Raw genomic sequence first — 57671 nt, 5'->3', positions numbered from 1 at the left:
ATATTGCTTCCCAAACTCTTGAATAGCGCCTGTTTCTAAATCCCGTAGCTGAACAATTGCGCCAAATCGATTAGCGTCGTACCAGCTAGAGAACGTTTGCAAACAATTTAGTTCGGCTGTTTCTGCGAAAGCAGCCTCAATGACATACTTAAATAAATTAGTATCTCTTGCTTTATATTCAACAGTTATTTCAGCATAATTGTCTATCTCCACAAAAATATATACAAAGGAATTTGAAGCTTCAGGGAAATTTTTGAGCAGCCACTTATACGTATTTTCATGTAATTCCTTATTTCCTTCTAACCATTCTTTAACATCTATCTTTAATTGTTTAGTGACTCCTTCTTGATGTGCTTTTTTGTAATTGGTTGTTTCTTCGATCAAAGAATCCAACGCATCTCGAATAAAGCCAAATTCATCTTTTTTTGCATCTTCAAGTTTAGATTGTTTTTGCAGCATATAAGTGTCAATCTGCGACATAATCGAATCTATAGGCTTATAATTACGCTTCGTTAAATAGAAAGTAAAACCGAAGGCTAGCAAAATACCAATACCTAATACAAATAACCAGATATACGATACAATGTTAAAATAATCCCACCAACTCCCTTTCTTATTGCCGCTGACATACGTCCAATTGGATTGTGTAGAGTGTATAACAGCAAGCGCTTTGGCATCAGTAGCGTTTTCAGTCTCATCTGAATTCATGATAGTTTGACCTTGACTGTCCAGAATGCGAAAGTAGCCACTTCTACTTTCCGCATATTTACTCAAAAAACGTTTGATCGCTTGCGTAGAAACATTTGCAACGAGTATGCCTTTTTCACCGTTGAAGCCTGTAATTTTTCGAACGATTGATACGACCTGTACGCTACTATCACCATCAATGGCTTGGTACGTTCTAATTTTTGACCAACTATTCAAACTTTCTTTTGCAAGTTCTTCCAATACAAAATCCTTATCCATAAAGTTATCTAATGTACTTTTGTGTGAAGAAGAAATAACAGTGTTATCATCCGCTTTGTAAATGTAAACAGAATGTAGTAAGGTATTCACTCCTACCAAATTTCTCAACAATGTCGATACATTGGATGAAACGATGTAAGGATTCGCGTTAATACTTGGATTCATATATTGCTCGACTTCAGAACTATAAATGCCATGGATCAGACTTTCGTCCAAAATAGACAAACTATTGTCCATCATCTGAGACAAATGCTCATTGAATAGTTGGTTTGCCTTTTGAGCTTCCTGCCTTATGAATTGAAAAGCCATAATAGAAAAAATTGTAACTATAAACATCGAGAGCGCAAGCACGATAGGCAAATACGATAATAGCAACTTTTTATACCACTTCTTGTACATAAACATCATCCCTCTAATTAAAGCGTTATCATCAGAATAGGCTATCGCTCTCAATTTCTCAAGCGCAATTCTAAATGCTAATTGATTGTGGCCTACAAATTTCAACACTGTACGCCTCTATATGTAAGATAACAAAAAGTAGTGAGAATGATAAATACCCAGTTTTAATTGATACCCAGAATAAAAAAACAAGCCAAAAACCAACAATCCACCATCTAATCATTGTGGTTTGTTGGTTTTCTCTATACTACCAATTAATTATTCATTAAATTTAAAATAACCTTCGCACTCTCTGCACGGCTTGTAATCCCCTGTGGAGCGAATTCCTTTGCACCACGACCTTGTAATAATTTTAATGCGATAGCAGCATTCACGCTTTCGTCAGCCCATGCACTGATCTTTTTAGCATCCCTAAAATTTATAGACGGACTGCCGCTTCTATCTAGCTTCTTACCATGTTTCCATTCATAGGCATGAACAATTATTGATGCAATCTCCTCGCGCGTAATCCAAGCGTTCGGGTCAAACGTATTGTTAGTACGCCCACTTATTAAACCGAGTTTGTAGGCAACTCCTATTGAGCTGGTATACCACGCACTCGCATCAATATCCTGAAAGGGAGCTACTTTGTTATTCTCCTTAACTCCTAAAGAGCGTACCAACATGGAGACAAACTGTGCACGAGTTACTTGTTGCTCAGGCGCAAATTGCGTATCTGAAATACCTTCTATAACATGCTTGGCTGCCATTTCCTTCACTGTCTCTACTGCCCAATGGGAAGCCGGAACATCTAAAAAAGCTTTGTCATATTCCAAAACCATATACTTACTGAAATGGTACACATCCGCTCTCAGTTCACCATTCACCCACGTTCCCCCAACATATTCCAGTCCGCCATTTTCATCAATGTAATAAACACCTACCAATTTTACATTGGTATCGGCAGCAACTTTAAAGGTTAATGTGACTGGTTTCTCAAAGTGCTGAAGCTTCATATCAATACCATCTTTATCAATAGCAGCTAGACTAAATTCATAAATACCACTGACAACCTTAATATTCGCATTGGAACTACGTTCAACTTGACCTATTAATGTCTTCGAATCCTCTACGCCAATCTTATCCACTTTTAGTACAAGTTGAGTATTTCCATCTCCGTTCATCGGAAGCAACTGTTTCAGCGACTTCAGAATTTCCGAAGGCAATGCCACAGTCACACCTTCTTGTTTTATTTCAATTGATTTTGAACCCAGAAGCTCAGTCGCTTGAATCGGGAAAAGAAGTTCCTTTTCATTTTCACCCAGTGAAATCGATATTTTATTGTCCGCAGTGCTTTTGAGTAGTTCTTCACTAGTAACCTTTTTGGATTCTGAACCACTCGTGTTACTATCATTTAATCCGGATGATGAGCTTGAAGGGGAAGTATTCTGTGACCCAATTACCGTTATTGTAATATCAACCGATACCCTCTCCATACTCGATGTTACGATTGCCGTCCCAGTACCAACAGCAGTTACTAATCCCTGTGCGCTAACTGTTGCTACATTCGTATTATTGGAACTAAAGCTAACCTGTGAAGTGACATCTTTTCTTGTGTTATCTTCGTATACAGCTGTGGCTACGGTTTGATGTGTCTCACCAAGGCTCAAACTATACGACGTACTGTCCAACTCAAGTGCCTCTAATTGAGGTTTTTCTCCTGCGACATCTACTTCCAAACGGATGGCATCATACATAATACTTGTATTCACATTCGTCCATGAGTCCGTTCCTTCAGGGGACGGAAGTGATAATTCAACGACATTTTCTCCCTGATGAATTAACCCAGCATCAAATACCGCCTCAACTTGATGGTAGATCCCCCTAGCGGCTCCTTGCCGGTATAAGGAGGCATCATTGTCAGGCCCATCTCCAAACGCACTTGTTAAATTACCAGGTGCTTCCCATCGACCGATCTCTACACCGTTCAATTTCACTAACAGAGAACCGTAGACATTGCCTGCGAGGCCGAAGGTCATTGTTCCTGTACCAGAACCTGGTTGATAACCGTCAGAATCAAACCGAATTTTCCAAATCGCTGGGGAAGAATCTTTTGGAACTTTTAGCAACGCGGGATCACCTGGTGTCTTAGAAGCCGGCTGAAAGAAATTCCATTTTTTACTTGGATCATCTAAACCTACCTTGAAATCAACACCATTAGGGAATTCCAATGGATACTCCAACCAAGTACCGAATTGACGATACTTATCTAAATTTGGAATGGAAGAGGGAGATGCATTGGGAGTTACATAAAACTCAGCAGCTGAACGGTCAGGTGTTCCAATTTGCCAAAGTAGTTTACCATTCGTTTTTGGAACCCATGACAAAGGCCCTAGATCTGTCGTCGCATTTGAATGAATAACAACATGTTCTTTTCTGAATTCATCGAATACACCGTCCACAACAGCATATAAAGTATACTCACCAGGACGAACCGCGGGAATGTTGAAACTACCGTCGCTTGCAGCATGCACATAATACTCATATTTTTCATTTTGAAGTTGCCAATCCTTATCACCCGCAGCAAGAATTACCCATGCATTATTCGCAGAAGAGCCATCGGTAACCGTTAACTTACCGGTTGCGTTCCCCCTTGAGCTCGCCGCATATAAAGGGTCAGTCACCCAAGAATAAGGCCATTTGGACTTTTCTTGTTCAGCGCGAGCCTTAGCATCATTCCACATGGCATCAGTACTGTCACCTTCATTCAAATATAAATAAAAAGGACCATACACTTTCTCCCACCCTACAGGTGGATTTAGAGAGGTGTTGCCATAATGGCCAGTGAATTCATGGAATAGCAGTTTCGGACCATCAGTGGATGTATGCGTAGTCAACTCCTGCTTCGTTGGGCCGCCAACAAAATAGTCCTTATTGGCTTGGATTAATGACATACCTATCTTGTCCCCATATACCCCAAAAACATGATTGTCACCTTCAAGAGAACTGATTTGCTGATATTTGGTATACACCGTACCATCCGCGAGCAAATAAGTAGCATCCTGCAGCACTGTCCCATTTGATAAGTCTGAAGGTGCGGGATAAGTGCCTTTACGCAGATCATCAACGACGTAGTTTCTAAATACAGAGTCTGGAGGACTGAACGAATATCGCAACTGATCCATGTTTAATCCTGCAGGCATATCTGACGTATATTTATAGATTGAATAGTAATACAAGCCAGGCGAGTCAGCTTCTAAAACCAATCGAATATCAAGTTGAAAGGGGAGCTGATTGGGATCGTGAACCATAAATGATAACTCGATTCTTTCATCGCTTTGTGACACAATGGAGAACGTCGCACCATTCATTGCCTTTTGCCCACTGACCCCATTTATCTTGTAATTCGCAAGATAACTGCCAGTTCCCAAGTTAACTGTTGGTTTACTGCCGTTATACCTGATACTTGTAATATTGGCTGATGTTTTAATAATATCCAACGAAACTTTGGAATTCTGCAAAGTGACGGTTCCGTCCCCGTTATCCGATAAAGAAAGCGCTGTAGATCCCCAAATATCTTCAGGAGCAGCTGCACTAATTTCAAGTGCATTGATTCTTGCACTCGAACCACTTATATCCAAATTCATTTGTCCATCAAGCAGTTCTACGAAGAAAGTTTTAGTGCTAAATGTTCCCAATGCTGCAGAAAGGTTCACAGTCTGGCCCTCTGTCAATATCTTCATTCCGGAAAGTCCAGAAGTCGCATCTCCCGCAATGGCTCTTACTTTATAAAATCCGTTAGGAAGATCCACTTTAAAGGAGTACGCATTTCCTACGCAAAAATCCCGTCTTAGTGAATCGGTCGGTGCGCCGCGATCTCGTCCATCTAGCCCACTTACACTAGCCCATCCGTAGCCCATATCCGCATTATACAAAGAAGTAGCGTTGCAACTAACTCCTGTATACCCTGTTTCTACAGGGCTAGGGCCAAAATCAAACAGGTAGGATGTCACAGGTTCTCTTTTATTCACATCAAGCGTATAGGTTTTCGTTGTTGTTCCATCTTGTGCTGTGACAGTTACTTGGATTAAATTACTTCCAAGTTGCAATGGAATTGGTGCCGATGCCTGACCTCTATTCACAGTAATCCCTTGAACCGTAATCGTAGCATTTTCATTCTCTGTTGTAGGTGTAACCATTAAACTGACAGCACCATTTGCTGCATTAACTGTATACGTTGTTGTACTACTTAAAAAGTTAGGATTCAGCACACCACCGCTTAGAGTCAAGTTAGATAAATTTGCATTATTTGACTCTGCTCGGTTCACAGTAATTGTGTAGTCTTTCGTTGTACCATTCTGGGCTGTAACATGAATTAGAATGATATTATCGCCAACTTGAAGTGGAATTGGTGCCGAGGTTTGGTCGCTCATCTCCACACTATTAACCGTTACCTTCGCAAATATATTCGATGTTTTTAGCGTAACATTAGCACTTGTAACTGTGTTATCGACGCTTGTCGTATAGCTTGTCGTTCCACTACTAAATGCTAGTGTACCACTACTTAGTGTCAATTCTGATAAATTAGCATCACCACTTAATGTATCTGTTTGGCTTACTAATAACGTGTAGGTGCTGTAAATCTCCGGAAATGTCTTTGAGGCTACTTTAACCGTTACTTCATTATTTCCCGGCACAAGGCTTATGGGAGATGAAAGAACTCCACTTGCAGCAGCTTCTCCATTTATTGTTATATCTGTATTGGCAGATGAAGATGAAGTAGGTGTAATTTGCGCAGACGCTACGGAAGTGCCTACAACAGAACTGTATTGAAATTTTTTCAATTCGAAGGATTCATTAAATGTCATATTTGTCGCAGATAAGCCTGACAAGTAAGCGCTGTCAATTTTAACCAATCTACTTGCAAATACCGTTGGATCAGCCGCATTCGCAGCTCTAACATTCACCGCTATTGGCAAACTGCTGCCTTGAACAGTCAATAGCCCATTATTTGAAATAGTTATGCCTAAACTTGAATCCAATGGATTTTGATTACTCGCATCATATACGCTCCAAACTAAATTTGGATTGGCAACAGACCTGCCCAAGATATCAGTTGCTGCTGCAGTGAATTGTGCGGTTTGGATAGATTGCACATTGAGTGCTAAAGGGCCCGATACATCCAACTGGTAGTTAGGCACATACACATTTACATTATCAACGTTCATCGCCATTCCGTTATATCCAGGCATAAATGAAAGCGATCCCACTTTTGTTGCCGCAGAACTATAGAAACTAAAATAAGAAGAGGATGTATAGAGCGTTGTTGAGCCATCCGTAATGGTAAAATTAAATCTTTTATTCTCTGGATCGAAGACAAGCTTGAAGTGATACCAAGTCGAAGGTGAGTAACCAGTCACTACGGTAGTTGCTGCACCACCGTTATAGACTTTCATCGCTCCTCCCCCAAGATCCATGCGAAACGTAATATTGCCAGAGCTTAAACTCGATGAATCGTAATAAAATAAACGACCCGTAGAGGAAGAAGAAGGAATATTAAGATCAAATTCTGAAACGAATAGCGTACTTTGGGCTGTGGCAAAAGGTTTGCCAAAATATGCACCTGTCGATGCATGAGTGTTACTGATAGACGCATAAGTATTATTTGTCACACTTTCACGAGCAATTGCGTTTAAAGTGCTTGTAGATCCAGTCGACCTCCAGTAGTCTGAGATGCTCGTCGGAATAATTGTATTCGGTGTAAATCCTTGAAAGTCGTCATGAGCGAGTGTTGTAATTGGTGCTGCTTGGATTTGCCCATCCTTCGTCCATAATACAATAAGAAAAATAAATGAAAATAATAATATAATTGTTTTGCTTATTTTTAACATAAATTGAGCCCACCTTTCCTATTTTTCTAAATTTAGATATCCCCACGAACTTATTCGTGAGGATATCTCGATTTCGTTTACTTACGGAAAGTATTCAATTGATCTACATTCAAAATGCGACTTTTATTTTTTGCGTAATAATCCTTATACCAACTATCAATCTTCTGACCATTGGATTTATCCCAGTATGCTTTACTTTCCTCAAATGCCGCATCAACCGTGTACGAAGCACCGCTAACGATCGATTTTTGCCAAATATCCCAAATAGCACTTAATGCGGAAGAACTCGAAGTGGCCAAATCTTTCGGAAGTGCCGGCATATTTTCTGGATGGATGACTGGCAGTGCAGGATTAACCGTTTTATACGTTTTGTAATCAGCAGCTAGCCAATCTTCATATTTTTTCTGTAAATTGGCATCAGTGATAACTGCAGGTTTACATTTAGGATCTTCGAAGTTTTGGTTATACAGCATGACGTAATCTTTCGTATAAGATCCAACTTGATTCTTATTTTCTTCCGTTAAGGTTGGTTTAGGGCATCCATTCTCTACTTTGTAATGCTGGCCCTCCGTTCCGTATACCATCGTATTACTTGTTTCTTGCTTTAATGTAAAATCCACATATTTCATAATTGCTTCGGGATTTTTTGCCGATTCATTTATAACCCCAACTGCTTGAACAGGGTTATTCCATAATGGACCGTATTGCCCGTACGCAGTTGTCGGATATGAGATAATATCTAACTCTGCTTGCGGGTTGTTTTTCCAAAAAGTCTCAAACGCTTTAGGATCTACAAGGAGATAAGCCATGCCCAGCTTGCCGCTTAAGAAATCTTGTTTTGCTTTATTTCCATCTTTATCCGTCAAGAAGTCCTTATCAACTACTCCCGATTCAAACATTTTCTTTTTAAATTCGGTTGCTGATTTAGCGCGTTCCCAGTCGTGTGTCCATATATCGCTTTGAATTTGGAATGGAATTTTGTCCTGGAAGGTCATCGCACTTCCGAACATATGATCTATAACCGCTCCATTCCAACTGCTTAGTGCGAAACCGTACGTATCCTGTTTTCCGTTACCATCCGGATCTTGTGAAGCAAATGCTTTCGCTACATTAAGCATTTCCTCAGGTGTTTTCGGCGCTTGCAGACCCAATTTCTTTAACCAATCTGTACGAATTACTAGAGCTCCACCAGGAGTTGTGTTCTGTAGTCTTCCGAATGCATAAATTTTCCCATCATCGAAAGTTGTAGCCGTTTTCAAAAGCGGATTTTCTTGTAGACGCTTTTTATATTCGACACTGTATTTATCGATAAGTTCATCTAACGGCATCAACTGTTTCTGCGTGAATAACTGATTGCGGTAATTGCTGTCAAAATCAAAGATAAGATCAGGCGCGCTGCCGGATGCAAACAGAACATTTAATTTACTAACGGATTCGTTACGAGGAATTGGAATAAAAGAGACATTAGCCGGCGCTTTACTATTTAACCATTCCGTCCATCTATTTTTATCTACGCTGCCCTCTCCTTGGGGTATATTTCCACGGTCATAGATACTGACGGAAATATTTTTCTTCGCTTCTGGCTTAGCGCTTTCAGTTCCTTGCGAAGCAGAAGGCACTTCTTTTTCTTTTGAACACGCAGTAATGGTAAGCACGGCGGATAAAGCTACAAAAGATACTGCAATCCATTTTTTCATATACATAAGCTCCCCTAAATATTAATTTTTTAATTTTACTACTACTTATAAAAATTTCAAAGAATCCTGAGAATATCACCCCTTTCAATCTTCTTCATTCCATTAGCCTTTAATTGCCCCAAGCATAATGCCTTTGGTAAAGTGCTTTTGCACAAACGGATAAACTACAACCATCGGCAATACCATAACCATAATTGTGGCAGACTTTAACGATTCAGGTGTAATTAACATGAGTTCTTCAGGACTTGTCGCTTGTAATGCTGTTTCAAGACGTTGGCTAGAAATCATCTGTTGAAGCATCACGGCTAAATTTTGCTTATCAGGACTATTCATGTAAATCAAAACGTTCATAAAGTTATTCCAATAACTAACTGCATAAAATAAGGACAAAACCGCGATGATCGGCATCGATAAAGGAAGAACATGAGAGAGAAGATAGCGCCATTCACTACAACCATCCATTTTGGCCGACTCTTCAATCTCAGAAGGGATATTCTCAATAAATGTCTTTAGCACCAGCATGTTAAAAACATTGATTACTCCCATCAATCCTCCTTGAATACCAGGAAGCCATATTGCCCAATACGTATCTATTAAATGAAGGTTTTTAACTACCAAATAAGTCGGAATTACCCCTCCATTAAAAACGATCGTAAAAAGGATAGCCAGGGAGAAGAAACGTCTACCTACGAAGTATCCTCTCGATAATGGATACGCGCACAAAATTGTAAATACCATGCTTAGAAGTACACCAACAACAGTAATCACCGTACTATTTTTAAAATTAGTTAGCACTGTTGTATGCGTAAATAGCGTTTTATAAGCATTTAGACTAAACTCAACTGGCCACAATCCTACAAATCCAGAATCAATAGCAGATGGACTGCTAAGAGACATAGCCAATGTATGAATTAGCGGGAGTAAGCAGCTCAACGATGCTACTAACAATATGGTATTGTTTGTGATGTTAAATATTTTTTCGCCTCTTGTAATTTTCATGATGACTACGTCCTCTCTACCATAATCCGTTTCCGAATTTTCTAGCTATCCCATTAGCCAAAACGATCAATACAAGAGAAATGAAAGATTCAAATAATCCCATTGCAGAAGTTAAATTGATTTGACCGCCTTGAAGACCAAATTTGTAGATGTATGTGCTGATAATTTGTGAAACATCCGTGACCACCGGATTTTGCAAAATATAAACCTGATCAAATCCTACCTCAAGGATTCTTCCAATAGTAAGGATAAACATGATCATGATTGTCGGTGTTAACGAAGGTAAGGTGATGTTCCAAATCTTTCTCCACTTCCCTGCTCCATCAATACTGGCAGCCTCATACAGCGATGGATCAATAGCACTTAGCGCAGCCAAGTATACGATTGCCTGATATCCTGCTTCTTTCCAAACGCCTGCTCCCAAAAAGATTGCAAACCAAGATCCGGTTTGATACAAAAATGCCGTTTTGGGCAACCCGAAATACGCAATAATTTTATTAATGATTCCCGTTTCCTGTGAAAAAAGTACAACGACTACTCCGCCTACAATGACCCACGATAAAAAGTGAGGCAGATATACAAGTGTTTGCACAGTTTTTTTGTACCAACTTTTTCTCACTTCATTTAGCAAGATGGCGAGCAAGATTGGGAGAGGAAACTCAACAATCAGTTTTAATATGCTAATTCGAAAGGAATTCATGATAACTCTTACGGTATCTGGCATTTGAAACAACGCTTTGAAGTTATCGAATCCTACCCAAGGACTTCCAAAGATTCCGTCTTTGTAATTGTAATCTTTAAATGCAATAATCGTGCCCACCATAGGGATGTATTTGAATATTACAAAGTAAACAATTACCGGTGCAAACATGAGAAGCAAGGGTGCATTTCTAATTAGCATTTTTTTAAATCTGCTCTGTTTCACGATTAATCCATGTTTCTCTACTTGCACTTGACCCACTGACACTGTTTTCATATTCGCCATGCCTTCCTTTCCGTATGCTAGCTTCATCGTTGGTGCATTCCTAAGATAACAGGGATCACAATCTTTAATAAATACCTAGTTTTTAACGATACCCAGAAGTTAAATACCCATTTTTCAAGCATACCCTGAGTCTGTAACATTGAAAAAACAGCCAATATCATTCGATTTAGACCTACCCGGATTAGGAACCAAGTAACCTACTCAAATGAAATCGGCTGTTTTATTTCATACCTATTGCTTAATTAGCTTCCAACTTAATCGTATCATACAAAATGCCGCCATCTGTTCCAACGCTCTTCATTTTAAGTGATACTGTATTGGTACCAACAATGAGTAAAGAAGCTGGGAAACTAATCTCCTGTAACTGATATCTGCCACTTTCCGTAACACTCCGATACGTTGTTCCATCATTTATGCTTGAATAATCTAATGTTCCAATGTTCGTTCCGTTTACGAAGACATCAGTTATAGGATTTTTAGCTATGCTAGCCATAGCAACAGTCAAATAAGCGTTTTTACTATATGTGCTTGTAAGATTGAAATTAATATCCCAACTACCGATCTTTGTCTGGGCATAGTACCAATCGCTAGAGTGTGTAGTACCGATTGTATATGTAAAATTGGCAGGGACTTGGGCAGGCAGACCATATTGTCTAGATATGTTGCCAAATTTAAACTCTGTCGCCTTACGATCCGCTTTCCCAATTTGCCAAAGTTTATTTGTATAATTCTGTGGTGCCCATGTTAAAGTGCCTAAATCGGTCGTTATTCCACTCACTGTTATATTCTTCGAATATTGGTGAGTTATATCCCCACTAGTCGCATAGGCATATAACATATATGTACCTGGTCTAACCTTAGGGATACTGAAATTACCAGAGGAATCAACCGTAGCCCAGAACATGTAATCGTTGCCTTGTGTATAAATTTCACCTGACTTTGCCAATACAACCGTAGCTCCTGAAGTCGATCTGCCATCAGCAACCTGTAGATTACCCGTTACTGTAGACCGCGATAATGGATAGCTGGAATCGGAGAGCCAACTATAAGGCCACGCAGCTCTTTCTGTGGAAGATCTTGATACGGCATCGGAACTGCTTCCATTATTAACGTACACCAGCCACGGTCCGAATATTTTTCCACTCGGGAGAGTTCTGCTGCCAGTTCCAAAATGACTGGAGGTCAGCATGTTTAATACCACTGCATCTCCAGTGTTACTTTCTAAATGTACCATCAAATCCTGTTTCAATGGTCCACCGTCATTATATTCTTTACTTGCAGGAATTACCCAAACGCCATAGCCATTGCCATAAACGCCATGCACAAAATCGTTTTTATAATAACCTGCCCAATCATACTTCGTGTAGATAGTACCATCAGCTAATTGATAGGTGCTGTCTTGTAATTCCGTGGCGCCTTGAATTTGTGCGAGTGTCGGCAAAGAACCACTTCTTTCACCAATATAAGCGTTTCGAAAAATTTGACCATCCACTCGATAGACTGTCCTTAGCTCAGCAATTGTTCCAACGGAGTCTGTCACATAATACGAGTACACCCCACTAACCCCACTTCGCACAACGTAATGCAGTTCCCCTGCTGAACCTACATACGCAATATCTACCATATCAGAGGTGTTTGTCACTATCTGGAGTTGAGTTGGTGAAAGGCCTCCATTTTCCGTTGACCAATAAAAGCCTGCTGCAGATCCAATTAACTCTGTGCCGCCTTTTTTAAGAGAAACCCCCTTTCCAGAGCTATCAAACCTTATTGTTATGTACTCATTTGAAATAGTTGCAGTTCTTGCGGTGGTGTCAGCGGTCAGTGTCACTGTACCTGCTGCGCTAGCAATTGGTAACGGGCTTACCTTCTGCATGCAGAAGACGATGGACAGTAATACGAAAGCAAGGATTATACGAAAGTTTTTACTAATCATTGACATAAAAAACCTCCAATTCATTTTTGGTTTGACTTTTTCGTCTGATTTTCATGTAAAACCTACACCTTCATTTTTGTAACCGCTTACTCTCTTACATATATCTCACCCCCTTTATTTCCAATAGAGGTTTTACAAAGAAAGAGGAACGTTTTAAAGCACTGTGTACATATATAAAAAAAATAACCAGACAGTCTCATTGATGATTTTGTCTGGTTATGTGCAAGAAAGATATGAATTAGCACAAACAATTTTATATTTTTGCTACTACTCTGTGACTGTTATTACCAACGATTGCCCTGCCATCATCTTCAACTCGTAATATCCTTTACCGAAAGTGGATGAAGCAATCGCAACGCCTGAACCTGAGAAACTATACTCGTTAAACCACTCAGGCAACTTCAAAGTTATGTTTGTCTCCCTATTGGCAACAAGATTTGCTTGAAACTTTCCAATCTGTTTATCCCATGACATTGAAATCGTCCCCGTAGTGAAGCAAAGTCCTGTGAATTCGCCCTTTTTCCATTTGTCTGGCACGGCAGGTAACAACTTGACTAACCAAGGTGAAACATAAAGAAGCATTTCCTGTACGGCGTTAACCCATCCCATTGAAGCATCCAATTGAATTGGAGCCTCGACCATGTTCATGCAGATCCCCATATTTCTCCAGTCATTATGCAGTGTAAAGAAATTATTCAAAAGGCATGATCTAGATAGAATATCAAGACATTCGACGGCACTGCTTCCGTCCCCCAAGCGTGCATAAACGGCTGCCATATGGGCAAGAGACCAACCGCTCTGCGCGCCGATCAATCTTTTCTTTACTGCCGTCTCGAATGCATCAAACAATTCAGGAGAAAGCTCTCTAGTGAATTCTTGACCTGGGAAAATCGGATAAATATGCGACAAATGGCGGTGCTCATAGCGATCGTCAAAGTCTGGATGCATCCATTCACGAAGTGCACCATCTTCATTGATCTGATAGGCTGGTATACGCTCGAGCAGATTTGCCCATTTGCCAATTTCATCTGCATATACACCAACTTCTTGACTGCCTTGAATAAGATGTGTCAGCAGCTCTTTTAAAATAGCCAGATCCATGGTAGCATTGATCGTCGTAGGCATTGGGTGTGCAAGTGGTTTGCCATCTTTCGGCATGAAATTAAGTGGCGTATTTTCTGGAGATACGGATGGAAAATAACAAATTCGGCCATTTTCGTCCGTATCCAGATAATCTTCATAGAACATCGCAATCTGCTTCATAAAAGGCAGTACTTTCTCAAGTAGGAATTCCTTGTCTCCCGTGTATAAGTAATATTCATAATAATGTCTAGCCAACCAACCTGCAGCACTCGTCCAATTCATAATGACAGGAACGATCTGGTTAGGAACACCAATTCCAGGAGTTGTACCAGCAGGAATATAGATTCCACGACAACCAAAGAGTTTCTTCGCATTATCCTTGAAATCATCCATCATACTTTCATAGTAATGTACCAACGCCGGCATCATCTCACTTAAACCTCCAGCCATGGCGTGCCAATACATCATCTGAACGTTCTCATTAGCCATATTATGGGACCATGTAAGCTTGTAATCCCCTGCCCACAGTCCATACATTTCGAATGGCATGCCGTCTGAAGCTGTACCCGATATAAACAAGTACCTTCCGTATGCCCACATTTTTTCAATTAAGCTAGTAGGTGCCTCACCATCGTAAGCATGCAGCAGTAACTCTTCATTTGATAGATGATCCTGTTCGCCGAATAAGTTTAATGTAGTGGATAAAAACAATCTCTGATGCTCAATAAGATGAGAAGCAAGTAGCTGTTTATAGGTCTGATCCATGCTTGAAAGCTCATTATGTAATCTTATCCATTCTTGTTCTCTGTCTCCATGGGTGAACACTTTCGCCAAGGCTAGAACTTTATTTGCCTCTGCAAATTGAATTTTTCCATCCTTAGCGGTGATTCGTCCATCTGATGCAATAACTCGCAGCACAGCACCAAAGTCTTTTCCATCATCATTTGTAGCTGCATAGTACAAGTAAGAGCCATCCGTTTTGACCTCGAGCGTTTCCGCCAATTTTTTATATACAGCCAAGGAATCAGGATCATCTGTCTGATGTAAATTTAACCAAAACTCCCCTTCTACTATTCCCTCAGAACTGCTAATTTCATAGACAACTACATCGTCCGTACGGGAAACAAATAGTTTTCTTTCATATTCTATGTTAGCATCTTCCCATCGGACTGTTACTTCACCTGTTTCCATGTCCACACTTCTACCATACTTACGAAATGCCCCGGAACATGGCATCGATAGCTTAATATCACCTAATGGAAGTCTTGAGGCTAACTCGGTTGCATAACCTGAATCTTTAACCTGGTTTGTTAGATGCCAACTAGCCTCCAAATACTTGCTTTCGAGCATCAGCTTTCTCGTTTCTGCTAAGGTATGCCCCACGTCTGGTAATGTATCCTTGCGACCTAAATGCCATAACTTATTATGATTGAGTAGAATTGTCTCTTCCTTTACACCACCATACACGGAAGCTCCAATCTTTCCATTCCCCGATGGTAAACCTTCTCTCCACATATTTCTCCACCAGGAAGCAGGATATTTTAAATTAAGTTTATTTTTGGTAACTTCACTATTTGTCATTTATCGTATCTCCTCTTCAAGTAAATTCATTCTTATAATACTTGCTTATATGGCAGCTGTCTTTGCATAAAAGCAAATGATTTGTCCTTTTTTCCAATATAAATTAACTGGCTTTTTTGTTTCGATGTCTCTAGAATAATAAACATCTGAGAAACTACAATTATGATCTTGTAGCACAAATAGCACTGCGCTATAGTATATTTATATAGAAAAATCTAGATTCGTCGGGATGTGCCGCTATGAAAATTCCTCTCTACCGTTATAGAGTTGATTACTTGACGCGCTATTCGGATATTAATCCAATGCTTCTATTTGCACAGAAGTACGAATTCATAGAAACTGAACAATCTCCCCTGAGGCGATGTTATGCTAATGCGATTATTCTCGTCGAAGAAGGAAGTGGTGTGCTTTTATTAAATGGAATAGAGCACCCTATGCAGGCAGGTTCAATTGTGTTTATCGCATCTGGAGTCCCTCATCAATGGATATCCCATAATGATCAATTAATGATCCATCGCTGTGCTTATTTTGATTGGAAATATACGAACAGACCTGATTTTAATTATCAAAAAGATTACTTTGCATCAATCGAGCAACCATTTAGGGAAGAATGGACGAGTTTTTTTCCAAGCTTAAAGATCCATACGGTAATGAAAGTCAGTAATATATCAATCTGGCTATCACACTACAATGCCTTTACTCAACCCCCAGCCGTACTCGGAGCACGAAGCCCAATTGAATCCCTGCAATATAACGCTGCTTTCCAAACGTTCCTTTACCAATATTTATCGTTTGCTGTAAAAAATGACTCGTGGTACGAGCCTCGAATTGCCCAAATTCTTGAGAAGATTGAAAGCATACCATTTGAGCAAGCGGAAATCGATATTTATCAATGGGCGAAGGATCTTAACATCGGGAAGAGTCGTTTTCATCAGTTATTTAAAAATGAAACAGGATATACTCCAAAAGAGTATGTTCAGCGGCGAAGACTCTATCAGGCTGCAAAAGATTTATGTACAAGCAATTTAAGCGTTAGTGAAATCGCTCATAAGTACAACTTCTCTTCCATCCATTACTTCTCCAGGATGTTTAGAAACGTGATGGGGTTTTCTCCATCCCAATATAAAGCTAGGTATCAGTGATCTGCTATTTACTCATATTTATAATTTTAGTTATGAAGTACATGAACAAAAAGACGACTCAATTCCATTCGGAATTGAGTCGCCTTTCTTTATTTTCATGAAGGTTTTTCTATAAACAGTTCATAGCCAAATGGTCCATTACTACTCATTCCTTAATCGCACGGTATCGAAACCCGACAAATTCGGCCTCCCCGTTCCCTGTCGCATACAATAAAGGGCTGCACGCGGCAGACGTTAATTTAATTAATCTAGATCACCTTAGGCTAAATATTGAACCGAAACTGAAATTAGTGATAGACAACGCTTATAAAAATAATCATAGTGTCTATCATCCTCAATATTGATTTTTGTTGTTTCATGATGACGAATCCTAAAGCTGTTCCCGATTTGCGTAAGCTCAATAAATTCCTTTTCAAATAGATCCATATAATGAGCTTTTTGACCGCTCATATCTCCAATAATCTTACTTACAGATTTCTTCTTGTCCAAAGTAGGAGAATAGTATGTTTTAAGCCTCTCAAAAGCGTCCCATAGTTTTTCAACAGCAATATTAAGATTACCTTTATCGTAATAGTTTGCTGCTTCTTGGAGCAACTCTTTGAGACCTGCTTCCTGAATCGGTATTAATGCACTATCCTTTATTTGTATATTAAATGTGCTTGCGACTTTACCATTACTCAGCTTGAAAGGAACTTCATTCAGTTTAAAAATTGCATTAACTTCTGCCTCGAAATCGGTATTCTTGTTATAATTTTCAAAAAACTCTATTGCATCGAGTACACAATTGGGTGAACTTGAAAACACAAAATCTTTTAAGTTATTAGTTTCCTCATACTGACCCTGCTCATTAAAACATTTAGGTATGTAAAATTGCCGAATATCAGCGATAACCTCTTCATTTGTTGTAACATCGTAATCCCAACCAGTAGTTTTATCTGTTTTTCGATAAACATCATTATTTTTTTCAAACAGTTGATATATTTGATTCCTAGCGTTCTTTTTGATTGAAATTGGCATTCTTTTCTCTTTAATTGCCTTTTGATTCCTTTGAGAAAACGGAATAAATAGTTTGTTTTCTGCTAAATTATAAATCCTCCAACTATAGACATCCCGGTTGGAAATCTTTCCTGCTGGGAAAACTTCATACCCATCGTTTTTAAGGAATTTGTTAACTTCGTCCAGAAACTTTTCCCAATATCCATTCTCGTTTCTTACTGTCGGATGAAAAATCTCACAGATGAATTTTAAATATATTTCATCACTTCCGTTTTTTAATTGGAATCGTTCGTCTTCAAATACCCAACAAAATGGATAATCATCATTGTTTACTGTATGTTGCCAAATATCTTCTTCAGCATTGCAGTACCTTTTATCTAGACTTGGCATTTCCTTTAAATCATATAGTCTCTTGCAAAACTCGAATTCTTCTAACCTTCCAAAGTAATTGTACTGCACTTTTTGCATCTCCCATAAATCAGGTATATCCATCCCATATTTAAACAAATCGAAAATATCACGTTTGGTTATCTCACTTATGGAATTCATTTGTTTGATTGCTACTCCTTTGTTACGATTGTTGACAGAATAATCTAATTTCTAAGATTTACTAATATTATTGGATTAAATAAATGAAATTTCCAGAGTCGGGCTATTCATTCAAACTCTGTCAAAGCGATACACTATAGCGCAAATTTCAAACGTGGTCCTATTTCCTTGAACACTTCCCTAATAAAGGCGTTTGGACACACTTCGTCCTCTCATAATCAGCCGCTAGTGTAGAGTTATCTGTCCAATGACACAAATGCATCCTAGCCGAAATTAATGGATATTGAGATTTGTAATGTTAAAATGTTATTTGTATTAACCATATTCTGGCTTACTTACAAATCCAAAGGCATTCCATAAATAGTTAATAATTGTTAAAATAACCCTTTCTAAATCTTGATTTACATGCGAATCAATCATTATTTCTGGTAGTTGAAGGAAGTCATCATCAATTGATTGAGGAGCTGAAATGAAAGATGCCCCGTAAGAACTTCCTATTACCCCCCTTGCCCCAATTATGTTAACAAATATGTAAAAAGGATCTTGCATGCTTAACTCTCTATAATTTATTAATTGATTAAGAATTGATTCTCTAAGAGAATCTTCAAAATGTGTTGCGCTAAAAAACTCTTTACGTGGCTCATCATAGCTTTCACGATAATTAAACGAAAGGTTTGACACCTGCTCAATAATAGCGCTCCGGAATACTTGGGTATGCCCCCTATAACCATTGGCACCAATAGATTGATAGTATAATCCATGTGCATTTATTCCTTGGTTATATCCTGAACCGCCCAGGATAGAAAGATTAATACTATTTCGCGTTTCGGTTAAAGGATAATTTGATTCGATATCAAATGCAGAAGTTGGTAAGAAGTGAACTAGTACAAGTGGCGTCTCTTGTTTGTATACATTTAATGTTTTTTCAATACGTTGTACACGAAATCGATTGTATTGCTCAAGAAAATGATCTCTAACATTCATCATTCTTCTAATATCAGATGTACCTGCAGGGACTTTAGCAGAGGCTGTACGTATCATAAACTTGTAATTCTTTACCATATGCGGCCCATTCCAGCTCCTTGGTACGCGGATATGGATAACATGCCCTCCATTGGCCAAGGAAATATGTCTATATAATATATTTGTAAGAGCTGGATCAGTATTAGTTTCTACCCACTGCTTATACTTTAAAATTTCTTGATCCGGGTTGATATCAATACCACTAACATTAACCGGAGTCCCATCCCTCTCCTTCACCCCTATAAAAAGATCTCCTCCTTGTGTATTTGCAAACGCAACTACCTCTTCAACTAGACTGATATTATTTGAAATCGTTTCTTTAAATTCGAGCTGTAACCCTTCTGTAGCACCACTTTCAATTAATAATTTCAAATCGTTTTCCGTCACTTCATCGAAAGCTTTATGAAAAGTTGTCATTTCTTCCATGCCCTTTCAATTAATATAGGTTAGCTGTTTTAATGTTTGTCCATCATGCTAAGTTGCAACGAACAACTGACTATCATAGTTAATGCTTGTATTCCGGATTCAGAGCAGTGAAGCGGCTTCCTGGCAAAAGCGCAACAAAAGATCACGTACACTGTTAAGTGGACTAAATGCTCAAATCTAAAGTCGGGACTCAAGAGATCATTGAGGGTGCCTTTGTGTGGATAAATAATTAAGAAGATGAATCCTTCTTCTTGATCTGATTTATCTCAAGGAATTCTTGAAGTTTTATCGGGAAAATTTCCTCTCCAAATTGAGAGATATCTTTGAGTGCCTTCCAGATTCCGACACTGTTTTTGTCATTGGAGTCATAGCCTATAACCGACTCAAGTTTTGGAATGTTAAAATGTATTTTCTCAAAGGATGCCTCCGAAATTAATCTCCAATTCGTTGTTATCATTGAACGTTTGGTTTTATCATTCAATGCTTCACCCTTGGAATTAAAAATAATAATTTGCTCTAAACCTTCATTGTAGAGATGGCTTTTTTGTAACTCTTCGATTGATGTAAAGGTGAGTTGTGAGACAAAATCTTGTTTAAAGTCGAAATCATTAATCACAAAATAGTCAATACCAAAATGTTTACAGAGTTTTATTAATATCGAAGCGGTTAATTTACCATGATGAGGAACAATAGCAATATTATTAAAATTCAAAAATGTTGCAGCAAACTTCTCATCACCTGTGATACCTAATACATATCTCCTGATAATTTCTTTATACGTCATCAGATCGTTGGGGCCTTCCACTAGTAATACTTTTTTGCTGAATATTATTTTATTTAGATTGGGTTCAATTAACTTAATATAATTGTTGTAATCTTTAATTTCAGATAGTGCTTCATCATCTTTATCTTCGAAAATTTCTTTATTATGCTTGTTGTACTTTAAAACAGTTTGCTTTGTTATTTCATCAAACTCAAAACGAATCAAGCCTCGGGTATCAAATATATCCAACATTTTGTCAGAATGCGTTGTATAAATTACTTGATGTCCCTTTTCTGCTAATCCACAAAGGACGGTTTTGTAGAAATATTCTTGGTGATTTTCATGCAAAAAGCTTTCAGGTTCTTCAAATAAAAACAGGCACTTGTCAACTTCGTTGCTCTCCGCTATTGCTTGAATTACTGCCATTACAAACATAGAGATGTAGCCATCGCCAAAATGGTCAATTGGAACTAGATTATCCATATCTCCGTTAAGACCAACTTTAAACATCATCTCTAAAAATATATCTTCATAATCAGGTAATCCAAATTCAATGTGGCACTGATTCTGTCTTAAATTTGTTGAATAATTAAATTGTATTTTGCAAAGAAACTCATTTAACTTTGAGTTTGCAAGTACTTTATCAGTCGCGCTTTTTACTTCCCCTTTAAAAACATCCTTTTTGCCGACCATAATATTGTCTGTATCAACTATGCTTTTGATATGCTTTGCTAGAAAAGAAGACAGATTTCCCCAACTTGTTTTCTTTGTCGATATTTCTTTTTTAATTTCATGGAAGTTTATGTAGAATATTTTAAAATACTTTGCTGCACCGAAAGCGCCAGAACTCCTGTTACTTTGATTGTAATCATCATATGAACTAATTTTTGTGCTCTCTATTTCATGACCATCGAGTTTGATTTCTAAAAAATGATATCCAGTGAGATTCGCCGTCCCCCATTCAACTTTAGGCTCGCTACTACTGGTTACTTTAGTTACAATTTTAGGTATATTGCTATAAGACCTTTTGTGGAAGTCGTTGATTGTAAAGGTATCTTTAGTCACATACTTTTCTGTTATTCCATACAAAATTGAATTAAGAAAATTTGTCTTACCTGCATTATTGTATCCCACTATTGCTACTGGTTTTTTATATTCGCTATTAGGAAAACTTACTGTAACTTCTTGGCCAAATGACCTGTAATTTTGGACTTTTATGCCCTCAATACGAATATTGCTCATTGAATAATGCACCTCTAATTCTTAGTTGAAAGTACTAAGCAATTCACAGTGAAACAAATTATGATATGAATATAGATCGCCATCCCAAAATCGTCCCGCTAAACAATCTCTAAAATGCGGGACGCATCATGTGAATATCATAATTAATCATAAAAATATAATTACCATCCCAAATCTGAATTACCTAGTTCTAATTGTTACATTGCATTTTAGTCATTTCCATAATCGGGTTCATAATCAGGTTCAATAGTGATTGTTTTCTCAAATGTATGATCTATGCCAGCGGCGGTTACCTCGTCCAAACTATTCAGTTTCAAATCGCAAACCCTACACTTTAATGACGTGATTTCATATTGATTATCCTGATATGTTATCCAAGGCTCCTCCTTGTCGATATATTCTGGTCCTTCATCTAAAATTTCTCCGTATATTACTGCGTGTCCACCGCAAGAAGGGCATGAAATGGTTTCCTGATCATCATCTGTTAGTACAGGGATCACTTTCAACATATCTCGAGGAACTGGCCCTTCGTATTTTTGCCTCACTTCTGTACGATGTCTTTGAATTCGAGCTTCAATTAGCGCCTTCAAACTAACGGACCTAGCTTGAATAATCTCTTCTGCCGCTCTTGCTTCTCTTGGTCCGAGCAGATCACTTAACGATTTGTTTTGAAACTCAAGAAGCATTTTGCATACATCCCAAAACTTCGGCAACCAGTGGTCCATATTCATTCCTACAAAAGGAAGTGCTCCAGAATGCAATTCCTCATTTCTGTGATTTGCTAGCGTCATGCAAAATTTCTTTGTATCAGCATCAAAACGAGAAACATTTACTAAGTTTTGAAGGCGTTCAAAAACTGTTTTTGCTGTAATTGTCTTAAAATCCACACTCTGAGACTCGTTAATGGCAACCAAGAATCCATTTGGAGTGTTGGGATCAACAATCAATGACGGGTGCTTATATGTTAATGCAGCCTTTCCTAAGAGTTCCAAAGAAAGAGATGCCCAGAGTTGGAACTCTGAAAAATCGCCTTCGTCACGTCTGTTAATTGCTTTTCCTATGAATAATTTGGATTTGTTCCATAAAGATTCGTAGTCTATCATAATGGCCTCCCTATTTCTTATAGTATTGTAACTCTTTCTATAACCCTAACTGCTTTGGCGCTTGAATTAGCTACACCTCGCCCATGCAAACAGCGCCAATTATCTATGATCAAGATATCGCCTTGAGACCAGTTTATTATTTCCAATTTAATTTTAGAGATCGAATCATTAAGCTCGTTCATTGTAACAGATGATTCCTTATTCGTTGGGCGCATGCAACTTGAATCGAACCTGATCCATTTCTTTCTGTGAATATTGCTATACCCACGTAATGTAGCCAAGAAACTATGCCGACTATTTGCAATGGTGTATAAACATCTATCCAGTCGCTCTTCAAGATCTTGAGAAAACCCTATTTTACTAAGATCCAATAGAGTTGTTGGCTGGACTTCACCTTCAATTTGCTTTGCATATAAAATAATATACCTTGCTGGAATTTTTATGTATGCAGTATCAGTATGTAACGGAAATTGCCCTACTCCATATACTGCACTCAATGACTTTGGTTTTGCTTTATTCGCATCCATAGGCACTAATGTATCAATAAGAGTACTATTTAACCTGGATGGTATTGGCTCACCCAAATCAAATGCTAGTTGTAGTAGGTTATCCTGGTTAATTAATTTCTCCCTTTCGAATATCCATCCGTTATCGCGCAATTTGTTTAAGTTAATATCCATACTACACGCCCCATAGAAAATTTAGTTTGCTTCTATCCATTTGATAAGTATTTATCAAGCCGGCCATCAAACACTTAACCAGTTTTACTTATTTGCTAAATAAGAATTTATCAACAAATTCTCCAAATTATGCTTGCTACTATGTGGCGAATAATACAGGTAAACTTGAGAGGTACCCATTGCTTCGACACTAAATTTGATATCCCGGTTAATATATGCCTAAATAATCTCAATGTAAGCTCCTGCATATATACCAGTGGCAAAGGTTAGGACCGCACCTCCAATAATTGTAATAGAAATAATAATTTCTTTCACTTTGTTAATACTCCCTATTTACTTACATAATATTCCACAATAAATATTTGACATGATTCGCGATATTCCTTGTCCTGCACAGTCAGTTGGAGTGGATTACTACAAAGAGACTCTCAGCAACGGGCTAAGGGTCTCAGTTCTTAAGACAAGGCATTCCGCTCTTTAGTTTTAGTTTAATGCCCGCCGGCAACAGCCTTTATCATAAACTAATAACGAACCTCAAATAATAAAAAAATGGGCGTTCACAAAAGTAAACACCCACTAACGAACTTTATTTTCCACTAACACACTTTATTTTCCACTAACGATCTTTATTTTCCTTGATCAGTTGTTGTTCACAAAAGTGTTTGCTCTTATATTTCATTTTACAATTAAAGTAAAAAGTGATATCATATAAATATCAAAACAATATATGTATTGGGAGGCTTACATCTATGAAAGAAACGAAAGCAGGGTCATTTAATGGCTTTATTGGCCTACTCTTATTTTTCGCCGCACTTGGGCTAGGCATTTACAGTTTCACACAGATGAGCTTTCTCGTTGGGGCTATTCTAATCGTAGTTAGCATCATCTCCCTGACGTCATTTACTGTCGTTCAGCCGAATCAAGCCACGGTCATTACTTTTTTCGGGAGCTACCTTGGGACAATTCGCAAAAGCGGAATATGGCTTGTTATCCCATTCTCTTCTCATAAGAAAATTTCGCTGCGGGTTCGGAATTTTAACAGTGTCAAATTAAAAGTAAATGATATCGATGGGAATCCGATTGAAATTGCCGCTGTAATTGTGTTTAAAGTCGTTGATACGTACAAAGCTTTGTTCGATGTAGATAGTTATGAGAAATTCGTTGAAATTCAAAGTGAGACTGCACTACGTCATGTGGCTAGCAAGTACCCTTATGATCGTTATGAAACAGAAGGTTATTCGTTACGAGGAAATGCCGATGAAGTTGCAGCTGAGCTGAGCACGGAGCTTCAGCAACGCCTTTCGGTTGCAGGTGTTGAGGTGATCGAGTCTCGTCTGACTCATTTGGCCTACTCCACCGAAATTGCCAGCGCGATGCTGCAGCGTCAACAAGCATCGGCGATTTTATCCGCTCGCTCCATAATTGTAGAAGGCGCCGTGGGCATGGTTCAACTGGCTGTCGTGCAATTAGAAGCGAAGGGACTGCAGCTTGACGAGGAGCGTAAAGCTGCGATGATCAACAATCTCCTAGTTGCGATTGTATCTGATCGTTCAGCGAGCCCGGTCATTAATACCGGAACGTTGTACTAACGGGGCCATGGTATGGCTCCCAAGAAAAATTTCCCGCTTCGACTAGATCCGAAGCTTTACCAGGCATTAGAGCAATGGGCAGAAGATGAGTTCCGAAGTGTTAACGGACACATTGAATATTTACTCCGAGAAGCGCTCCTCCGTTCGGGACGACTCTCCAAATCTAGTGCCGCGCAGCAAACGAATGAAGAATTGGACGACTAACCAAAAACATCTTACATGCCCTAGGCATGTAAGATGTTTTTGGTTTTCTTACGTTGTAACATTAATCGCTGGGGCAGAAATGGTCTGTGGTACAGTAATCGCGGAGCTTGTATTTGAGAAATCAGTAACTTCGAGAACGACAGGGGTACCAACTGATGCTCCGATCGTAGCAAGCACCAATGAAGCCGTTGTTAAGTTCGAGAGAGCCGCTTCTTGCAACACTCCATTGACGTATACATTGATATATCCGCTAGTAGGTACTGCTGGAAGTGAGTTCGGGTCTACGGGGTCTCCATCATCATCCAGGAACTCTTCTGCAAGAATGGTTGTTTCCGTGCCCGAAATCATACTTTGAGTAAGCAGTGCGTTGTATCTCGTTACTGCAGGATTCACGGTTGTAGTTACTGTACCGTTCGAAGCTACGGGCGCAGTAACCAACGCAGCTGTAATATGAAGTTTAATTAGTGAGGCTGCCATCTAATTCACCACCTTCCCATTCTTCGCTTGTAAATGCGAATGCTTTGCACGATGATGGGAACACCTTTTTCAGGTACATCTCTCGAAATTAACGTTATCGTACCTTTATCTATCTGATAGAGCGTGCTAGGCTGGAGCACACCATTAACGAAAACTTGTGAATAGGTAACAACTTTCGGGTCAGGAATGGATTGAGCGCCATAGCCTTTGGTACGATCCTCTTCCGTATAGCAACGCTTGTCTCCATCTGAAATGGCGTAATAGAAATACGTTTGCGCTTCCGGATGTGAATCACCTCGCTTACCGCTCATAGATTATGTTATTCTACGCGAGAATATTTACCTAAAATTGGATATTTTACGCAGTACGTATCCCCATTTATGACATACAAAACCCCCTGATCCTTGTGATTAGGGGGTTCTCTACCGTTTTATTCCTGCACGTTGATTCCGTTCGCATTGATATAGCCAATACTATTCTGATCCTTACGCTCTACCTCGCCCTGATAGAGAATGTTCCCTGTTTGCAGTTCAACGATTGCAGCGGCTGGTTTGGGACGACCGGACATGAGTAGGTACAATCGATCCTTCTCTACTACGCTATAATTGACTCTGCCCCACTCTTTCTGAATAGCTTGAAGCGGTAGTTGAACATCACGAATCACTTTATTCTCCACTACATTGACTACCATGACGTGAGTATCTTTATTTTCCGATATAGCAGCCAATGATAGCTCTTGATTGACATACTGGATAGACATCCCCATCGAGTTATCCTCCATCAAAAAGCTATGCAGTGGCTCACTCTGCAGTGTCCGCCATTGTCCGTTCCAAATATCGTATACACGAATCTCCCGATTTACTAACCCTTCATTTCTCTTTACGGTCTTACTTTCGACCTTATCTACGATTTTATTTTCACTGCGATCAAATATCGCATATCCACCTGGGGCAATCCGATCTTTGCCCGATATATACCATGTGGTCGTTCTTATTTCATTCGCTCGTGTCTCAGCAGCCAGGATCTGCTCGCTTTTCAACAAGCTTTTGCTTGTAAGATCAATCGTATACATATCGTATCCAACATGATAGAACTGCGGATATTTGTCGGTTCGCATACGATTAACAAGTACCTTCATAATCTGATCTTTGACCTGAACATCATGGATATTTATATATTCGTCGTTTTTCTTGTCTGTAAGAACCTGAAATGATGATGTTTCTTGGTCCAATTTCCCCATTAATGAGATGGTTAACCGGTTTGATTGTTTCTTCGATACATCATTGTGAGCTTCAGTACCCACATACGCAAGTACCTGATCATCCTCATAAAAGGCGTTCACATCATTCTTCCCTCGCATGAATGAACGATGCTCTTTGACAAGCCTTTTCAAATCATTTTCATAGTAATGATTAGCATCAAGGCTTTCGAAATAAGAGAGTTGCTCGACTCCAGACTCGCTTCCCTTAGTAGAAACCATAGTCTGTATGCCTTCCATATCTACCTTGATTTGCAGCCCAGCAGCATCGCTTTCTGAGCCTTTCATCGTTTTCAACACATATTCCTGCTTCTGATCACTAGTACCTGACACATAATACGTTCCCATAGCTAATACACAAAAGGGTATCAGTGTAGCAAGCAGCCAGTATCGTTTCATGCGTGCACCTCCTTAGCATTGTCTTTGAAAGCTTTTCATGCGAATCTCGAGAATTCGAGAGTTCGAGAATTTACACCGTTACCTTTTTTCGCAGCAAATAGGAACTAAATCCTATTGAAACGGCGATCATACACAGTCCGATGAACACCTGCAGCAACACGATTTCGCTTGGAAATAGCGGAAGTGTAATTCCTAATTGACTTATTTCTTGTGGCAAAACGATCAAGGTCAGAACCGCTGCACCGTACAGAATACCCGCAACAATGCCCTTCCATCGATAACTTCGTTCCAGCAGTATGGCCGTGAAGAGTACAAAAACACCTAGAATACCAGCTCCATAATACAAAATAAATTGCATAACATAGCTAGGCATAAACAAATTCAGCAAAGGATCTCTTCGGATCAGTTCTCCAATAGTAACCGCTGCTCTTAGTTCAGCTGGGATGATAGCAAGGAAGGAGGCCAATTGAAGCGGAATCACCACAAATTGTAGGGAAACAAAACCAAATACAAACAGCACAATCGCACTTAACTTAGCGTAATATACGTTCATCCGTGAAGTTGGCAACATAAGCAGTCGATAAGCAAACGTATTCCGACCGAACCATTCCTTGTACCAAATCATGAAAACATAAAGAAGCAGAACGATTGCACATAAACTGATTGCTCCTTCGTACCAGACCGAATGAAAAATATTAATAAGATTCAATTTTTGAAAGTTTTCCGCGTACTGTGCTTCTGTTCCGCCATTTCTGTCCACCCAAGCATGTGCATCACTGAGATAGGATTGGGCCGTTAGCCAAATCCCCACAAATTGAGATACCACCAACAGAAGCGCCAAGGCACCATATAGTTTGCTGAACCGTACCAGTTCCCAGTTCAACAACTTAATAAAGAATTTCAAGTCACATACACCTCTCTCATGACATCCACAACGGACTTTCCTTCATTCGAGCGCACTTCCTCTGGATAAAACTGTTTGCGAACCCGCCCTCCATCCAGCAAAACGACTTTATCAATAAGATGCTCAATATCTTGAATTTCGTGAGTAGTGATCAGAACACCGCGGTCTTCCATCAAATGGCTTGTGAATACGGCTGTAATTTGCTCGCGACTGAACATATCAATCCCTGAGAATGGCTCGTCCATGAGTAAATAATCCGCATCCAATGAAAGTCCCAGCAGCAGATTCGCCTTTGCTGAGTTTCCTTTGGACAAGCTCGAAAGTCGATCCTCAGGATTCAATTTGAAAAAGGTGATCAACTCCTCCGCCCGTGCTTCATTCCAATTCCCATAGAAATCTTTCATAAATAGCATGGCTTCTTTAATTTTCATGTGAGAGGGCATCGTTAAGGTGTCCGGAATGAATACAACCTTTTCATACGTTTTCGTAGTTGGAATCTGGCCATCCACACGAATGGCTCCACCTTGGATGGGGGTCAACCCCATAATCGCCTTCATAATCGTAGATTTGCCCACGCCGTTGATCCCTATCAAACAGGTGATTTGGCCTTTCTCCGCGGTAAAGGAAACCTGTTCCAATACATTTTTTCGCCCAAATCGCTTCACAAGTGCATCCACTTCGATCATTCCGATACCTCCCTTACGCGTTCCGCCTCATATTTCTCTTTCACAACACGCAGCAATTCTTCCGTTGGCAGCCCAATTTTGCTGATGGATTGAACGAACACCCCAACGGCTTCTTGAATGAGTTCTTCACGAATGGTATTCAAAATATGCTTATCCGTCGTTATCCGACTCGGGGAATTACCTGCTGTTGTGATCAAGTTCTGCTCCTCCATTTCTTTATAAGCTTTCTGTGCGGTGTTCGGATTGATTTGAAGCAGCCCTGCTAGCTCTCGCCTTGACGGAATTTCCTGTCCGCCTATCAGCCTGCCCGTGGCCATTTCCTCTTTGAAATACCTTACAACCTGCAGATAAACGGGATCGCGATTATTAAACGTAATGTTCATCTACCCATCTCCTATGTTCCTTTCTAGGTAAAACTGGAATTATTTAGTGTGTGTACTAACTAGTTCATACACTACAAGTGTACTATACTACTCATACACATATTCTGTCAACATTTGGAATAAATATAGGTTCTCACTTTGTTATTTCCACCGCGTTGACATACCTGACTGGTTACATGCAAATAATAGAAAGAAGGATTGCGTTTCCAGAAAGGAGGCCATGATGAGAGTCAATCTTCCACCGAAAAGCAACGATAATCAAGGTTTTTACGGAAAAATGCGAGGGCTCCCGGGTGCAGTTGTACAGCTTGTTAAACAGCAGGCCGCCAAGTTCATGAATTTCTCAGAGCTTGCTGAACATGAGCATGGATCGTCGACTCCCAACATCGAAATCCCTCCTGCTACACTGGCCAAATTAGAAAAAGCATTGCACCAACAACTATCCTTACAACATGGAGGCGTCAAATCTCCCTCACCCACACTTCAAGAACAACAGATTGTGGAACAAATCGTCGCTAAGACTCGCATAAATAATCGTAATAATGTGACTCGTACTCAAGCGTACTGGGTATGCTATCGCGATTTTCCTGAGCTGCATTGGGCGTTGTTAGCTCACATGGTATCGCGCAATGGGGGATGGTGCATGACGGATTTGCGCGGGGAGCTGCTGCCTCACTTGATCAGCAATACAGCTAAAGATTACTTATTTTCCTTTTTGGAACGCGCGAATGCCCTTATCTTCCAAGATGCCTATCCACAAATGCTGCTGTATGCCGAAAGTAAACGAAGGAAAGTCAGTTTATTTCATCTTCTCCCTCATTTGCAAATATCCGCATGGATGCTCCCGATCTGGCAGGATTTCTGGCATTATCAAGATACCGCCCTTCTAACCCTTGGGTTAATTGTCAATGAACAGAATTACGTTGAAGAACGTGTTGTCCAGCATCCTATGTATCGACGAACCGTCTTAGACACGCCTCTCTTCAAAACACAAGCTTGGCTGCAGCTTAATCAAGTTGGATTCCCCTTTGTATCCAACTCAACGGATGCATCGCTGCCTCAACCACGGCTTGCTGGCCTTATTCTTGAAAATTTCAAAAATCTCACAGAACGCATTGAGTTCGGAAAAACCTTATATGCGATTCTTTTCGGAGTGCCAAGCGTGTTACAAGGTGTCCTTACGTTTGCTTCTTCAACTCCCCATACCGGATCTCGCTCGGATTATTGGCCTCATCTGTTCGCGCCCATACGAAAAACCCCTCCCGATCTTAAATATCAGGAGAGGCTTGATGGCTGCAACTTAAAGGAAGGAGCAGCGCAGTTCTATAGTCCACCTCTTCGCTCAGCTTGGCCTGATCGGCAGCTAGCGCCGGTTGAACGAGGAGATTGGTTTACTAATGTGGAAGAACCAATTAAGCATATCCGATCCATTTCGGCTCCGGTTAATTACGACTTAACACAAGATATGTGCCTCGGTCTGAGCAAAATTGAATTGGCTATTGTTGGCGCTCAAGCGATTAAGAAATTTATCCCCTGATGCCGTTATTCCTAAGATCGTTTCAAGACACGACTCGCTTTCGCAATGAGCTTCTGTATGGGTGATGGAAAGCTCTTCACATCTTCCTTCGTCACCACACGCGTAACCATGAGCATAAGGGGATACATCGCCACGGTTAATCCGCAGATCAGCACCGCTTGGATACCTTGATTCAAACGGTACCAAGGAAATGGCACCACATAGTTGTGCGTCAGCCATTCCGCTGCAAAGCCAACCACGCCGATGACAATGATCGTTATCATAAGTCCACTGAAACGACGCCCCAGAATCGTGAACGATACTTCCTTACGGAGTGAACGTAAATTCAGCCATGACATCGCGATAAAACAAAGTCCTGTTGAAATAATGATGCCGTAAATTCCAAACCATTGTCCTAATACAAAGCTGCCAAGCAGCTTGATCGCGATTCCTACACCAACATGAGCCATCAACGGCTTCATCCGTCCCATGCCCATCAGAACGGCTCCTGAGGTCTGCATGACGATCTGGAACATTGCTCCTGCTGTCAGCAAGGAAATCATCGCAGGACCATGGGCAATCCCATAGGCGGAATCTTCATACCCAAACACGAAGAAGTCGATCGGCCTAGCCGCAATACTAATCATAAGTACAGCAGGAAGACCAGATAAAATCGCGAGTTGCAACACGCGCGTCGTCTGCTGTCCGACTTGTTTCAAATCTTTGCGTGAATACGCAGCCGAAATAATAGGGACGACGGATTGACTCAATGCGATGGCCAAAATGATGGGAATCCCCGCAAGCGATTGCGCGCGGCCGCCAATGATCCCGACTAAGCCTAAGGCCTCTGCGGCACCGATTGAATCTTCAAGCATCGGTATAATCATCGAGGTATCGATCGCATACACCAGGGTGACGGTGACGGAGAAAACGACGATCGGGATCGAAAGCTTCAGCAAGCTTCGATAAATATCCCGATACCTGAACAATTCAGCTGGTTGATCACCTGTTCGTGCAGCTCCAATCTGCTCTGCCGCGGCTTGTGAAGCAGTCCCGACGGACTGGCGCGTTTGCGCATCATTTCGCTTCAGCTTCAACGCATAGTACAGCATGACGGCAAGTGCGGCAATACCACCAACAACACCCCCGAAGGAAGCCCCTGCAACGCCCCAACCGAGTGAAATATTAAGCAAGAAAAAGGCAAGTAGAATCGATGTAATCAATCGGAATATTTGCTCCACCACTTGCGAGATACCGTTAGGCATCATATGTTGTCTGCCTTGGAAGTATCCGCGCATAATAGCGATAAGCGGGAAGAACAGCATCGCTGGTGCGATAGCTCTAGTCGCTAACGTAGCATCCGGTCCACCATGCGAAATATTCTCGGCATAAATTGGCGCGAAGACGTATAACAGTACCGTCATCCCAACTCCAGCCACGACAGCAAACCAAATCGCTGCCCGATAAATCCTTTGCGCTTCTTGTGGTCGACCGATGGCTCTCTTCTCGGCAACCATTTTACTTAATGCACTCGGTATACCCGCCGTTGCGATAACGAGCAGGATCGAATATAAATTAAAAGCAATGGAATAGCTGCCCATCCCTTTCTCCTCAAGGAGATGCACCAGCGGTATTCGCTGAAAAACGCCGAGAAACCGCGCTACAAGCGCGGCTACGGTGAGAATGAGCGTCCCTTTTACAAGGGAATCTTTGGTTACCTTCGTCAAGTCCGTTCCTTCTCTCTCTTACAGTTTTGTTACGATCTTCTTAGCTTCAAAAGATCCATAGGAAGAATATGATAATCATAGCGAGCTGCAAAACAATTTTCACCACAGAGCTGGCAAAAAAACCGAGCACAGACCCAATACCTGCGCGAACAGCGTTCTGCCAGGAGGTTCCGGCAATTAATTCACCTACTACGGCGCCGATGAATGGTCCAAGGATGATCCCGAATGCTGGAATCACGAAAGGGCCAATGATCAAACCAATGGTACTTCCGACAATTGCCGGTTTAGAGCCACCGAACTTTTTGACACCTAGGGCACTTACTGCATAATCCGCCACGATAATAATAATGACAATCAAAGTCTGAATCAACCAGAACCAGAAGCCGAAGTGTTTCCAGGTGTTCAGCCAACCATAGATGAAAAAAGCCGCATAAATAGCCAATACACCAGGCAGAATCGGGTAGACGGCACCCACCATTCCGATGACAAATAAAAGAATAACGACAATCCAACCCAAGGTAATCATGCGCAGTTCATTCCTCCATTATAGCGTGAATGTGGAGCTTGGTCCTGGACTAGGTGAGCATGTAAGTGCGAATGACTTGTGCGACAGCATGCTCATTGTTCGTAACTGTCGTGATATCAGCGATCCGCTTCACTTCATCCTGGGCATTTCCCATAGCCACACCTAATCCTGCTTCACGAATCATCGCAATATCATTTTCGCTGTCACCCATAGCAATCACCTCGGACATCGCAATACCCAAAAGTTGGCACACCGCTTCTACGCCCGTTGCTTTGGAGATGCCGAGCGGATTCATTTCGAGATTCGACGGGTGTGAATTGGTGATTTCAAGTGTTCCCCAACTCGACACCACTTCGCGAATGCGTTGCAATTTCTCTGCATTGTCCGTAAAGTATCCGAATTTAAGCCATTCATGCTGATTGAAATCTAGACCTAAACTTTCCCGATTGAACACACCTGCGACGGAATACGCCCACCACCAGCAGTCATTATCTACCGCTAACTGATGCAAATTGCGTATTGTTTCAATCGGTACTAGTGTTCGTTTCAGCAATGTATCTGGCGACGCCCACACTTCACTGCCGTTTACCACAACAAGAGGCGTTGAGAGCCCCAGCTCCTTAATGAAAGGCATAGCACTGATGGCACCGCGACCCGTGGACATGATCACCACTTTGCCTTGTGCAGAGGCTTCGCGAATCGCTGCTTGATTCTCCGCAGATATTTTCTTGTCCTCGTTTAGTAGCGTGCCATCCATATCAAGTGCGATTAATTTATAGGTTCCCATTCGCGCCAACTCCTGTTTCATGCTGCCTTACATTTGTCATTGTCGATCTAGTAAGCAGTGAGCACTTTTTTAGGCAGTTCTTCCATGAACGTTTTGTGCCAAAGTGCAAATATATATAGGGTCCACAATCGGCGTGCGTAGTCTCCTTGACCGATGCGATGCTTATGCAGCATTTTCTCAACTGCCTGAATATCAATATAATCCTCAATACCGCTGGTTTTGATTTGATCCATCACCATATCGCCCATCTTACCTTTCATCCAATCCCGCAGGGGTACTGGGAAGCCTAACTTTGGACGATTCAGAATCGGATCTGGAATGATCCCTTCCATCGCTTTGCGGAAAATGTACTTCGTTGTCCCGTTCGCTATGCGATACTTCGCTGGAATGCGGCGAGCCACTTCGAACAATTCCTTGTCCAGAAAAGGAACGCGCAGTTCCAGGGAATGCGCCATCGTCATTTTGTCGGCTTTCATGAGAATATCCCCAGGCATCCACAAATTCATGTCGATGTACTGCATCCGGCTTACGGGATCTAGATGCTTCGTTTTGTTATAGTAATCGCCGGCGATTTGCACGGGATTTTTGTAGGCGCGCAGCATCTCGCTATCGAGGCGGAGCACTTCCGCTTTCATATCCTCGGAGAAGATTTTGGCATTCCCGAGGAAACGTTCCTCCAGCGGAGTCGTCCCCCGCAACACATAGTTGCGGCCTTTCACTCCGCTCGGTAAAATGCGTGCGAAGCGGTTCAGCATACGCTTCACCGATGGCGGCAGCTGATCCAGCGGCTTGAGCGACTGCGGCTCGCGATAAATGCGATAGCCGCCGAAGAGCTCGTCCGCGCCTTCGCCGGACAGCACAACCGTTACCTGCTCGCGCGCAAGCTGAGCCACGTGGTAGAGAGCAATGGCCGAAGGATCGGCGACAGGCTCGTCCTGGTGCCAGATCGCTTTCGGCATGGTAGCGAAGAAATCATCCTGCGTGATGATTTTGTCGTAGTGCTCTGTCCCGAGCGTCGCTGCGGTCTGAGCAGCGATCGGCGTCTCGTTGTTGGCGCCATCGAAGCCAACGGAGAACGTGCGGATCGGTTCGATGTTCCGCATGTGTGTAGCAATTGCCGTCGAGTCGATCCCGCTCGACAGGAAGCATCCGCGTTCCACATCGCTGACCATGTGGAGCTTGACGGATTCTTTCAAGCCTTCACGAATTTGTTCCACATAGTAATCAAATGGTTTCTCTTCTGGCTCAAACATGGGATCCCAATACTTATGTAGGGTCATTTTGCCTTCAAATGTGATGGTAACTGAATGAGCCGGGGGCAGCTTATAAATCCCTTGGAACATCGTATGCGGCTCCGGTACATATTGAAAGGTCAAATAATTCAGCAAGCTGTCCGTATGGATCAACCGATTCATGCCTTCCGCCGCCAGCAAGCTCTTGATTTCCGAGCCGAACAGGAATTGACGGTCACTCACATGATAATAAAACGGCTTAATGCCGAAGTGGTCTCTCGCACCGAACAGCTGCTTCTTCTTGCGGTCCCAGATAACAAAACCAAACATACCGCGCATGTGCTTCACGCAATCCTCGCCGAATTCCTCATACAGATGGACGATGACCTCTGTGTCACTCTGCGTACGGAAAATGTGTCCGCGCTCCTGGAGCATCGTGCGCAGCTCTTTGTAATTATAAATTTCACCGTTGAAAATAATCCAAACGGTTTCATCTTCATTCGCTAATGGCTGATGGCCTTCTCTGATATCAATAACGGATAAACGTCTAAACCCTAAACCAATGCGATTCTCTGTCCAGAAGCCCTCATCATTCGGCCCCCGATGAACAATCACATCCGTCATTTGCTTCAAACTAGCCTCAGTTGGTTCTCTATCTTCAAAATACATAACACCTGTAATACCACACATGGTGAGACTCACTCCTCCGTACTCTCATCATTCTACTCTTGGACAACCGATATATTAGTATACCATATCAGCCCGTCATTCAGGAAATAGCGTGAGTGTACGAGAATAGAAAAACCCAGATGCCTATAGAAAAATGATGGAAATGAGAAGTCGTTTTAAAGAAGCAGATAACCGGCTTTTTTTCATGAGATTCGACCACCTTTCCTCTGCGCACAAAAGTTGACTTCAGGCAACATTTAGGGTGAAGCTTATTCAACCCCTGGAATAGGATATGCTGTTATGGCGTAACTGGTGCATAGCACATTAGGCAAGGTTAGGTGACTACAATCCCAGCAACACAACTTAACTGGAAATTGTACAGCTATTTCGGAGAAATCAATCCAATAAATCGTAATAGATGGAATACATGTAGCTAATTCTCCCTAATCAGCACTTATTGACGTAATTACCTGAAATTAGCTGTACCAATTCCATTTATTCCCGACTTGTATCGATTATACGATGAATTAACTACAGGAAATCCATCTATTTCCATAACCAAGCAAGTTCCATACAAAAAAGAGCCTGCAGCAGCAAGCTCCCTATCCCATTCATTTAATTCCGCTACCTTACCAAGGCCGCTTCCCGCCGCCAAGCTTCGTCAGAATACCATCGTTTGCCGCGTCATACGATTCGAAGATCTTCGCCGCGATCGGGGATGCCCCGTAACGTCCGAATCCACCTTCTGGCACAACAACCGCTACGGCCAATTTTGGATTCTCAACAGGTGCGAAGGCGATCAGTACGGCATTCTCGACAGATCCACCAGCTACGACTTGTGTTGAAGTACCTGTCTTACGCGCGACATTGTAGGGTAATTCTTCGATGCCTTCAGCGCCACTTTTCATCCCGTGAATAATCGTATTCCAATCGGCTGCAGCGAATTCCTTGGATGAATCTTCTAGGACCTCAGGCTCAATCTTTCTCACCAAATTGCCTTGATAGTCTCTTATTTCATCAACAAACTGAGGCTTCATTCGTTTCCCACGACTTGCAAGTGTTGCCGTATATTGCGCAAGTTGGAGTGTTGTCGTTTTCTCATTTTGTCCCCAAGATGCGAAAACCATCGCCGATTGATAACTATCATTCTTCGCATTTGTGATAAAGTCATTCGAACCTGCAAATTCACCTGGCAAGCCGCTTCCCGTTTTCACTCCCATGCCGAACTTAGCCAAGTACTCAGCCCACTTAGCTGTCACCTTCGGATTCTCTCTCCCATACTTCATCCAGAAAGGAATACCTACCATCGCGGACATATACGTATTTGAGGAGTGTTCAATGGCTTGTGCTGCATTTATGTTACCGTAGGATGCTTTACCAGAGTTCGAAATAGCACTTTTGCCATCCTTACCGAAAGTGAAAGTTCCTGAGTCGTAATAGTACTGACCCGCTGAAAAGAGCTTCTCTTTCAAACCAATCAAGACAGATAGTGGCTTAATCGTAGAGCCCATGAAAACAATGGAAGAAGGATGTTTCGCATTTTCCTTCTCGTCGGGAAACCTCGATTTGGCTGTCATAATCGATCCATTCGAAATAAATGTACTGATTTCTTTATAAATATTTGGTGAAATACCTCCTGTCCAAGCATTGGCATCATAATCTGGATAATTCGCCATCGTTACGATTCGGCCTGTATCCACTTCCATCGCAACAGCGAAACCTGACGAAGCTTTCATTCCCGTTTTCATATAGAGATCATTTGCATGAGAAGGACTTCGGAGATATTGGATATGATCATGCAGCATTTTCTCCGTCGCCTTCTGAACGTCCTTATTGATCGACAGATACAGATTATTCCCCTTAATTGGAGCTGTGACTTCAGCTCTTCCGATGATTTTCATCGCGGCATTCACTGGATACTTCTTACTGCCATTCTTGCCGCGCAGCTCATCCTGATACATTCGCTCGATCCCATCGAAACCGACATTCTCGTTACTTAAATATTCTTCACTATTCGGATTATCCTTATAGATTTTTTTCGCTGTTTCGGTTGAAAATGCATTCGTATACCCGACCAATTGCGTTGCAATTGTCGTCTTGTCGTCCTCCACCTCGTAGGTGCGGATACTTTCTTCCGTCACTTCTAGACCCTTAAATTCATCCCGGTGCTCCAACAAGTACGCAATTTCACCATTGGATAAATCTGCTTTAATACGGCGTGGTACAGAATAGTAGCTCGGATCTTTCACTGGGTTTTTATTAATATCATAACCAAGGTCCATCGCAAGGACGATCTCTTCAGCTGTTGGGCTAACGGTATTCGGTTTAGCAAATGGGTCAAAAACATCCCTCTTAATACGTTTGGCTAATTCAATAATCGTATCCTTATCCTGGCCTGGTTCAATACGGAAAAATAAGGACTGTACGGGAATGGTATATGCCAGCGGGGATTTCGTAGAATCATAAATATTGCCGCGAATCGGAGCGATCTTGTTCGTTGTATTCGTATTGGTATTCTCAGCAGCCTTCAGATCCTTGGCTTGAACGAATTGAAGAATCGCTAGCCGCACAATGAGTACGGAAAAGAGTATAAAAGTAACGAAGAAAAATATATTGATCCGAAACGAAAAGTGCCGTTTTTTAGTAATTTCTTTTTTCTTCGGATCATCCATAATGGATGACTTCATGCGGGTTCATATCCTTTCTTACTAACACTTAGGTCCTACTTCACCAGCAGGCTCCTGAATAAGTTCAAGCAGGGAACGGATCCCATCTCCCGTGTGATACGGGTACCGAATGATACGAACAGCATCAATTCCTACTTGATTAGGGGCCCATACATCGTTCGTCTCGTGGTCCCCGACATACAGTACATCACTGGCCTCAACGTCCGCCATCTGCAAAGCAAGCTGGAAAATAGCTGGGTCCGGCTTCTCCAAGCCAACTTCAGTTGATACAAGTACCGGGTCAAAATAATGTAATACCCCCTTGTCAGCCAGAATGGCTTTCAGCGTAGGAGCAAAATTAGAAATAATACCAATACGGAAGCCTCGCGTCTTCAGCTCTTCCAGAAATGGCTTCACATCATCAAATAAATCATAATACTCCGGTGCTGTGAAAATTTCATATAACTCATGACAGCAGTTGAAAATCTCTTCCTCATTCCAATCCTCATGAACGCCTAGCTTATGCAGGACATAGTGATATAGGTTAACCCAGAATTCACGATCTGACTCTGGACTACACACCACGAAGTTATCTTTTTTTTCAACATAATAAAATAGACGAAATGCTTCTGTAAAAAGTTCATTTATATGATCTTCATCCCGATCAACCGCGCGCAGCTGCAAATATTGCTTCAATATCGTTTGTGCTGCAGGAATCGTGACTAACGTATCACCTGCGTCTAAATAAATCATCTTATAAGCATTAAGCTCTCTTTGCATATTCTCTCCTCTAAACGTCCCTCACATGTGTTTGATCGAAATTCGGCGGATTGAACCAATTGGCTCCGCTTGCCACCCAAGTAGAATCCAGAGGTACCCACCTATTCGTTTCCTTAAGGTACACTTCATTCCAAGCATGAGGACCATATCCGCCTTGACCATCATACCCTAGACCTGTGACAACCTTCACATCAAGTCCAATGGATCTGGCCATTTGTGCGTATAACCTTGAATAATCTATACAAACGCCTTCTTTGGTATTGAACGTATCCTCTGGCGTTTGCTCCTTCCAAATTCGCTGTTCTTCATATAGCTTCACTTTATTCCAATCATATTGGACTCGGGTTCCGACCCAACTGTATAGCAATTTAGCCTTTTCTTCGTCTGTGGTAGCATTCGCTGTAATTTCTTTGGCCGCATCAGCAATGTTACCTGGGATTTTCGCATCAAGGACTTCATATTTCCGTTGCAAAATATTCGTGAATTCTTGTTCTACAGCACGTGTGAAAACGGGTGCCTTCTCCGCTATAAAATCACCTGTAAACGGTGAAATCACTTCTTGAGCACCTTTTTGATACATGTGTGAGGACTCAATATAGGGGGTTAGCATCGAGTGTGGGAATATGGAGGCATAAATAAATAAAATAGCGATTAGCATAAGCGCTCTAGCAAATCCAGCTATGGATCCGATGGCTCCGCCTGAAACCGAGCTCAGAATAGAATGACTCCGTTTAGGCATAGCATACCGTTCAGCTAACCAACGCCCTAACACTAAATCAACCAAGTGATTCAAGATTTGCTTGATAATGACGTAGCCAAGAAGAAATAAAACACCAAAGCGGAGTAATGGAAAATCGCGCAAGCTAGTAATGACGGTATAGTAAGCTTGTTTGAACGCACTTATGTCCACCGTCGGAATCTGCAAATTCTGATCTTTCAGCCATATTTGAATCCATGGTGAAATCAGTTGCACACTTTTCCAAGCAATAAACATGGAAAGGATGGCGAGCACCGCTTCCACCAACATAGCAACGAAATGCCTGGCTGAGCCAGAGCCACCACGGAAAAATCCTTGCAAGACAGAAGTTGCAATCGTGAGAACAATCAAGATGGATATAAAATTAATTGAGCTGGTTTGAAACCACGCGTTATCCGTCATGCGTACTCACCTTCCTTTGATAGGCTAGCCCAGTTAATGACTAGGCATTTTTCCTTGCTTGTTCGATGAATGCATTCACGGAAGCATTGGCATTCATCTTGAATGTTTTTCCTAAAAAAGTGACCTGAACCTCGTAGGATCCTGGTTTCCCTTCTACTTGCAAGCTTTTCGTCGTAATTAAAAAAGAACCGTCCGGGTTAGCCTTGAATTTCGCTTCTTTAGCCTCGGATGTCAAGGCACTAACCGCCTTGTCCTTGATGTCATCACTAACTTGGGAAATAACATTTGCCCCAATATCCTTTATTTTATCCTTATAACTCGCTCCATAAACGATAAGTGCCCCAACGATGACAAGGACTACGACCCATTTCACCACCGTTTTTACAATACCAATAACAATAAATAAAACGATAATAGCTCCTACAATTAAATACCAACGATCCTGTGCAAATGAAATCCACTGATCCATCTGTAACCCCTCCTCATAATCCAAAAGTCCCTTCCTATCATACTACATGGACTCCTTAATCTTCATCTCTTTTTTTCCTTAATTGTGCTAGCTTCTCCTCAATTTCCTTGGTCTTATCTATGCTTTTTCCAGTCTTACGATATGATTGTCTTAATCGGAAAACAAGAAAAATGCCAACTGCTGCCAAAAGTATAAAAACGATAGGGTCCATAGGTCCTCCCTGTTTCGAATTTGTGTCATTTGTCCCGAACGGTCATATCCTTGGGACGAGCGGCGTAAAACTTAAGAAGAGATGAAACTAAAGGATCGAGGTGGTAAAACCGTGCGAACAGCCATATGGTTGTACTTATTTATGTTTGTTGCATTTTTTGATTTACACGCGCAATACCCGATTTTATCCCCTTTCGCCTTATCACTGGGAGCTGCACCTTCATTTATAGGGCTCATCATGGGCGTATATTCACTCACACATCTTCCTGGCAATCTCATTGCAGGCTATGGTGTAGACAAATACGGCAGTAAACTTTTCATTGTTTTCAGTTTAATTGTAGCAGGGATCATCTTACTATTTCAATCCAACGTGAAAGATCCGTGGCATCTGCTTTACATTCGTTCCATCAGCGGATTTGTACTTGCCTTCTTATCACCTGCTTGTTTAACTTTACTAGCTCGCATCGCCCGTGATCGCATTCATCAAAGCAAGCTCATGGCAGGCAATGGACTCGTTCACACTTTAGCATCCGTGGTTTCACCTGCAGCAGGCGCTGTATTAGTGGCCAAAATTGGCTTTACAACCGCATTTTCCGTGTTAGGTTGGATCCTTATTATCACAGGGATTCTTGCCATCTTCGGAGTAAAAGAGAAGGAGATGCTGTCTCACAAAGTGGACAAGTTGGGCTCCAAGGCCATCCTAGATCCGCACGGTCACCATGCATCTCAGAATATTAATGATGGTGAAGATAGTGAGGGTGTCTCAATCCCCTGGCTTTTCTTCCTCATCCCTATGGCACTCTCTTGCTCACAGGGGATTCTGTTCTTTGAACTGCCCTTAATGAAATCGGCAAGAGAGTCCATACTGACTTCTGGGGTATTTTTCACGCTAGTTAGTTTAGGCGCACTGCTTAGTATCTCTTTCTGGTTTTTGAATAAAATATCACCATTTCTACGGACAATTTGCGGAAGCATCGGGCTTGCCGTGGTTTTCTTCGGATTAGCCATCCAGTGGCCAATTCCATTAACTGTATCCCTCTTCTTAATCGGTATGGCCAAAGGCGTCATATACCCAGCACTTGCAGCTTTACTTGCCAGTATTACTAGCAGTTCTAGATACGGTCGCGTGTTTTCGTTGCTATCCATTTCATATTCTGTCGGTGCTTTTATCGGTCCAATGATGGCTGGTCAGCTTCGTGATCATATTTCCTCCTATTTCATTGCCTTCTTCATTCTCATGTTAGCCCTTTCACTTTTGCCGCTTCGTACGTTCAAATCACCTCTAATAACTTCATAATTTTCAACATAAAAAAAGGCTTGATATCGTCAAGCCTTTTTCCATGTGTCACACGCTGTAAATCCTTGTCATTTCCCAGGAAATATCGTAGCTTGGCGTTACTTGGATCGCTGCTCCAAACAGGGTATACTACTCTAAAAGGAGTGAAGTCATCCCATGTCCATTACCATTATTGTTGAGGGGAAAAATGATAAGAGTCGCTTGAAGCGTGTCGTTGATGATACCGTCATCATCCATTGTACCTTCGGCACTCCGAGTTCCATTACGCTTGACTCGTTGCGAAAAAAGGTAGGCGATCTGCCCGTTTATATTTTCACCGACAACGACGCTTCCGGCAAAAAAATCCGATATTTGCTGCGCGATACATTCCCAGACGCCGAACACATTTATACTCGTAAGGGTTATGCAGGTGTCGAAGGCACCCCTGAAGAATATCTCATTGGGCAATTAGAAAAAGCAGGACTGGACGCGTATATTATCTACCCAGCGCCCAACCCTGCTTATGAATAATCTATTTTGCGTTATTTCCCTTTTGAAAGGGTTACAACATCCTTCACGATATGCGCCGCATCCAACTCTGGATTGCTTGCATCGTAGTAATTTCTTAGTTGTCCTTTCGGATCGACTAGCAAAATCGCATTCGCATGCGAGAAATTACCGTCCTTCTCTTTGATGACCATGATACCGAAGTCCTCTGCAAGCTTCTGAACTTTCGCTTCCTCACCTCGGAGGAACGTCCAACCGCCTGGAATTGGCTTCGATTCGAAGCGATTTCCGAATGCTTTTAACACTTCAGGAGTGTCTCTTGTTGGATCAATTGTAATGGATAGAATTTCTGCTTTCGACCCTAGCAGATCCTTTTTCTTCAATTCATCCTGAATCTGCGAAATTAAGAAGCTTGTTGGCAAACACACATCAGGACAATATGAAAAGAAGAAATAAACGAGTCTTACTTTACCTTCCATATCTTGAGAAGTAACCGTTTTGCCATCTAAATCCTGAAGCTGAAACGAAGGTGCTGCCTTCATGGCTGTTAATCTTTCATCCGGCTTACTGCCGTTCGATACTAATTTATATGCAAAAGATGCAATCATCGCAATTAATATCGCACCAAGTGCTAACTTAAACCAGTTTTTCTCCAAAAACGTCCCCATCGTTTTCGTCCTCCAGACTAAAGTTTCGCTGTCGTATCAATAACCATCAAGAACGATAACAGCGTTAAATATAAAAGGGAGAACAGGAACATACGCTTTGCCCATACAATTTCCGCTTCCCCATTTGCTTTGAACCCTTTGACGCTCATGAAAACCCAAGTCAATCCAAGAATCGTTGATACAATTAAGAAGATCGTTCCTACATAGCCATATGCCGTTAACATCACCGTTACAGGTACTAATAGAACGACATAACGAACCATACTAATTTTCGTAACGAAAGTTCCTTTGACTACCGGCAATAACGGGAAGCCTGCTGCACGATACTCTTCCATACGGCGAATACCAAGCGCCCAGAAATGCGGCGGCTGCCATAAGAATAAGAAGAGGAATATCAAGATAGCGCCTAAATCTACCGTCCCGCTTACTGCACAATATCCGATGACCGGTGGTGTCGCACCTGAGAATGCACCAACGAATGTACTCCATACAGATGTTCTTTTGAACCATGCTGTATAGAGCCACACATATAAAAACAATCCGAGTAAACCGATCAATGTTGCTAATGGTGATTGCGCTCCAAAGTATAGAACACCTAAACCAATGGTACCCAATATGATTCCGTAGCCGAGCACGAAATTTGCGCTGAGCCTTCCGCTTGGGAGTGCTCTATTCTGCGTGCGCTCCATCTTGGCATCCATCTCACGGTCCAGATAATTGTTAAGTACTGTACCACCAGCCATCACCAATGCTGTCCCCAGCATGGTCATAATCAGATGAATCCAGTCAACATCCCACTGAGCAGCCAGCCAGTATCCAGCAAAAGCTGTCATCAGATTGGAATAAATAATTCCTGGTTTCACCAGTCTGTAAAACTCTTTCAGGGTCACAGGCTCTGCTGTACCTCTCGTTAGCTTGGCATCTATAGAATCAGTTCCAACGGACTCTTGTGACGAGCCTTTCGAAACGGTTTCGTAGGTGACTTGATTTTCCATGTAAATTGACCTCCTCTATGTTGAATTTCCGATCCTACATCTTAATGAACATTCTCATCATACCAACCCCTACATCATTTGACAATGAAGCACGGGCAGTTGTCATCATATTGTCGATTCTCCCTTCCAGTATGCGTGGAAAATGCACTTACCATTCGATTCCATTTTGGAATATGTGAAAAATTTGTGGGGATTATCGCATGGGACACCTTAACACCCCTATCTATGCTCTCATAAAGCTAGCTATTGCCACTATCCCCTTCGCTCAGGTTAGCAAACGTCGAGAATCCTGAGCCAATGGGATAGTGTCCATAAACTTTAACGTTAAACCTATTCCTCACCTGCAACCCGTACACATAGAAAGAGGAGACAGGTCATAACCCGCCTCCTCTTTCTATTTGTTCACTAGCAATGGTGTTAAATCAAATACACTGCGGCGGATTTGATGCCATGCCTTCATCAGGACATCTTGCAGCTCCCAAGCATGCCTGCCCAAGACAGTCACCACAAGCCCGTGCTTATACGTTAGACTCGCTCCCATACGTACCTGCCCATCTTCCAGTTGACTTAATTTGTCCACAATAGCTTCAAGGTGGCGTGCCCCAAGACGGTCTGAGAAGATAAACAGATTGCCCATATGCGTCTCCTTTTCCCAGCAACCTAGTGAAGACAGCTCCATCGTCGCTGGTTCAATTCGCTGGTTCTGATAAAAGATCAGTTCGCCTTCATACCAGACCCTCATCCTGTTCACATACTTTGTATAGTGAAATATTTCCCCTCGCTGCGTGCGACCGGGACAAAGTATATCAGAGAAAATCAATGTCGATCCTCTCGCTAAATGTGCCTCCGTTTCAGCGAATAAGACTGCATCTTTATACAGCATTAATGGTTCTGGTATGTACTCAAGCAGCGCGTCAGCTTCCAGTCGAAGTATCTGATGCTGCGTGCTTCCCTGATCTTCAGCCGAAGGATGCACCTTCGTGAACGACTGGTTCGTTAGAAAAACACGTGCGCCCTCTTCAAGGCGCATGTTAATTTCAAATTGATCATCAGCCATCAGCCCAGGTGAACAATCCATCATATAGACGCCTAATTGATCCATGGGGGCGGCACCAACTTTGCACGTTTCATTTTCATAACGAAACGTTTTGGCAATTTTGAGCGGGGAGGCATGATATTTGTGTACGAGCCGTGTGAAGCCGCTGCGCACCGCAAATTGTGCGGTTATCTCCCCCTTCAGTTTAGGCATGGCTGAACTCCGTCTCCACCCAAGACACGATGTCATCCAACCCTGTACCACCCATCAGGTTTGAGAAGATATACGGACGCTCGCCGCGCATTTTTTTCGTATCGGAATCCATCACTTCTAGGCTAGCACCTACATATGGAGCAAGATCAATTTTATTGATAATTAACATATCCGAACGCATGATGCCAGGGCCTCCTTTACGAGGAATCTTCTCCCCTTGGGCCACGTCAATAATATAGATGAAGCGATCCACGAGCTCCGGACTGAATGCAGCTGCCAAATTATCCCCGCCACTCTCAATAAAAATAATATCGAGATTCACGAATCGCTTCTCCAACTCTTCAATCGCTTCGAAATTCATCGATGCATCCTCACGGATCGCCGTATGCGGACATCCGCCTGTCTCTACCCCAATGATTCGCTCCTCTGGCAGTGCTTCAGAACTAATCAGAATACGTGCATCTTCCTTCGTATAAATGTCATTCGTAATAACTGCGATACTATAGCGGTCGTTCAGCTTTCTTGCCAAGCGCTCTACTAGCGCGGTTTTGCCTGAGCCTACGGGACCTCCAATTCCAATTCGCATAGGGCGATTGCGATCTGCTGCAGGCTTCTCCCATTCGTGATGATGATGTTGACCGTTACCTTGACACATCGTCATTCCTCCTCAGATATATGAATAAACTGTCAATTAAGACATGAATAACCGTGAATATAACGTTTCATGCTGCATCATCGCAAGATCAGCCGACGGTGAATTCGTATAAGCCTCCATCGGATCCATCTGTGAAACGCGCTGCCATTCACTTCCCGTCAAAGGAACCAGCTTCGCAAGTAACATCTGCCCTTGTGTTTGTCCTATGGACATCAGCCGAAGTGCACTGTTGATACTCGTCATAATACAAGTATAGAGATACCCTTCAGCAGCCTGATGGAGAGGAACCCCCAGATGGTAGCTCACCCAACCGTGAACAACGGGATGATTCGAGCTGCATCTCCCCGCACTTATCGCATCATCGAGCGGCTGCCAATGCAGCTGCGGATACAGCGAACGTGATAGTTGAAGCAATCTGCGCCCCATTTTCTGAACACCGCTCCGCGTCTCACTCCCCACTCGCTGCACATGAAGCATGTGATCGAGGTCCCAAAGCTGTCCCAACTCCCCTCGAGGGATATGCTGATAAGCCGCTTTAATGACCATAGCATCCGAGGTTGCCCAGCTGCCCGCAAGCATCGACCGAATATAGGCTTCCAGTTCGGAGATCGTCGTCAATCTTCCTTGCTGAACTAGTGTTTCCAATCCAAAGGAGTGGGAAAACCCACCAATTGGAAGCGCCGAATCCAACAATTGCTGATAGGCTAACCAGTGGAACGGTGGATGTTCGAACGCAGTCATTGTTGTCACCTCAATCGGGACTGTCTTCCATTCTTTTTTTAAAATAAGAAATATAACTGTGCCATCGGAAGCTCTGTCGCAGGCTCACAGGTCACGGCTTCGCCATCCACCTTCACCTCGTAAGTTTCCGGATTCACTTCTATAGAAGGAGTTCCATCATTATGAATCATATCCCTCTTGGAAATGCTGCGGCAGCCTTTCACCGGCTCAATCCGCTTCTGCAATCCGAATCGTTTTCCGATTCCGCTGTCATATGCTGCCTGAGAAACGAAAGTAATGGAGCTTTGCGTTAACGCTTTCCCAAATGCTGCGAACATCGGTCTTCCGAAGACTGGCTGCGGTGTTGGTATTGAAGCGTTCGGATCGCCCATTTGCGCATACGCGATGCTGCCACCCTTAAGAACGAGATCCGGCTTCACACCGAAAAACATGGGACTCCAAATGACCAAATCTGCAAACTTACCGGGTTCAATCGACCCAACAAGATGCGAGATGCCGTGGGTAATCGCTGGATTTATTGTATATTTCGCGATGTAGCGCTTGATGCGAAAATTATCATTGTCTTCGGTATCGGGAGCTAGGGGGCCGCGTTGTTTTTTCATTTTATCCGCCGTTTGCCACGTTCGAATAATGACCTCGCCAACTCTCCCCATCGCCTGGGAATCAGAGCTTAACATACTGAACACGCCTAGGTCATGCAGAATATCTTCTGCTGCAATCGTCTCAGGACGAATTCGCGAATCCGCGAAAGCGACATCCTCCGGAATTCGACTATCCAAGTGATGACACACCATCAACATATCCAAATGTTCTTCGATTGTATTGATCGTGTACGGACGAGTCGGATTGGTCGAGGAGGGCAAGACGTTCAACTCAGCGGCTGCTCGGATAATATCCGGGGCATGACCGCCCCCTGCGCCCTCGGTATGGTACGTATGAATTGTTCGCCCTTTTATCGCTGCCAAGGTATCTTCAAGAAATCCCGCCTCATTTAATGTATCCGTATGAATCGCCACTTGCACATCATAGCGATCCGCCGCTTCCAAACACATGTCGATCGCTGCCGGCGTTGTGCCCCAATCTTCATGAAGCTTCAAGCCAATGGCGCCCGCTTCAATTTGTTCCGTCAGAGGCTCCAAGAAGGAAGAGTTCCCTTTGCCGGTAAAGCCTAGATTCATCGGAAACGCTTCAGCCGCCTCTAACATCCGCTGCATGTGCCAAGCGCCTGGCGTGCATGTTGTCGCGTTCGTCCCCGTTGCTGGCCCTGTACCACCGCCGATCATCGTCGTCACGCCTGAGGAAAGCGCAGTTTCTATCTGCTGCGGACAAATGAAATGGATATGCGCATCGATGCCGCCGGCCGTTACGAGTTTACCCTCACCAGCAATAACCTCTGTGCTTGCACCTACGATCATATTCGGATGCACACCATCCATGATATCCGGGTTGCCTGCTTTGCCAATACCAACAATGTGGCCATCCCGAATCCCGATATCGCCTTTGACTATGCCCCAGTGATCAATAATGACAGCATTCGTTATTAGGGTATCTAGAACACCCTGTGCCCGGGTCGCGCCACTAGATTGTCCCATGCCGTCACGGATAACCTTCCCGCCGCCAAATTTGCATTCATCCCCGTATACCGTGTAATCATGCTCAATTTGTGCCCAGAGCTCTGTGTCTGCCAATCGAATGGCATCTCCTGTTGTAGGGCCAAACATCAGTGCATAGTTCTTACGATCGATTCGACTCACCGAGCAACCCCTCCCAAGCCTGCCATCTTGCTTTTGTTTCGGCCGTCATTTTGTCTTTTTCCGCTAAGCCTTGACTCAGATTGTTAAGACCATAGCTCAATTTCGCTCCGCCCAATTCGACAAGTTGAACCGGCTTCTGCTCACCAGGCTCGAAACGGACTGCCGTTCCTGCCGGAATGTCTAAGCGCATCCCAAAGGCATCCTCTCTTGTGAAATCTAATCCTCGATTGACCTCAAAGAAGTGAAAATGCGACCCTACTTGAACCGGTCGATCTCCTGTATTGGTAACGATAATGCCAATCGTTTGTCTGCCAACATTCATTTCTATATCGCCTTTAGCTGTTCGAAATTCACCGGGAACCATGTGCTCGCCCCTTTCATACGCAATTAAATAATGGGTTCATGTACGGTAACTAATTTGGTTCCATCGGGGAACGTGGCTTCTACTTGCACCTCATGAATCATTTGAGGCACACCTTCCATAACCTGATCTGCCTTCAAAATAGTCGTACCAAACGCCATGAGCTGCGCAACCGTCAAGCCATCCCTAGCTCCTTCCAAGATTTCGGAAGTCAGCAGAGCAATACTTTCCGGGTAATTCAACTTTAATCCTCTGGCTAATCTTCGTCTGGCTAGGTCAGCAGCTACGGTTATGAGCAATTTCTCTTTTTCTCTTTCCGTTAAATGCACGTGTCTCACCTCTTCAAAAACCGAATTATGGAAATACTTTACACTCATTATATTCGTGGTTTTCATGATTGTAAATCTTGTATGTCATGTATTCTCACATAAAATTGCGATATTCAAAACACTTTTTTCGATTTCATGTGATTTTCACAAGTATTTCACTCAAAATTGTGCATCCCCACTAAAATACCTCATGTTAATGTCATATATATTGACACTAACTTGTCTCGCCATTTATCATAAGCCATGTATTCCAAATCTTGTAAGGCAAGGGAGTGGGACGTGAATGAGAGAGATAAGAAACAAAGGTAAGCTTACAGTTGCACTAAGTATGGCTTTGATGTTAGTAGCGGCCGGCTGTGCGAAGACAGAATCTACCACCTCTACGACGACTGCACCTGTGGCTTCCACAACATCTGGCGACACTGTACCTGTGGGCATTCTTCACTCACTAACAGGTACAATGTCCATCAGTGAGGTATCTGTTCGAGATGCTGAGCTCATGGCGATTGATGAAATTAATGCAGCTGGGGGATTACTAGGCAAAAAGATTAAACCCGTGATCGAAGATGGGGCATCGGATTGGCCAACTTTTGCAGAGAAGACAAAGAAGCTCCTGCAAAAAGACAGCGTAGTCACAATTTTCGGGTGTTGGACATCGGCTAGCCGTAAAGCTGTACTGCCGGTTGTCGAGCAAAATAAAGGATTACTGTGGTATCCGGTTCAGTATGAAGGCGTAGAATCCTCACCTAACATCTTCTACATCGGCGCAACAACGAATCAACAAATCATCCCCGCAGTCACATGGCTCCTTCAAAACAAAGGCAAGAAATTCTTCCTCCTTGGTTCCGATTACGTCTTCCCTCGAACAGCCAACAAAATTATTAAAGAGCAATTGAAAGCAGATGGCGGAACACTTGTTGCTGAGGAATACACACCGCTTGGACACACCGACTACAATACAATCATTAGTAAGATTAAAAAGGAAAAACCGGACGTTGTCTTCAACACATTGAACGGCGATAGTAACGTTGCCTTCTTCAAGCAGTTGAAAGATGCCGGTATTACGGCTAAAGATCTAACAACCATGTCCGTGAGTATTGCTGAAGAAGAAGTGCGCGGTATCGGCGCCTCCGTTCTCGATGGTCACTACACAGCATGGAACTACTACCAAACAACAGATACACCTGAAAACAAAAAATTTGTTGAAGCTTACAAGGCCAAATATGGTAAGGACCGTGTAACGGATGATCCGATTGAAGCTGGATACACAGCTGTCTATCTGTGGGCTGAAGCTGTGAAGAAAGCTGGCTCCTTTGATGTAGAGAAAGTAAAAGCAGCCGCCAAAGGAATCGAGTGGAATTCACCTGAAGGTAAAGTCACCATTGATGGTGAGAATCAACATATTTACAAAACAGCACGTATCGGCCAAATTACAGCGGATGGTCAAATCAAGGAAATTTGGAATTCCGGTAAAGCGCTTAAACCAGATCCTTTCCTCAAAACATACCCTTGGGGCGCAGAAGTAACGAAATAATCCTTACAAGTTAGTACTCAGAAACCAGGACCGCCTAGCCGCAGTCCTGGATTTCATCATTTTACTCCCGTCACAGAGAGGAGAAGTTGTCATGAGTTTACTGCTGCTTCAAATATTTAACGGACTCAGCTTAAGCTCCATACTGCTTTTGATCGCAATCGGTCTCGCCATTACGTTCGGTCTGATGAATGTTATGAATATGGCGCATGGCGAATTTATTATGATCGGTGCTTACATGGCTTACCTCGTGCAGAAATGGTTCCAATCCTATTTGCCTGCCTCTGCATTCGGTTGGTATTTCGTCGTATCACTTGGCGTTGCCTTTGTCGTCGCCTTTGCGATAGGCTGGCTGCTCGAAGTTGTGCTTATCCGCTTCATGTACGGCAGACCATTGGATAGTTTATTAGCTACCTGGGGGGTCTCCCTTGCCTTACAGCAAATTGCGCGATCCATCTTCGGCGCTCCCAATGTCGCAGTGAAAGCACCGCAATGGCTAGAAGGCGGATGGCATGCAACGGCAGATTTAATTCTTCCATATAAGAGACTCTTTATCATTGGACTTGTGGCAATATGCATCTTGATCATCTACCTCTATCTCTATCACTCTGCAGGCGGAAGACGTATGAGAGCGGTTATGCAGAATCGCCAAATGGCTTCATGTTTAGGCATATCCACGCGTAGAGTCGATGCACAATCCTTCGCTTTCGGCTCTGCAATGGCAGGTATCGCTGGCTGTGCCCTGTCCTTACTTGGACCGATCGGGCCTACAATTGGGACCTATTATATTGTAGATGCCTTTATGGTCGTTGTACTTGGCGGGATTGGCAAGTTGATCGGCACCGTAGCCGGCGCATTAGGAATCGGTGTTTTCAATACGGCCTTGGAGTACACAACCAGCGCCACACTCGGCAAGGTACTTGTGTTTACACTGATCATCGCCTTCCTACAATGGAAACCAATGGGTCTTGTAACGATGCGTTCGAGATCCTTAGATTGAAGAAAGGATGTGAGTACCTTCTATGCTTTTCTCCAAACATTCTAAGCTCAAACTAAGCATCTATGGGATCTGCCTGCTGCTCATCGCGCTTGCCCCCCTCTTCTTGTCTGACTTTCGTTTATCCTTACTCGGCAAATTCCTTGCTTATGCCATTATCGCGATCGGAATTGATTTAATCTGGGGATATACCGGTATTTTAAGCCTTGGTCATGGCGTTTATTTCGGACTCGGCGCTTATTGTATGGCGATGCATTTGAAGCTGGCTTCTATGCCTAATCAATTGCCTGATTTCATGTCCTGGAGTGGTGTCAAAAGCTTGCCGTGGTTCTGGGTGCCATTCCACAGTGCCGCGGCCGCGTTCCTATTGGCGCTCATTGTACCGATGATCGTCGCCTTCATCCTTGGGTATTTCACGTTCCGTAATCGGATTAAAGGCGCATTCTTCTCCATTTTATCCCAAGCCTTAGTCATCATTACGGTGACACTCTTCGTAGGTCAGCAAGGTTATACGGGCGGGACGAATGGTTTGACGAATTTCTCGACCTTTCTTGGTCTGAATCTGCAATTACAATCAACCAAGTTATTGTTTTTCTACCTCACCCTAGCTATTGTGATTATCGTACTGATCCTTAGCACCTTGCTCGTGACAAGCCGACTGGGCAACATTCTTACAGCCATTCGCGATGGTGAGAATCGGGTGCGATTCATTGGCTATAATCCGGTTACGTATAAAGTTTTCATCTACTGTTTATCCGCGGGGTTAGCTGGACTTGCCGGCGTACTCTATGTCCTTCAAGAAGGGATCATCTCCCCTGCCCAAATGGGGATCGTGCCATCTATTGAGATGGTGCTATGGGTAGCCATCGGTGGTCGTTCAACAATTGGCGGCGCTGTTCTTGGGGCATTAGTTACGAATGCAGCTAAAACAACCTTCAGCGAAGCCTATCCAGCTTGGTGGCCAATCATGCTCGGCGCCATGTTCATTGTCGTTGTTCTCTTACTGCCGAAAGGAATCGTCGGCACATTGACCCCCTATTTCTCCAATTGGAAAAGAACTCAGCGTCCAAAGCAGATCGCTACATCGCAAGAAGTCATAGAAACATGACCGTACTTATATAAACCGGAAAGGGGAACATTTCAATGCTAGGACAATTAGCGAAACTACAACCGACAACAGATGAGACAATCCTGAGCGTCAAGGGACTTGAGGTGAACTTCGACGGTTTCAAAGCCTTGCGAAATCTAGATTTCTCGTTAAAACAAGGTGAACTCCGCTTCCTTATCGGTCCCAATGGTGCTGGCAAAACAACACTGCTTGATGTCATTTGCGGCAAAGTAAAGCCTTCCCAAGGCCACGTCTTATTCAAGGGTTCGATTGACCTCACCAAGCACCAGGAGCACCAAATTGCCCAGCTTGGGATTGGACGCAAATTCCAAACACCTACCGTTTTCTCCACGTTGACAGTGTTTGAAAATTTGGCACTTTCGATGAAGCAGCAGCGCGGACTCCTCAGCGCGCTCTGGGCCAAAACCACAAGTGATCAAAGAGAACGACTTCACCTGAGGCTTGGCATGATTGGTCTGACAAGCAAAGCCAACGAACGTGCGGGCTCCCTCTCCCACGGTGAGAAGCAGTGGCTTGAAATCGGCATGCTTCTCATGCAAGAGCCTGATCTCTTGCTGCTCGATGAGCCCGCCGCTGGCATGACGGATAGTGAAACAGAGAAAACAGGTGAACTGCTTCATGAAATTGCAGCGAATCGGACTATTATTGTCGTTGAGCACGACATGGCCTTCGTACGCCAATTCGCTCAAATGGTAACCGTTCTCCATGAAGGAACCGTCCTGCGTGAAGGCACTATGCAAGATATTCAGAATGACGATAAAGTAGCGGAAGTCTACCTCGGAAGGAGAGTTGAACGCCGTGCTTAAACTACAAAGTATAGAGTCGGGCTATGGTGAAAGCATGGTTATACGTAACGTCAACCTCGAAGTAAGACCCGGTCAGATCGTTTGTCTAATGGGACGCAACGGCGTTGGGAAATCAACATTAATGAAGAGTATTATGGGGCTCATTAAGCCCCGATCGGGTTCCATTCATTACGCGGATACAGAGATCACTACATCTTCACCAGATCGCCGTGCCAAGTCAGGCATTGGCTATGTACCACAGGGCAGGGAGATATTCCCCCAACTCACTGTCGAAGAAAATCTTTTACTTGGCTTAGAAGCCTCATCAGACCGTCGCAAGAAATTACCCGATACGATTTTCGATACGTTTCCTGTGCTTCGACAAATGCTCCATCGCAAAGGCGGGGACCTCAGCGGTGGTCAGCAGCAGCAATTAGCTATCGCACGGGCATTAGCTCCAGGACCTAAACTGTTGCTTCTGGATGAACCTATGGAGGGGATACAGCCATCTATCGTCTTGGAGATTGAGGCCATCATTGAAACGATTAAACGCAATCGAGAAATTGCCGTTCTTCTAGTAGAGCAAAGCTTAGAATTTGCCACAAGCATCGCTGATTACTATTATGTACTCGACCGCGGCACCATTGCTGCCGAAGGGAAAGATGAGCACCTGAGCGAAGAGCTTGTCCGGAAGCACTTGACGGTATGATCGTTCTCATGCTTACCCTACGCAAAAGAAGCTGAACAACTTGACCTTAAGAGTGAAGGTTCAAGTCACAATCAGCTTCTTTTTTCCATTTAAAAATAAGTTAAAACTGGACGTCACAAAATGGATAGGATAACATGTCATATAGATAGGATCGATTATTGCGGGAAGGCATAACGAGCACCTAGCCTTTTAAAGGAAAAGGAGGGGAACCAGTATGTCCAAAATTTTAATCATCGAAGACGATTTAAGTATCGGTGAAATGATGTCCATTTACTTATACGAAGATGGCTATGAAGTGAAACGCGCAGAGAACGGCCGACAAGGCGAGGACTTATTTCGGGATTTCCAGCCTGATATGATTATTCTTGATCTTATGCTTCCAGATATGGATGGGATTCAACTGTGTACTACAATTCGTCAGACCTCAACCATTCCAATCTTGATGGTAACCGCCAGGAACGAAGTTTCGGATCGTGTAAGGGGCCTTCAGACGGGTGCTGATGACTATTTATGCAAACCATTTTCGATGAGAGAGCTATCCGCCAGAATTCAAGCCTTATTTCGACGTTCCAGCAGCTATCCACCACAGGTTGCGCCTCCCTCTGACACACTCGATCCTCTGGGGATCCACTTGGATTTAGAAAAGCGCTGCCTCTATGTTAACGGTAAGAGTATCGAGACTACCTTCTCCGAATTCGAAATTATGAAGCTGTTCTGGCAAAATCAAGGCAGAGTATACAGTCGTGAAGAGTTGTTAAATCGTGTGCGCGGCTTTGATTCCCAAGTAACAGAGCGTGCCATCGATGTGCACATCGCAAACCTCCGCAAAAAAATCGAGGATGACCCCAAAGAACCCAAGCACGTCAAGACCGTGTGGGGGGTCGGTTATAAGTTTCTACTAGGATAAGGCTCCTTCGGGAGCTTTTTTTGTTTTGTAAAATGCCCACAAATTCGTCACCAAATAGGCAGAAGCACAATATGATGATTATGGAAAATGACCTTTTCGATCGTTAAAACACATTTATGAAGAAAGCTTTCGTATGGAAAGCTCAAGGAGGAAATTATCATCATGTTGAATAACCCTTACAAAATAGGTAATCAAGCAATGCCGCAAATGCAATATGGCAATCCCTACCCAGCTTACCCTGTCCCAACTTCCATCACGAATAAGATTGTTCCCCAAACCCCAGCTGGATCTGTCCTCACACCCCCAGGAAGTGGATTACAAACAGGCGTGAATGTACCGGGAATGCCAGCACTCGAAGAATCGTATATCGAAAATATTCTTCGTTTGAACCTTGGTAAAATGGCAACCATCTATATGACATATGAAAATAACTCCGAGTGGAACGCCAAAATTTTCAAAGGAAAACTAGAAGCCGCAGGTCGTGATCATATCATTATCAGTGATCCAGTTACTGGGATGCGTTTCCTATTACTTATGGTGAATTTGGATTACATCACATTCGATGAAGAACTGAATTACGCCTACCCATTCCGGGGCGGAGCACTCTCCAGATAATTGCCCAATCACATTCAAAAACCGTTGCTCGGATAGAGAGCAGCGGTTTTCTGTTTTTAAATATAATTAGCCGGTGAGAAATGCCACATATGCAACTTCGAGATACCCCCTTTGATCCATCGTTCCCAGTCACCATGCTGCCCATCACCCATCCGTTCAACATTCAAACGTTCCTCCTTCATGATCAGGTACTCTTCATATGTTACATCATGCCAAATTTCTACATAAAGTCCATCTTGATCGGTCCCCTCCAATAGCTCCAAATGCCCTTCCCGTAGCTGTTGCCCTTGCATATAGATGAGAAATGAAGCTCGAAATTCTGGATTTATGGCATACTCTACAAAAACTTTAGACATTTTTAGATCTCCTTCTGATTTATTTTTTGCTCTAAAATGGTAAACTAAGAGCAAGATGTTAATTGACCCTCAATCAGATACAGAACAACCATGTGTACACAACACTTAGGAGGAGAACCAGTTGGATACAGGCACTCATCTTGTCATTGGCTTAGGATTAGCAGGGCTCTCGCAAATCGACCCGAGCATTTCCACAGATACGGCAGCAACAACTGCTGTTTTCATTGGAACTGTCGTTGGTTCTCAGATTCCCGATATTGATGGATTGCTCCGATTCAAGGGCAATGCCCTCTATATTCGCAATCATCGCGGCCGCTCGCATTCCTTACCAGCCCTACCCTTATGGACATTGTTGATCACTGGTGCACTTGCGCCATTTTTCCATGGCGTATCCTTCCTGCATCTCGCTATGTGGATTGGAATCGCGGTCTGCGTTCATGTGTTCACCGACTGTTTCAATACCTACGGCACCCAAGCCATTCGACCTTTCTCAGAAAAATGGGTGTCATGGAACATCATTCACATCTTTGATCCTTTCATATTCACGAGTCACATTGCCGCGATCTTCATGTGGTCCTTCGATCTCGCGAAGCCACAGTTGATTTTCCCTACCTTATACGGCTTACTTGCCCTATATTACATTTGGCGGACTCTGGACCATGCTATTATTGAAAAAGGTCTCTATCGCAAAGATGCCACTTATCAACCCGGTGATAAATATACACTTATTGTAACATTCAACCTCTATGTCTGGAATGTTGTGAAAGAGTGTGCAGACGGGACCTACCAGCTAGGCGAACTCAAAAATGGCAAACTGAAATGGTTAGACACGATCACCTGCTCTGACCACCCTGCCGTTGAGGTTTCCAAGCAGCATGAGGATATTCAAGCTCTGCTTTATTTCTCTTCCTTCACTTGCGCTGAGGTCAAAGAACATCGGTGGGGCTATGAAGTGAGATGGGCAGACGTCCGCTATCGCCATCGCAAGCAATTCCCATTCGTTGGCGTCATTCGAATGGATCGCAATTT

Annotated in this window: 50 protein-coding genes (2 of these 50 running past the window's edge); 14 read left to right on the top strand and 36 right to left on the bottom strand. The window is 42.6% G+C overall.

Annotated features, from left to right (window positions below; translation table 11 throughout):
• From ASG89_RS02880 to ASG89_RS02850, 7 genes are all read right to left on the bottom strand, one after another.
• Nucleotides 1–1473: the 5' portion of a helix-turn-helix domain-containing protein gene (locus ASG89_RS02880; RefSeq protein WP_057308791.1), read on the bottom strand. It extends 855 nt beyond the left edge of the window; 1473 of the gene's 2328 nt are visible here — the first part of the coding sequence; its start codon is at nucleotides 1471–1473; its stop codon lies beyond the left edge, outside the window.
• Between the two features lie 146 nt (nucleotides 1474–1619).
• The gene (locus ASG89_RS02875; protein ID WP_057308790.1) at nucleotides 1620–7235 is read right to left on the bottom strand and encodes a cadherin-like beta sandwich domain-containing protein; all 5616 of its coding nucleotides are present in this window, start codon (nucleotides 7233–7235) and stop codon (nucleotides 1620–1622) included.
• 77 nt (nucleotides 7236–7312) lie between these two features.
• Entirely contained in the window at nucleotides 7313–8932 is a 1620-nt protein-coding gene (locus ASG89_RS02870) for an extracellular solute-binding protein (RefSeq protein ID WP_057308789.1), read from the bottom strand.
• 102 nt (nucleotides 8933–9034) lie between these two features.
• Entirely contained in the window at nucleotides 9035–9931 is an 897-nt protein-coding gene (locus ASG89_RS02865; RefSeq protein ID WP_057308788.1) for a carbohydrate ABC transporter permease, read from the bottom strand.
• Nucleotides 9932–9947: 16 nt separating this feature from the next.
• Nucleotides 9948–10943, bottom strand: coding sequence for an ABC transporter permease (locus ASG89_RS02860; RefSeq protein ID WP_235549570.1), 996 nt, complete (start codon nucleotides 10941–10943; stop codon nucleotides 9948–9950).
• A gap of 211 nt (nucleotides 10944–11154) precedes the next feature.
• Nucleotides 11155–12855, bottom strand: a complete 1701-nt coding sequence (locus tag ASG89_RS02855) for a polysaccharide lyase family protein (protein ID WP_057308787.1) — start codon at nucleotides 12853–12855, stop codon at nucleotides 11155–11157.
• A gap of 261 nt (nucleotides 12856–13116) precedes the next feature.
• The gene (locus tag ASG89_RS02850; RefSeq protein WP_057308786.1) at nucleotides 13117–15513 is read right to left on the bottom strand and encodes a glycosyl hydrolase family 95 catalytic domain-containing protein; all 2397 of its coding nucleotides are present in this window, start codon (nucleotides 15511–15513) and stop codon (nucleotides 13117–13119) included.
• Nucleotides 15514–15752: 239 nt separating this feature from the next.
• Between ASG89_RS02850 and ASG89_RS02845 the strand changes: the two genes are divergently transcribed.
• Nucleotides 15753–16655: a helix-turn-helix transcriptional regulator gene (locus ASG89_RS02845; protein ID WP_057308785.1), complete on the top strand. Its 903-nt coding sequence runs from the start codon at nucleotides 15753–15755 to the stop codon at nucleotides 16653–16655.
• Between the two features lie 258 nt (nucleotides 16656–16913).
• On the opposite strand, the gene ASG89_RS02840 is transcribed toward ASG89_RS02845, so the two are convergent.
• The 5 genes from ASG89_RS02840 to ASG89_RS02820 form a co-directional block, all read right to left on the bottom strand.
• Nucleotides 16914–18200, bottom strand: coding sequence for an AbiJ-NTD4 domain-containing protein (locus ASG89_RS02840; protein WP_057308784.1), 1287 nt, complete (start codon nucleotides 18198–18200; stop codon nucleotides 16914–16916).
• A 315-nt stretch (nucleotides 18201–18515) separates the two neighbouring features.
• Nucleotides 18516–19649 (bottom strand): helix-turn-helix domain-containing protein, encoded by a 1134-nt coding sequence (locus tag ASG89_RS02835; protein ID WP_082592649.1) that lies wholly within the window; start codon nucleotides 19647–19649, stop codon nucleotides 18516–18518.
• Between the two features lie 229 nt (nucleotides 19650–19878).
• On the bottom strand, nucleotides 19879–21654 hold the full coding sequence (locus ASG89_RS02830; protein WP_057308782.1) for an ATP-dependent nuclease: 1776 nt from the start codon (nucleotides 21652–21654) through the stop codon (nucleotides 19879–19881).
• A 209-nt stretch (nucleotides 21655–21863) separates the two neighbouring features.
• Complete coding sequence (locus ASG89_RS02825) at nucleotides 21864–22757, bottom strand: hypothetical protein (RefSeq protein ID WP_057308781.1); 894 nt, start codon at nucleotides 22755–22757, stop codon at nucleotides 21864–21866.
• Nucleotides 22758–22774: 17 nt separating this feature from the next.
• Nucleotides 22775–23437, bottom strand: coding sequence for a TauD/TfdA family dioxygenase (locus ASG89_RS02820; RefSeq protein WP_057308780.1), 663 nt, complete (start codon nucleotides 23435–23437; stop codon nucleotides 22775–22777).
• Between the two features lie 749 nt (nucleotides 23438–24186).
• Between ASG89_RS02820 and ASG89_RS02815 the strand changes: the two genes are divergently transcribed.
• Nucleotides 24187–25026 (top strand): SPFH domain-containing protein, encoded by an 840-nt coding sequence (locus ASG89_RS02815; RefSeq protein ID WP_057308779.1) that lies wholly within the window; start codon nucleotides 24187–24189, stop codon nucleotides 25024–25026.
• A 12-nt stretch (nucleotides 25027–25038) separates the two neighbouring features.
• A complete protein-coding gene (locus ASG89_RS02810; protein WP_057308778.1) occupies nucleotides 25039–25230 on the top strand; it encodes a hypothetical protein in 192 nt (63 codons plus the stop codon).
• A gap of 48 nt (nucleotides 25231–25278) precedes the next feature.
• Here the strand turns inward: ASG89_RS02810 and ASG89_RS02805 are convergent, their stop codons facing one another.
• The 6 genes from ASG89_RS02805 to ASG89_RS02780 all read right to left on the bottom strand — a co-directional run bounded on the left by ASG89_RS02805 (nucleotide 25279) and on the right by ASG89_RS02780 (nucleotide 29337).
• Complete coding sequence (locus ASG89_RS02805; protein ID WP_057308777.1) at nucleotides 25279–25707, bottom strand: DUF4183 domain-containing protein; 429 nt, start codon at nucleotides 25705–25707, stop codon at nucleotides 25279–25281.
• 5 nt (nucleotides 25708–25712) lie between these two features.
• Nucleotides 25713–26018 carry a DUF4183 domain-containing protein gene (locus ASG89_RS02800; RefSeq protein WP_057308776.1) on the bottom strand — a complete coding sequence of 102 codons (306 nt, stop codon included), beginning with the start codon at nucleotides 26016–26018 and terminating at the stop codon, nucleotides 25713–25715.
• A gap of 119 nt (nucleotides 26019–26137) precedes the next feature.
• Nucleotides 26138–27364, bottom strand: a complete 1227-nt coding sequence (locus ASG89_RS02795) for a hypothetical protein (protein WP_057308775.1) — start codon at nucleotides 27362–27364, stop codon at nucleotides 26138–26140.
• Between the two features lie 70 nt (nucleotides 27365–27434).
• A complete protein-coding gene (locus tag ASG89_RS02790; protein WP_057308774.1) occupies nucleotides 27435–28268 on the bottom strand; it encodes a hypothetical protein in 834 nt (277 codons plus the stop codon).
• Nucleotides 28265–28954 carry an ABC transporter ATP-binding protein gene (locus tag ASG89_RS02785; protein ID WP_057308773.1) on the bottom strand — a complete coding sequence of 230 codons (690 nt, stop codon included), beginning with the start codon at nucleotides 28952–28954 and terminating at the stop codon, nucleotides 28265–28267. The genes ASG89_RS02790 and ASG89_RS02785 overlap by 4 nt, the downstream gene beginning before the upstream one ends.
• Nucleotides 28951–29337 carry a GntR family transcriptional regulator gene (locus ASG89_RS02780; RefSeq protein ID WP_057308772.1) on the bottom strand — a complete coding sequence of 129 codons (387 nt, stop codon included), beginning with the start codon at nucleotides 29335–29337 and terminating at the stop codon, nucleotides 28951–28953. Before ASG89_RS02780 ends, ASG89_RS02785 begins: the two co-directional genes overlap by 4 nt.
• A gap of 220 nt (nucleotides 29338–29557) precedes the next feature.
• Here ASG89_RS02780 and ASG89_RS02775 point away from each other — a divergent pair, with 220 nt between their 5' ends.
• Nucleotides 29558–30874 carry a DUF2515 family protein gene (locus ASG89_RS02775; RefSeq protein WP_157276494.1) on the top strand — a complete coding sequence of 439 codons (1317 nt, stop codon included), beginning with the start codon at nucleotides 29558–29560 and terminating at the stop codon, nucleotides 30872–30874.
• 11 nt (nucleotides 30875–30885) lie between these two features.
• Here ASG89_RS02775 and ASG89_RS02770 read toward each other — a convergent pair whose 3' ends face one another.
• The 9 genes from ASG89_RS02770 to ASG89_RS36085 all read right to left on the bottom strand — a co-directional run bounded on the left by ASG89_RS02770 (nucleotide 30886) and on the right by ASG89_RS36085 (nucleotide 41079).
• A complete protein-coding gene (locus tag ASG89_RS02770; RefSeq protein ID WP_057308770.1) occupies nucleotides 30886–32580 on the bottom strand; it encodes a polysaccharide biosynthesis protein in 1695 nt (564 codons plus the stop codon).
• A 46-nt stretch (nucleotides 32581–32626) separates the two neighbouring features.
• A complete protein-coding gene (locus ASG89_RS02765) occupies nucleotides 32627–33106 on the bottom strand; it encodes a DUF456 domain-containing protein (RefSeq protein WP_057308769.1) in 480 nt (159 codons plus the stop codon).
• 49 nt (nucleotides 33107–33155) lie between these two features.
• The gene (locus ASG89_RS02760) at nucleotides 33156–33893 is read right to left on the bottom strand and encodes a Cof-type HAD-IIB family hydrolase (RefSeq protein ID WP_057308768.1); all 738 of its coding nucleotides are present in this window, start codon (nucleotides 33891–33893) and stop codon (nucleotides 33156–33158) included.
• Nucleotides 33894–33940: 47 nt separating this feature from the next.
• Complete coding sequence (asnB, locus tag ASG89_RS02755; protein ID WP_057308767.1) at nucleotides 33941–35815, bottom strand: asparagine synthase (glutamine-hydrolyzing); 1875 nt, start codon at nucleotides 35813–35815, stop codon at nucleotides 33941–33943.
• A 608-nt stretch (nucleotides 35816–36423) separates the two neighbouring features.
• Nucleotides 36424–38481, bottom strand: a complete 2058-nt coding sequence (locus tag ASG89_RS02750; protein WP_057308766.1) for a peptidoglycan D,D-transpeptidase FtsI family protein — start codon at nucleotides 38479–38481, stop codon at nucleotides 36424–36426.
• Between the two features lie 21 nt (nucleotides 38482–38502).
• Nucleotides 38503–39240, bottom strand: a complete 738-nt coding sequence (locus ASG89_RS02745) for an HAD-IA family hydrolase (RefSeq protein WP_057308765.1) — start codon at nucleotides 39238–39240, stop codon at nucleotides 38503–38505.
• A gap of 10 nt (nucleotides 39241–39250) precedes the next feature.
• A complete protein-coding gene (locus ASG89_RS02740; protein ID WP_057308764.1) occupies nucleotides 39251–40399 on the bottom strand; it encodes a transglutaminase domain-containing protein in 1149 nt (382 codons plus the stop codon).
• 40 nt (nucleotides 40400–40439) lie between these two features.
• The gene (locus ASG89_RS02735) at nucleotides 40440–40868 is read right to left on the bottom strand and encodes a hypothetical protein (protein WP_057308763.1); all 429 of its coding nucleotides are present in this window, start codon (nucleotides 40866–40868) and stop codon (nucleotides 40440–40442) included.
• A gap of 55 nt (nucleotides 40869–40923) precedes the next feature.
• A complete protein-coding gene (locus ASG89_RS36085) occupies nucleotides 40924–41079 on the bottom strand; it encodes a hypothetical protein (protein WP_157276493.1) in 156 nt (51 codons plus the stop codon).
• A 111-nt stretch (nucleotides 41080–41190) separates the two neighbouring features.
• On the opposite strand from ASG89_RS36085, the gene ASG89_RS02730 reads away from it, so the two are divergent.
• Both ASG89_RS02730 and ASG89_RS02725 read left to right on the top strand, forming a co-directional pair.
• A complete protein-coding gene (locus tag ASG89_RS02730; RefSeq protein WP_057308762.1) occupies nucleotides 41191–42375 on the top strand; it encodes an MFS transporter in 1185 nt (394 codons plus the stop codon).
• Between the two features lie 156 nt (nucleotides 42376–42531).
• Nucleotides 42532–42885 (top strand): toprim domain-containing protein, encoded by a 354-nt coding sequence (locus ASG89_RS02725; protein ID WP_057308761.1) that lies wholly within the window; start codon nucleotides 42532–42534, stop codon nucleotides 42883–42885.
• 11 nt (nucleotides 42886–42896) lie between these two features.
• Here ASG89_RS02725 and ASG89_RS02720 read toward each other — a convergent pair whose 3' ends face one another.
• The 8 genes from ASG89_RS02720 to ASG89_RS02685 all read right to left on the bottom strand — a co-directional run bounded on the left by ASG89_RS02720 (nucleotide 42897) and on the right by ASG89_RS02685 (nucleotide 49613).
• Nucleotides 42897–43529: an SCO family protein gene (locus ASG89_RS02720; protein ID WP_057308760.1), complete on the bottom strand. Its 633-nt coding sequence runs from the start codon at nucleotides 43527–43529 to the stop codon at nucleotides 42897–42899.
• A 17-nt stretch (nucleotides 43530–43546) separates the two neighbouring features.
• The gene (cyoE, locus tag ASG89_RS02715; RefSeq protein ID WP_057308759.1) at nucleotides 43547–44524 is read right to left on the bottom strand and encodes a heme o synthase; all 978 of its coding nucleotides are present in this window, start codon (nucleotides 44522–44524) and stop codon (nucleotides 43547–43549) included.
• Nucleotides 44525–44918: 394 nt separating this feature from the next.
• Nucleotides 44919–45773, bottom strand: coding sequence for an urease accessory protein UreD (locus tag ASG89_RS02710; protein ID WP_057308758.1), 855 nt, complete (start codon nucleotides 45771–45773; stop codon nucleotides 44919–44921).
• Nucleotides 45766–46428 (bottom strand): urease accessory protein UreG, encoded by a 663-nt coding sequence (ureG, locus tag ASG89_RS02705; protein ID WP_057308757.1) that lies wholly within the window; start codon nucleotides 46426–46428, stop codon nucleotides 45766–45768. Before ureG ends, ASG89_RS02710 begins: the two co-directional genes overlap by 8 nt.
• 36 nt (nucleotides 46429–46464) lie before the next feature.
• Entirely contained in the window at nucleotides 46465–47169 is a 705-nt protein-coding gene (locus ASG89_RS02700) for an urease accessory protein UreF (protein WP_057308756.1), read from the bottom strand.
• A gap of 38 nt (nucleotides 47170–47207) precedes the next feature.
• On the bottom strand, nucleotides 47208–48923 hold the full coding sequence (gene ureC / locus ASG89_RS02695; protein ID WP_057308755.1) for an urease subunit alpha: 1716 nt from the start codon (nucleotides 48921–48923) through the stop codon (nucleotides 47208–47210).
• The gene (ureB, locus tag ASG89_RS02690; RefSeq protein ID WP_057308754.1) at nucleotides 48904–49287 is read right to left on the bottom strand and encodes an urease subunit beta; all 384 of its coding nucleotides are present in this window, start codon (nucleotides 49285–49287) and stop codon (nucleotides 48904–48906) included. Before ureB ends, ureC begins: the two co-directional genes overlap by 20 nt.
• A gap of 23 nt (nucleotides 49288–49310) precedes the next feature.
• Complete coding sequence (locus ASG89_RS02685; protein ID WP_057308753.1) at nucleotides 49311–49613, bottom strand: urease subunit gamma; 303 nt, start codon at nucleotides 49611–49613, stop codon at nucleotides 49311–49313.
• Nucleotides 49614–49896: 283 nt separating this feature from the next.
• Here ASG89_RS02685 and urtA point away from each other — a divergent pair, with 283 nt between their 5' ends.
• From urtA to gerQ, 7 genes are all read left to right on the top strand, one after another.
• Nucleotides 49897–51147: an urea ABC transporter substrate-binding protein gene (gene urtA / locus ASG89_RS02680; protein ID WP_057308752.1), complete on the top strand. Its 1251-nt coding sequence runs from the start codon at nucleotides 49897–49899 to the stop codon at nucleotides 51145–51147.
• 91 nt (nucleotides 51148–51238) lie between these two features.
• Entirely contained in the window at nucleotides 51239–52144 is a 906-nt protein-coding gene (gene urtB, locus ASG89_RS02675) for an urea ABC transporter permease subunit UrtB (protein WP_057308751.1), read from the top strand.
• 22 nt (nucleotides 52145–52166) lie between these two features.
• Entirely contained in the window at nucleotides 52167–53249 is a 1083-nt protein-coding gene (gene urtC / locus ASG89_RS02670; RefSeq protein ID WP_057308750.1) for an urea ABC transporter permease subunit UrtC, read from the top strand.
• Between the two features lie 35 nt (nucleotides 53250–53284).
• Nucleotides 53285–54076, top strand: coding sequence for an urea ABC transporter ATP-binding protein UrtD (gene urtD, locus ASG89_RS02665; RefSeq protein ID WP_057308749.1), 792 nt, complete (start codon nucleotides 53285–53287; stop codon nucleotides 54074–54076).
• On the top strand, nucleotides 54069–54764 hold the full coding sequence (urtE, locus tag ASG89_RS02660; protein ID WP_057308748.1) for an urea ABC transporter ATP-binding subunit UrtE: 696 nt from the start codon (nucleotides 54069–54071) through the stop codon (nucleotides 54762–54764). The genes urtD and urtE overlap by 8 nt, the downstream gene beginning before the upstream one ends.
• A 214-nt stretch (nucleotides 54765–54978) precedes the next feature.
• Nucleotides 54979–55671, top strand: a complete 693-nt coding sequence (locus tag ASG89_RS02655) for a response regulator transcription factor (RefSeq protein ID WP_057308747.1) — start codon at nucleotides 54979–54981, stop codon at nucleotides 55669–55671.
• Nucleotides 55672–55833: 162 nt separating this feature from the next.
• Nucleotides 55834–56286, top strand: a complete 453-nt coding sequence (gerQ, locus tag ASG89_RS02650) for a spore coat protein GerQ (RefSeq protein ID WP_057308746.1) — start codon at nucleotides 55834–55836, stop codon at nucleotides 56284–56286.
• Nucleotides 56287–56342: 56 nt separating this feature from the next.
• On the opposite strand, the gene ASG89_RS02645 is transcribed toward gerQ, so the two are convergent.
• Entirely contained in the window at nucleotides 56343–56642 is a 300-nt protein-coding gene (locus tag ASG89_RS02645; RefSeq protein ID WP_057308745.1) for a hypothetical protein, read from the bottom strand.
• Between the two features lie 121 nt (nucleotides 56643–56763).
• On the opposite strand from ASG89_RS02645, the gene ASG89_RS02640 reads away from it, so the two are divergent.
• Nucleotides 56764–57671: the 5' portion of a metal-dependent hydrolase gene (locus ASG89_RS02640; RefSeq protein WP_057308744.1), read on the top strand. The gene runs 76 nt beyond the window's last position; 908 of the gene's 984 nt are visible here — the first part of the coding sequence; its start codon is at nucleotides 56764–56766; its stop codon lies off the right edge, out of view.

The sequence above is a fragment of the Paenibacillus sp. Soil766 genome, assembly GCF_001428105.1.
GTDB lineage: Bacteria > Bacillota > Bacilli > Paenibacillales > NBRC-103111 > Paenibacillus_E.
The sequence above is the reverse complement of the archived record's forward strand: the minus strand, read 5'-3'. Positions and strand labels throughout refer to the sequence as shown.

Coding starts and splice junctions, on each gene's coding strand:
- ASG89_RS02860 (WP_235549570.1), bottom strand. CDS start 10,943: ATGAAGCTAGCATACGGAAAGGAAGGCATGGCGAATATGAAAACAGTG.
- ASG89_RS02805 (WP_057308777.1), bottom strand. CDS start 25,707: ATGGCAGCCTCACTAATTAAACTTCATATTACAGCTGCGTTGGTTACT.
- ASG89_RS36085 (WP_157276493.1), bottom strand. CDS start 41,079: ATGGACCCTATCGTTTTTATACTTTTGGCAGCAGTTGGCATTTTTCTT.
- ASG89_RS02810 (WP_057308778.1), top strand. CDS start 25,039: ATGGCTCCCAAGAAAAATTTCCCGCTTCGACTAGATCCGAAGCTTTAC.
- ASG89_RS02745 (WP_057308765.1), bottom strand. CDS start 39,240: ATGCAAAGAGAGCTTAATGCTTATAAGATGATTTATTTAGACGCAGGT.
- ASG89_RS02800 (WP_057308776.1), bottom strand. CDS start 26,018: ATGAGCGGTAAGCGAGGTGATTCACATCCGGAAGCGCAAACGTATTTC.
- ASG89_RS02795 (WP_057308775.1), bottom strand. CDS start 27,364: ATGAAACGATACTGGCTGCTTGCTACACTGATACCCTTTTGTGTATTA.
- ASG89_RS02765 (WP_057308769.1), bottom strand. CDS start 33,106: ATGATTACCTTGGGTTGGATTGTCGTTATTCTTTTATTTGTCATCGGA.
- gerQ (WP_057308746.1), top strand. CDS start 55,834: ATGTTGAATAACCCTTACAAAATAGGTAATCAAGCAATGCCGCAAATG.
- ASG89_RS02725 (WP_057308761.1), top strand. CDS start 42,532: ATGTCCATTACCATTATTGTTGAGGGGAAAAATGATAAGAGTCGCTTG.
- cyoE (WP_057308759.1), bottom strand. CDS start 44,524: ATGGAAAATCAAGTCACCTACGAAACCGTTTCGAAAGGCTCGTCACAA.
- ureB (WP_057308754.1), bottom strand. CDS start 49,287: ATGGTTCCCGGTGAATTTCGAACAGCTAAAGGCGATATAGAAATGAAT.
- ASG89_RS02855 (WP_057308787.1), bottom strand. CDS start 12,855: ATGTCAATGATTAGTAAAAACTTTCGTATAATCCTTGCTTTCGTATTA.
- ASG89_RS02815 (WP_057308779.1), top strand. CDS start 24,187: ATGAAAGAAACGAAAGCAGGGTCATTTAATGGCTTTATTGGCCTACTC.
- ASG89_RS02655 (WP_057308747.1), top strand. CDS start 54,979: ATGTCCAAAATTTTAATCATCGAAGACGATTTAAGTATCGGTGAAATG.
- ASG89_RS02780 (WP_057308772.1), bottom strand. CDS start 29,337: ATGAACATTACGTTTAATAATCGCGATCCCGTTTATCTGCAGGTTGTA.
- ASG89_RS02835 (WP_082592649.1), bottom strand. CDS start 19,649: ATGGAAGAAATGACAACTTTTCATAAAGCTTTCGATGAAGTGACGGAA.
- ASG89_RS02845 (WP_057308785.1), top strand. CDS start 15,753: ATGAAAATTCCTCTCTACCGTTATAGAGTTGATTACTTGACGCGCTAT.
- ASG89_RS02825 (WP_057308781.1), bottom strand. CDS start 22,757: ATGATAGACTACGAATCTTTATGGAACAAATCCAAATTATTCATAGGA.
- ureG (WP_057308757.1), bottom strand. CDS start 46,428: ATGTGTCAAGGTAACGGTCAACATCATCATCACGAATGGGAGAAGCCT.
- ASG89_RS02840 (WP_057308784.1), bottom strand. CDS start 18,200: ATGAATTCCATAAGTGAGATAACCAAACGTGATATTTTCGATTTGTTT.
- ASG89_RS02735 (WP_057308763.1), bottom strand. CDS start 40,868: ATGGATCAGTGGATTTCATTTGCACAGGATCGTTGGTATTTAATTGTA.
- ASG89_RS02750 (WP_057308766.1), bottom strand. CDS start 38,481: ATGAAGTCATCCATTATGGATGATCCGAAGAAAAAAGAAATTACTAAA.
- urtB (WP_057308751.1), top strand. CDS start 51,239: ATGAGTTTACTGCTGCTTCAAATATTTAACGGACTCAGCTTAAGCTCC.
- ASG89_RS02700 (WP_057308756.1), bottom strand. CDS start 47,169: ATGACTGCGTTCGAACATCCACCGTTCCACTGGTTAGCCTATCAGCAA.
- ASG89_RS02865 (WP_057308788.1), bottom strand. CDS start 9,931: ATGAAAATTACAAGAGGCGAAAAAATATTTAACATCACAAACAATACC.
- urtA (WP_057308752.1), top strand. CDS start 49,897: ATGAGAGAGATAAGAAACAAAGGTAAGCTTACAGTTGCACTAAGTATG.
- ASG89_RS02740 (WP_057308764.1), bottom strand. CDS start 40,399: ATGACGGATAACGCGTGGTTTCAAACCAGCTCAATTAATTTTATATCC.
- asnB (WP_057308767.1), bottom strand. CDS start 35,815: ATGTGTGGTATTACAGGTGTTATGTATTTTGAAGATAGAGAACCAACT.
- urtC (WP_057308750.1), top strand. CDS start 52,167: ATGCTTTTCTCCAAACATTCTAAGCTCAAACTAAGCATCTATGGGATC.
- urtD (WP_057308749.1), top strand. CDS start 53,285: ATGCTAGGACAATTAGCGAAACTACAACCGACAACAGATGAGACAATC.
- ASG89_RS02820 (WP_057308780.1), bottom strand. CDS start 23,437: ATGGATATTAACTTAAACAAATTGCGCGATAACGGATGGATATTCGAA.
- ASG89_RS02720 (WP_057308760.1), bottom strand. CDS start 43,529: ATGGGGACGTTTTTGGAGAAAAACTGGTTTAAGTTAGCACTTGGTGCG.
- ASG89_RS02875 (WP_057308790.1), bottom strand. CDS start 7,235: ATGTTAAAAATAAGCAAAACAATTATATTATTATTTTCATTTATTTTT.
- ASG89_RS02775 (WP_157276494.1), top strand. CDS start 29,558: ATGATGAGAGTCAATCTTCCACCGAAAAGCAACGATAATCAAGGTTTT.
- ASG89_RS02760 (WP_057308768.1), bottom strand. CDS start 33,893: ATGGGAACCTATAAATTAATCGCACTTGATATGGATGGCACGCTACTA.
- ASG89_RS02870 (WP_057308789.1), bottom strand. CDS start 8,932: ATGAAAAAATGGATTGCAGTATCTTTTGTAGCTTTATCCGCCGTGCTT.
- ASG89_RS02850 (WP_057308786.1), bottom strand. CDS start 15,513: ATGACAAATAGTGAAGTTACCAAAAATAAACTTAATTTAAAATATCCT.
- ASG89_RS02710 (WP_057308758.1), bottom strand. CDS start 45,773: ATGCCTAAACTGAAGGGGGAGATAACCGCACAATTTGCGGTGCGCAGC.
- ASG89_RS02785 (WP_057308773.1), bottom strand. CDS start 28,954: ATGATCGAAGTGGATGCACTTGTGAAGCGATTTGGGCGAAAAAATGTA.
- ASG89_RS02645 (WP_057308745.1), bottom strand. CDS start 56,642: ATGTCTAAAGTTTTTGTAGAGTATGCCATAAATCCAGAATTTCGAGCT.
- ASG89_RS02830 (WP_057308782.1), bottom strand. CDS start 21,654: ATGAGCAATATTCGTATTGAGGGCATAAAAGTCCAAAATTACAGGTCA.